47 protein-coding genes, 1 rRNA gene and 1 pseudogene (1 of these 49 only partly in view) are annotated in these 57,671 nt (G+C 37.6%); 34 read left to right on the top strand and 15 right to left on the bottom strand.

The annotated features are described in order from the left end of the window. Nucleotides 1-1,531 carry the 5' portion of a DNA topoisomerase 3 gene (locus tag XYLOR_RS07675; RefSeq protein WP_036878228.1) on the bottom strand. The gene continues 491 nt to the left of window position 1, outside the view, so 1,531 of the gene's 2,022 nt are visible here — the first part of the coding sequence; the start codon lies at nucleotides 1,529-1,531; its stop codon lies off the left edge, out of view. Nucleotides 1,532-1,987: 456 nt separating this feature from the next. On the opposite strand from XYLOR_RS07675, the gene XYLOR_RS07670 reads away from it, so the two are divergent. The 5 genes from XYLOR_RS07670 to XYLOR_RS07650 all read left to right on the top strand — a co-directional run bounded on the left by XYLOR_RS07670 (nucleotide 1,988) and on the right by XYLOR_RS07650 (nucleotide 7,828). After that, on the top strand, nucleotides 1,988-2,860 hold the full coding sequence (locus tag XYLOR_RS07670; RefSeq protein ID WP_036878227.1) for a DUF8429 coiled-coil domain-containing protein: 873 nt from the start codon (nucleotides 1,988-1,990) through the stop codon (nucleotides 2,858-2,860). A 31-nt stretch (nucleotides 2,861-2,891) separates the two neighbouring features. Next, nucleotides 2,892-4,379 (top strand): TolC family protein, encoded by a 1,488-nt coding sequence (locus tag XYLOR_RS07665; protein ID WP_051508932.1) that lies wholly within the window; start codon nucleotides 2,892-2,894, stop codon nucleotides 4,377-4,379. 5 nt (nucleotides 4,380-4,384) lie between these two features. Continuing rightward, nucleotides 4,385-5,374: an HlyD family secretion protein gene (locus XYLOR_RS07660; RefSeq protein WP_036878226.1), complete on the top strand. Its 990-nt coding sequence runs from the start codon at nucleotides 4,385-4,387 to the stop codon at nucleotides 5,372-5,374. A gap of 101 nt (nucleotides 5,375-5,475) precedes the next feature. After that, the gene (locus XYLOR_RS07655) at nucleotides 5,476-6,564 is read left to right on the top strand and encodes an ABC transporter permease (protein WP_084608552.1); all 1,089 of its coding nucleotides are present in this window, start codon (nucleotides 5,476-5,478) and stop codon (nucleotides 6,562-6,564) included. Between the two features lie 4 nt (nucleotides 6,565-6,568). Beyond that, nucleotides 6,569-7,828 (top strand): ABC transporter permease, encoded by a 1,260-nt coding sequence (locus XYLOR_RS07650; protein WP_036878225.1) that lies wholly within the window; start codon nucleotides 6,569-6,571, stop codon nucleotides 7,826-7,828. A 48-nt stretch (nucleotides 7,829-7,876) separates the two neighbouring features. Here the strand turns inward: XYLOR_RS07650 and XYLOR_RS07645 are convergent, their stop codons facing one another. Further along, entirely contained in the window at nucleotides 7,877-8,977 is a 1,101-nt protein-coding gene (locus tag XYLOR_RS07645; RefSeq protein WP_036880907.1) for an Mrp/NBP35 family ATP-binding protein, read from the bottom strand. Between the two features lie 97 nt (nucleotides 8,978-9,074). On the opposite strand from XYLOR_RS07645, the gene XYLOR_RS14020 reads away from it, so the two are divergent. The 5 genes from XYLOR_RS14020 (at nucleotide 9,075) to XYLOR_RS07625 (ending at nucleotide 13,477) form a co-directional block, all read left to right on the top strand. Then, nucleotides 9,075-9,215 carry a phosphatase PAP2 family protein gene (locus tag XYLOR_RS14020; RefSeq protein WP_245601969.1) on the top strand — a complete coding sequence of 47 codons (141 nt, stop codon included), beginning with the start codon at nucleotides 9,075-9,077 and terminating at the stop codon, nucleotides 9,213-9,215. A gap of 43 nt (nucleotides 9,216-9,258) precedes the next feature. Further along, nucleotides 9,259-9,459 carry a hypothetical protein gene (locus XYLOR_RS14015; RefSeq protein ID WP_051508931.1) on the top strand — a complete coding sequence of 67 codons (201 nt, stop codon included), beginning with the start codon at nucleotides 9,259-9,261 and terminating at the stop codon, nucleotides 9,457-9,459. 143 nt (nucleotides 9,460-9,602) lie between these two features. Next, nucleotides 9,603-10,292: a phosphatase PAP2 family protein gene (locus XYLOR_RS07635; protein WP_036878223.1), complete on the top strand. Its 690-nt coding sequence runs from the start codon at nucleotides 9,603-9,605 to the stop codon at nucleotides 10,290-10,292. 161 nt (nucleotides 10,293-10,453) lie between these two features. Further along, on the top strand, nucleotides 10,454-11,266 hold the full coding sequence (locus XYLOR_RS07630) for a winged helix-turn-helix domain-containing protein (protein WP_169730560.1): 813 nt from the start codon (nucleotides 10,454-10,456) through the stop codon (nucleotides 11,264-11,266). Nucleotides 11,267-11,371: 105 nt separating this feature from the next. Continuing rightward, nucleotides 11,372-13,477: a TonB-dependent receptor domain-containing protein gene (locus XYLOR_RS07625; RefSeq protein ID WP_036878219.1), complete on the top strand. Its 2,106-nt coding sequence runs from the start codon at nucleotides 11,372-11,374 to the stop codon at nucleotides 13,475-13,477. A gap of 2 nt (nucleotides 13,478-13,479) precedes the next feature. Here XYLOR_RS07625 and XYLOR_RS07620 read toward each other — a convergent pair whose 3' ends face one another. Continuing rightward, nucleotides 13,480-13,896 (bottom strand): FMN-binding protein, encoded by a 417-nt coding sequence (locus XYLOR_RS07620; protein WP_036878218.1) that lies wholly within the window; start codon nucleotides 13,894-13,896, stop codon nucleotides 13,480-13,482. Between the two features lie 1,110 nt (nucleotides 13,897-15,006). On the opposite strand from XYLOR_RS07620, the gene XYLOR_RS07615 reads away from it, so the two are divergent. Next, nucleotides 15,007-15,363, top strand: coding sequence for a hypothetical protein (locus tag XYLOR_RS07615; RefSeq protein WP_036878216.1), 357 nt, complete (start codon nucleotides 15,007-15,009; stop codon nucleotides 15,361-15,363). A gap of 38 nt (nucleotides 15,364-15,401) precedes the next feature. Then, nucleotides 15,402-17,714 carry a TonB-dependent receptor gene (locus XYLOR_RS07610; protein ID WP_036878214.1) on the top strand — a complete coding sequence of 771 codons (2,313 nt, stop codon included), beginning with the start codon at nucleotides 15,402-15,404 and terminating at the stop codon, nucleotides 17,712-17,714. 75 nt (nucleotides 17,715-17,789) lie between these two features. Here XYLOR_RS07610 and rbp read toward each other — a convergent pair whose 3' ends face one another. The 7 genes from rbp to XYLOR_RS07575 all read right to left on the bottom strand — a co-directional run bounded on the left by rbp (nucleotide 17,790) and on the right by XYLOR_RS07575 (nucleotide 23,923). Next, a complete protein-coding gene (gene rbp / locus XYLOR_RS07605) occupies nucleotides 17,790-18,113 on the bottom strand; it encodes an RNA-binding regulator (RefSeq protein WP_036878213.1) in 324 nt (107 codons plus the stop codon). Between the two features lie 230 nt (nucleotides 18,114-18,343). Beyond that, nucleotides 18,344-19,114, bottom strand: a complete 771-nt coding sequence (gene trmB, locus XYLOR_RS07600; RefSeq protein WP_036878211.1) for a tRNA (guanosine(46)-N7)-methyltransferase TrmB — start codon at nucleotides 19,112-19,114, stop codon at nucleotides 18,344-18,346. A gap of 87 nt (nucleotides 19,115-19,201) precedes the next feature. Next, nucleotides 19,202-19,846: a DUF975 family protein gene (locus XYLOR_RS07595; RefSeq protein ID WP_036878209.1), complete on the bottom strand. Its 645-nt coding sequence runs from the start codon at nucleotides 19,844-19,846 to the stop codon at nucleotides 19,202-19,204. A 22-nt stretch (nucleotides 19,847-19,868) separates the two neighbouring features. Beyond that, a complete protein-coding gene (locus XYLOR_RS07590; protein ID WP_036878208.1) occupies nucleotides 19,869-20,891 on the bottom strand; it encodes a branched-chain amino acid aminotransferase in 1,023 nt (340 codons plus the stop codon). 111 nt (nucleotides 20,892-21,002) lie between these two features. Continuing rightward, complete coding sequence (xseB, locus tag XYLOR_RS07585) at nucleotides 21,003-21,200, bottom strand: exodeoxyribonuclease VII small subunit (protein ID WP_036878207.1); 198 nt, start codon at nucleotides 21,198-21,200, stop codon at nucleotides 21,003-21,005. After that, nucleotides 21,197-22,492: an exodeoxyribonuclease VII large subunit gene (gene xseA / locus XYLOR_RS07580; RefSeq protein ID WP_036878205.1), complete on the bottom strand. Its 1,296-nt coding sequence runs from the start codon at nucleotides 22,490-22,492 to the stop codon at nucleotides 21,197-21,199. Before xseA ends, xseB begins: the two co-directional genes overlap by 4 nt. An 18-nt stretch (nucleotides 22,493-22,510) precedes the next feature. After that, complete coding sequence (locus XYLOR_RS07575) at nucleotides 22,511-23,923, bottom strand: S8 family peptidase (protein WP_036880905.1); 1,413 nt, start codon at nucleotides 23,921-23,923, stop codon at nucleotides 22,511-22,513. Between the two features lie 271 nt (nucleotides 23,924-24,194). Between XYLOR_RS07575 and XYLOR_RS07570 the strand changes: the two genes are divergently transcribed. The 9 genes and pseudogenes from XYLOR_RS07570 (at nucleotide 24,195) to XYLOR_RS07530 (ending at nucleotide 30,801) form a co-directional block, all read left to right on the top strand. Next, nucleotides 24,195-25,583: an MATE family efflux transporter gene (locus tag XYLOR_RS07570; RefSeq protein ID WP_036878204.1), complete on the top strand. Its 1,389-nt coding sequence runs from the start codon at nucleotides 24,195-24,197 to the stop codon at nucleotides 25,581-25,583. Beyond that, nucleotides 25,555-26,184, top strand: coding sequence for a cytidylate kinase-like family protein (locus XYLOR_RS07565; RefSeq protein ID WP_036878203.1), 630 nt, complete (start codon nucleotides 25,555-25,557; stop codon nucleotides 26,182-26,184). The genes XYLOR_RS07570 and XYLOR_RS07565 overlap by 29 nt, the downstream gene beginning before the upstream one ends. After that, nucleotides 26,181-26,687: a metallophosphoesterase family protein gene (locus tag XYLOR_RS07560; RefSeq protein ID WP_036878202.1), complete on the top strand. Its 507-nt coding sequence runs from the start codon at nucleotides 26,181-26,183 to the stop codon at nucleotides 26,685-26,687. The genes XYLOR_RS07565 and XYLOR_RS07560 overlap by 4 nt, the downstream gene beginning before the upstream one ends. 19 nt (nucleotides 26,688-26,706) lie before the next feature. Continuing rightward, nucleotides 26,707-26,856: pseudogene (locus tag XYLOR_RS07555) on the top strand (GDP-mannose 4,6-dehydratase); the annotation flags it as partial. A 38-nt stretch (nucleotides 26,857-26,894) separates the two neighbouring features. Beyond that, entirely contained in the window at nucleotides 26,895-27,197 is a 303-nt protein-coding gene (locus XYLOR_RS07550) for a hypothetical protein (protein WP_036878200.1), read from the top strand. Nucleotide 27,198: 1 nt separating this feature from the next. Then, nucleotides 27,199-28,359: a formate-dependent phosphoribosylglycinamide formyltransferase gene (purT, locus tag XYLOR_RS07545; RefSeq protein WP_036878199.1), complete on the top strand. Its 1,161-nt coding sequence runs from the start codon at nucleotides 27,199-27,201 to the stop codon at nucleotides 28,357-28,359. A 5-nt stretch (nucleotides 28,360-28,364) separates the two neighbouring features. After that, complete coding sequence (locus XYLOR_RS07540; protein ID WP_036878198.1) at nucleotides 28,365-28,775, top strand: sugar 3,4-ketoisomerase; 411 nt, start codon at nucleotides 28,365-28,367, stop codon at nucleotides 28,773-28,775. Further along, nucleotides 28,766-29,704 (top strand): GNAT family N-acetyltransferase, encoded by a 939-nt coding sequence (locus XYLOR_RS07535; protein ID WP_036878197.1) that lies wholly within the window; start codon nucleotides 28,766-28,768, stop codon nucleotides 29,702-29,704. Before XYLOR_RS07540 ends, XYLOR_RS07535 begins: the two co-directional genes overlap by 10 nt. Continuing rightward, nucleotides 29,701-30,801: a DegT/DnrJ/EryC1/StrS family aminotransferase gene (locus XYLOR_RS07530; RefSeq protein ID WP_036880903.1), complete on the top strand. Its 1,101-nt coding sequence runs from the start codon at nucleotides 29,701-29,703 to the stop codon at nucleotides 30,799-30,801. The genes XYLOR_RS07535 and XYLOR_RS07530 overlap by 4 nt, the downstream gene beginning before the upstream one ends. A gap of 21 nt (nucleotides 30,802-30,822) precedes the next feature. On the opposite strand, the gene XYLOR_RS07525 is transcribed toward XYLOR_RS07530, so the two are convergent. The 4 genes from XYLOR_RS07525 to XYLOR_RS07510 form a co-directional block, all read right to left on the bottom strand. After that, complete coding sequence (locus tag XYLOR_RS07525) at nucleotides 30,823-31,404, bottom strand: LutC/YkgG family protein (RefSeq protein ID WP_036878196.1); 582 nt, start codon at nucleotides 31,402-31,404, stop codon at nucleotides 30,823-30,825. Beyond that, entirely contained in the window at nucleotides 31,401-32,765 is a 1,365-nt protein-coding gene (locus XYLOR_RS07520; RefSeq protein WP_036878195.1) for a lactate utilization protein B, read from the bottom strand. The genes XYLOR_RS07525 and XYLOR_RS07520 overlap by 4 nt, the downstream gene beginning before the upstream one ends. Further along, entirely contained in the window at nucleotides 32,762-33,499 is a 738-nt protein-coding gene (locus XYLOR_RS07515; protein WP_036878194.1) for a (Fe-S)-binding protein, read from the bottom strand. Before XYLOR_RS07515 ends, XYLOR_RS07520 begins: the two co-directional genes overlap by 4 nt. A 71-nt stretch (nucleotides 33,500-33,570) precedes the next feature. Further along, complete coding sequence (locus XYLOR_RS07510; RefSeq protein WP_051508930.1) at nucleotides 33,571-34,398, bottom strand: SGNH/GDSL hydrolase family protein; 828 nt, start codon at nucleotides 34,396-34,398, stop codon at nucleotides 33,571-33,573. A 168-nt stretch (nucleotides 34,399-34,566) separates the two neighbouring features. On the opposite strand from XYLOR_RS07510, the gene XYLOR_RS07505 reads away from it, so the two are divergent. The 6 genes from XYLOR_RS07505 to XYLOR_RS07480 all read left to right on the top strand — a co-directional run bounded on the left by XYLOR_RS07505 (nucleotide 34,567) and on the right by XYLOR_RS07480 (nucleotide 48,675). Further along, the gene (locus tag XYLOR_RS07505; RefSeq protein WP_036878192.1) at nucleotides 34,567-38,472 is read left to right on the top strand and encodes a hybrid sensor histidine kinase/response regulator transcription factor; all 3,906 of its coding nucleotides are present in this window, start codon (nucleotides 34,567-34,569) and stop codon (nucleotides 38,470-38,472) included. A 332-nt stretch (nucleotides 38,473-38,804) separates the two neighbouring features. Further along, nucleotides 38,805-41,774, top strand: a complete 2,970-nt coding sequence (locus tag XYLOR_RS07500; protein ID WP_036878191.1) for a SusC/RagA family TonB-linked outer membrane protein — start codon at nucleotides 38,805-38,807, stop codon at nucleotides 41,772-41,774. A gap of 20 nt (nucleotides 41,775-41,794) precedes the next feature. Continuing rightward, the gene (locus XYLOR_RS07495; RefSeq protein WP_036878189.1) at nucleotides 41,795-43,369 is read left to right on the top strand and encodes a RagB/SusD family nutrient uptake outer membrane protein; all 1,575 of its coding nucleotides are present in this window, start codon (nucleotides 41,795-41,797) and stop codon (nucleotides 43,367-43,369) included. A gap of 23 nt (nucleotides 43,370-43,392) precedes the next feature. Beyond that, on the top strand, nucleotides 43,393-45,093 hold the full coding sequence (locus XYLOR_RS07490) for a DUF5114 domain-containing protein (RefSeq protein ID WP_036880897.1): 1,701 nt from the start codon (nucleotides 43,393-43,395) through the stop codon (nucleotides 45,091-45,093). 25 nt (nucleotides 45,094-45,118) lie between these two features. After that, nucleotides 45,119-46,201, top strand: a complete 1,083-nt coding sequence (locus tag XYLOR_RS07485; protein ID WP_036878187.1) for a glycoside hydrolase family 53 protein — start codon at nucleotides 45,119-45,121, stop codon at nucleotides 46,199-46,201. 8 nt (nucleotides 46,202-46,209) lie between these two features. After that, nucleotides 46,210-48,675 carry a glycoside hydrolase family 2 TIM barrel-domain containing protein gene (locus tag XYLOR_RS07480; protein WP_036878185.1) on the top strand — a complete coding sequence of 822 codons (2,466 nt, stop codon included), beginning with the start codon at nucleotides 46,210-46,212 and terminating at the stop codon, nucleotides 48,673-48,675. An 87-nt stretch (nucleotides 48,676-48,762) separates the two neighbouring features. Here XYLOR_RS07480 and XYLOR_RS07475 read toward each other — a convergent pair whose 3' ends face one another. Further along, complete coding sequence (locus XYLOR_RS07475) at nucleotides 48,763-50,076, bottom strand: metallophosphoesterase family protein (RefSeq protein WP_051508928.1); 1,314 nt, start codon at nucleotides 50,074-50,076, stop codon at nucleotides 48,763-48,765. 165 nt (nucleotides 50,077-50,241) lie between these two features. On the opposite strand from XYLOR_RS07475, the gene XYLOR_RS07470 reads away from it, so the two are divergent. The 7 genes from XYLOR_RS07470 (at nucleotide 50,242) to XYLOR_RS07445 (ending at nucleotide 57,613) form a co-directional block, all read left to right on the top strand. Further along, nucleotides 50,242-50,580, top strand: a complete 339-nt coding sequence (locus XYLOR_RS07470; RefSeq protein WP_036878184.1) for a hypothetical protein — start codon at nucleotides 50,242-50,244, stop codon at nucleotides 50,578-50,580. Nucleotides 50,581-51,320: 740 nt separating this feature from the next. Beyond that, a complete protein-coding gene (locus XYLOR_RS07465; RefSeq protein WP_084608551.1) occupies nucleotides 51,321-51,788 on the top strand; it encodes a Lin1244/Lin1753 domain-containing protein in 468 nt (155 codons plus the stop codon). Between the two features lie 236 nt (nucleotides 51,789-52,024). Further along, the gene (locus XYLOR_RS07460) at nucleotides 52,025-52,438 is read left to right on the top strand and encodes a transposase (protein ID WP_036878180.1); all 414 of its coding nucleotides are present in this window, start codon (nucleotides 52,025-52,027) and stop codon (nucleotides 52,436-52,438) included. A 14-nt stretch (nucleotides 52,439-52,452) separates the two neighbouring features. After that, nucleotides 52,453-53,295 (top strand): IS3 family transposase, encoded by an 843-nt coding sequence (locus XYLOR_RS07455; RefSeq protein ID WP_154655700.1) that lies wholly within the window; start codon nucleotides 52,453-52,455, stop codon nucleotides 53,293-53,295. Nucleotides 53,296-54,593: 1,298 nt separating this feature from the next. Continuing rightward, complete coding sequence (locus XYLOR_RS07450; protein WP_036878178.1) at nucleotides 54,594-55,688, top strand: tetratricopeptide repeat protein; 1,095 nt, start codon at nucleotides 54,594-54,596, stop codon at nucleotides 55,686-55,688. A gap of 115 nt (nucleotides 55,689-55,803) precedes the next feature. Continuing rightward, nucleotides 55,804-55,947 carry a hypothetical protein gene (locus tag XYLOR_RS13805; protein WP_154655699.1) on the top strand — a complete coding sequence of 48 codons (144 nt, stop codon included), beginning with the start codon at nucleotides 55,804-55,806 and terminating at the stop codon, nucleotides 55,945-55,947. A 137-nt stretch (nucleotides 55,948-56,084) separates the two neighbouring features. Next, a 16S ribosomal RNA gene (locus tag XYLOR_RS07445) occupies nucleotides 56,085-57,613 on the top strand. The last annotated feature ends 58 nt before the right edge of the window (nucleotides 57,614-57,671 follow it).

The following is a 57,671-nucleotide window of genomic DNA, read 5'->3' as shown; positions in this document are numbered from 1 at the left end:
CTGCTCTTGAAGATGGCCTGCCAATTCCGTTTTCTTTTAATGCGGCACGTAATTCATCATCATCGACAAATTTTCCGGCAGTTTCCATCGCCCTTAACAATGTTGCTTCTGTATAAAACTTAGGAGGTGCCGTCCATTTTTCTGAGAGGGTAGGGATATGATCTCCGCTCTCGCCCTTTACGAATGATGGCAAAGTGCGTTCTTCATCTGTGCCTTTTGCATCATCGTTTTCTGCTATCTGTGTTTCTTTTGCATATACAGTACGCCAACCAGGGTTTAAAATTTCTTTTCCTGAAACCTTAAATTCGATGTTATCAACCTTTCCTAATACTGTAGTAGTGGAAAATTTGCAATCAGGATAGAAAACAGATATGAAACGCTTTGATATAAGGTCATATACATTTTTCTCAAGGTCTGTAAGGTTGTATGCAGGTTGACCTGTTGGTATTATTGCATGGTGGTCTGTTACCTTAGATGTATCGAAAACTTTTTTTGATTTAACTAATTTCTGGTTTGCAAGAGGGCCTGTTAATTGCTCATAGCCTCTTAATCCCTTTAATATTGTAGGACATTTCGGATATATATCATCACTTAAGAACTGTGTGTCTACACGTGGATAAGTGGTTAATTTCTTTTCATACAAAGCCTGAATCATGTTAAGTGTCATCTCTGCACTGTAACTGAATCTTTTGTTGCATTCTACCTGTAAAGATGTCAAATCAAAAAGATGAGGAGGGGCTTCTGTACCTTTCTTCTTACTCACATCAGTAATTACAAACGGTTTACCATTAATCGAATCCAATGCATTTTTACCTTCTTCTTCTGAAAGGATCTTACCCTTTGTAGCTGTAAACAATGTTTCTTTGTAAATGGTAGAGAGTACCCAATACTGTTCAGGTTTAAAATTTTCAATTTCTTTTTGTCTGTTTACAATAAGCGCCAGAGTTGGAGTCTGTACGCGACCAATAGATAGAACTTGCCTGTTTTGCCCGTATTTTAAAGTATAAAGTCTAGTAGCATTCATTCCAAGCACCCAATCGCCTATAGCCCTACTCAATCCTGCAAGATACAAAGACTGATAGTCTGCCTGATCTTTTAATGATTGAAATCCCTCTCGTATAGCTTCATCTGTCATTGAAGAAATCCATAATCTTTTTACAGGACATTTTGCTTTAGCCTTCTGCATTACCCATCTTTGAATGAGCTCACCTTCCTGTCCGGCATCACCACAATTTATAATTGTGTCAGCGGCTTGCATGAGCTTTTCAATAGTTGCAAATTGCTTGCGAATACCTTGATCGTCGATAACTTTTATGCCAAATCGCTGTGGAATCATAGGTAATGCACTTAGACTCCATCTTTTCCAGTTTGGAGTGTAATCATCAGGCTCTTTCAGACAACATAAATGTCCGAAAGTCCATGTAACCTGATAGCCATTACCTTCCATATATCCATCACGGGAACTGCTGGCTCCCAAGATTCTTGCTATATCTTTGGCAACGCTAGGTTTCTCTGCGATACAAACAATCATTTTATTACTTTGTATTTTATTTGAGATGCAAAGATACTCATTTAAATTGAAATTCGCTAATTTATTTTGTTTTTGGTCTTTAAAACTATTGCTCTTTCAATAGTCTGGACATTTAATAGTTAATGGACAAAACTATAGATAATTGTAAAGCTTTTATTAATGGTTAGCTTTCTTTTATTTTTAATAATAAAAACGCTTAATTTATAAAAGTTTTTCATATTTTCAATATAGCTAATTTCTTACTTTGTAATTTTAATTTTTTTGTTACTAAACAGTCAGAAAATATGGCATTGATATTCTATAATGTTGTTCAAAATACATAAAGAACAATAAAAATTGTTCTTTTTTTCGGTAAAACCATAAAATTATAATTAATTAATCTACTAAGGATATGTTTTTTTTGTCAATTCAAACAAAATCACTAAATTTGCAGATATTTTATAATAAATCTATTTTATGAATAAAAAGCTATTAATTGCTATAACAATAATCGTTCTTGTCCTCATTGGCGGAGTTTCTTACCTTGCATTTAACCTTGAAAAGCAGAAAAAGGCTAATAAAGATATGCAGGAGTTGGCAGATTTGGATAAGAAGGAGATGGTAAATGAATATCAGCAATTTGCTGATCAGTATAGCGAAATGAAGACGCAGATAAACAACGATTCTATTGTGGCCCAGTTGACACAGGAACAGTTGAAGACTCAACATCTACTTAAGCAACTTAAAAGTGTAAAAAGTACAGATGCCCGTGAAATCACGAGGCTGAAAAGAGAATTGGCTACAGTGCGTGCCGTTATGCGTGGTTATATAATAGAGATTGATTCTCTTAATCGTCTCAATCATAACCTTACAACAGAGAATACTCGTGTGAAAGGACAATATGCAGATGCTACACGCCAAATAGAAGGCCTTAGTGCTGACAAGGAGTCTTTATCTCATAAGGTCGCTGTAGCTGCTCAACTTGATGCTACAGGTATTAATATGGCATTAAAAAACAAACGTGGAAAGACTATAGACAAAGTTAAAAAATGCACAAGTATTCAGGTTAGTTTTAATATAGCAAAGAATGTTACAGCCTCAAATGGTGTAAGGACATTGTATGTTCGTGTCCAGACGCCTACTGGTGATGTGCTAGGAGGTGGTGGAGCTTTCAATTATGAGAATCGTTCATTGGAAAGTTCTATGAAAAAGTCTATAGAATATACAGGAGAAGAAACATCCGTTACGCTGTATCGTAATATCTCTGAATTTATGAGTGCAGGTACATATACAGTAAGTGTGTTTGCTGATGGCAATGTTATCGGCTCACGTAGTTTTACATTTAAGTAGAAGTCATTTTTAAGGATTTGAAATAAATAAGATGAATAAATTCTTCGGATTGTTAATCCTTGCCGGTGCTGTTTTACCATCTATCGCTCAAGAAAAGTTGAGCCTTGATAGTTGTCGTGCTCTAGCATTGCTTAACAATAAGCAGTTAAGCATTTCAAAACTCAAACAGGATGTAGCTCATAATGCACGTAAGGCTGCGCATACTAAATACCTTCCACATGTAAACGCGTTGGGAAGTTATATGCACATGAATAAAGAAATATCAATACTGGATGATGAGCAGAAAGAATCTCTTTCTAATTTTGGCTCTAATGTCGGTTCCGCTTTTACAAGTGATTTGACCCCTGTTATTACTCAAATGGCCCAGTCTGGCATAATAACTCCTCAACAAGCCCAATCTTTAGGTCAGGGATTGCAAAAGGCAGGCACATCACTTAGTAATGCATTAAATCAGGCAGGACAAAAAATACGTGATGATTTTCGTACAGACACGCGTAATATATATACGGCTTCTGTAATGTTTACGCAACCTATATATATGGGTGGAAAAATAATTGCAGTAAATAGACTGGCTGAATACACAGAGCAGTTTACTTTTAATGATACTGAAGCTAAGCAACAAGCCATAATTTATGATATAGATAATGCATATTGGACAGTAGTGTCTTTAAGTCATAAGCAGAAACTTAGTCAAAGCTACCTGCAACTAGTAAAAAAGTTAGACAGTGATGTTAATAAGATGATTAAGGAAGGTGTGGCTACACGTTCGGATGGGCTTAAAGTTGATGTGAAATTGAATGAGGCAGAAATGATGCAGACACAGGTTGATGATGGCTTGGAATTGTCAAAAATGTACTTATGTCAACTTTGCGGACTGCCTATGGATGAAAAAATAAAATTGGTGGACGAGGAAAAAAATGACCTTAATGTGGTTGAAGCTTCATATGATGCTAACACACAAGTGGCAATGGATGCACGTCCCGAACTAAAAATGCTAAAGAATGCAGTTGATATGAGTAAAGAAGTTACCAAAATTATACGTGCAGATTTCTTACCTCAACTTGCATTGACAGGTGGTTATACGATGACAAACCCAAATCTTTATAATGGTTTTGAAAGAAAATTTTCAGGATTTTGGAGTATTGGAGTTATGCTTACAGTACCAGTTTGGAACTGGGGCGAAGGTGTTTATAAGGTTAGAGCAGCTAGGGGCGCTACAAATATAGCAGATATGGAACTGAGCGATGCAAGAGAGAAGGTAGAACTTCAAGTAAATCAGAATTCATTCAAAGTGAAAGAAGCAAATAAACGGTATACTATGGCTTCAAAAAATACAGAGCGTGCAGATGAAAATCTGCGTTGCGCAACTCTCGGTTTTAAGGAAGGTGTCATACAAAGTTCAACTGTGTTAGAGGCTCAGACAGCATGGTTGCAGGCACAATCCCAAAAGATAGATGCGGGAATTGAAGTTAAACTAACACAGGTTGGTCTTAAGAAGGCACTTGGAATATTACAATAAATATTATGTCAGCAAAATCACAACATAACAACATTCTGCTTGCAATAGTAGGTTTTACGGCGGTAGTCGTAGTTGTAGCGGTAATAGGTTTCCTAACATTGGGACGTACGCCAGAGACGATACAGGGCGAAGTGGAAGTAACAGAGTATCGGGTTTCAAGTAAAGTGCCTGGAAGAATTCTTGAACTTAGGGTTAAGGAAGGAGACTATGTACATGCCGGCGATACATTAGCTATACTTGATGCACCTGATGTAAAGGCAAAAATGACTCAAGCTCAGAGTGTAGAGAGCGCTGCGGCGGCAGTTAATAAGATGGCCGATAACGGTGCAAGGCGTGAACAGATAAAAGGTGCGTTCGAGGTATGGCAACAGGCTAAAGCCGGATTAGATATAGCTCTCAAATCATATACTAGGGTTCAGCATTTGTTTGATGAAGGTGTAATGAGTGCGCAAAAGAGAGATGAAGCTTTTGCAAACTATAAAGCTATGCAGGCCCAGGCACGTGCTGCCAAGAGTCAATATGATATGGCTGTAAACGGAGCCCGCACAGAAGAGAAAGAAGCGACGGCTGCAAAGGTGCGTCAGGCTAAAGGTGCTGTACAGGAAGTCCACTCATATATTAATGAAACTGTACAGATAGCACAGATGGATGGAGAAGTAAGTGATGTTTATCCTAAAGTGGGTGAATTAGTCGGTACAGGTACACCAATTATGAGTATATCAGTAATGAAAGATATGTGGGGAACGTTTAATGTAAGGGAAGACCAACTAAAAGGGATGAAAAATGGTGATACATTCACAGCTTTTTGTCCTGCATTTAGTAAAAGCATTAAGATGAAGGTATACTATATGAAAGATGAAGGCTCATATGCAGTGTGGAAAGCAACAAAAAGTAACGGACAATATGATTTGAAAACATTTGAAGTAAAAGCACGTCCGGTTACTACAATAGACGGTCTTCGTCCAGGAATGTCGCTTATAATAAAAGATAGATAAAGGAAAGCGTAGTGCAAATATCTGGCGTAATAAAGAGAGTACTGAAGATAGCATGGCGGGAATGTGGTATTCTTAAGTCAAACCCCATATACCTGTTCTGTATGGTTATCTTTCCAATTGTTGTGACTTTATTTTTTACGTCACTTATGAACGAAGGACAGCCAGTAAAGATGCCTGTAGGTGTTGTTGATATGGATAATACGACTACAAGCCGCGCTATGATTCGCAAACTGAATTCTTTTCAGACTACTGATGTTGTTGCCAATTATGCCAATATTAATGAAGCCCGTAATGCTATACAGCGTAATAAGATATATGCTTTCTTGTATATTCCGGAAAGTACAACAGATAAATTATTGGCGAGCCGTCAACCCAAGATATCTTTTTATTATTCTTCTACTTCACTTACAGCCGGTGCTTTATTGTTTCGCGACTTAAAAACAATATCAACTCTAGGTTCTGCTAGTGTAGGTTCTGCAACTATGGCTGGAAAAGGATATACATCAGATCAGATTAGAACATTTCTTCAGCCTATTGCTGTAGACTTGCATACTGTAAGTAATCCTTGGATAAGTTATAATATATATCTTAGTACAATGCTTGTTCCAGGATGTCTTATGATATTCATGTTTTTGATAACAGCATATTCTATAGGTACAGAACTTAAATTTGACCGTTCTAAGCAGTGGATGAGATTGGCGGGGAATAACCCTATCATTGCATTAGCTGGTAAAATGCTACCGCAGTTTATAATATTCATTACTATATTCTATGCTTATTTATTTTATATCTTTGGCGTATTAGAATTTCCGCATCCCGGTGGAGTGGGATATATAATGTTATTAGGGCTAATCTCTGTTCTTGCTTCAGAAGGATTTGGCATATTTGCCTTTGGATTAATGCCTTCTTTACGAATGTCTATGAGTATTTGTTCTTTATGGGCTGTGCTTAGTTTCTCTATGGTAGGTTCGGCTTTTCCAGTTGCCAGTATGGATCCAGAACTACAGGCTTTGGCGTATTTGTTTCCATTACGTCATTATTTTATGATATACCAGGTATGTATATTCAATGGATATCCGCTTATTGATGCTTGGATTAATGTAGTCGCTTTATTAGCATTTGCATTACTTCCTATATTGGTATTAGGTAGAATAAAGAAAGCCATGTTGCAATACATATATATACCGTAACGATATGGAAAACGAAGGATTTTTTCATAAAATAAACGAAGGTGTACACGATATGTGTTATATCTGGGCTAAAGAGATGAAAGCTATCGTGAAAGACGAAGGTGTGCTTATATTCTTTATTATAGTTCCTCTATTTTATCCTTTGCTCTATTCGTGGATATATAATAATGAGATAGTTAGAGAAGTCCCGGTTGCCGTAGTTGATTTATCTCATAGTGATATGAGTCGTAAATTCATACGCGAATATGATGCTTCTCCGAATGTTGAGGTTGCTTATCATTGCAATAATATGGAAGACGCAAAAGCACTTGTCGGTAAACAGGTGGTTAGGGGCATCCTTTATTTTCCTGAAGATTTTGCGCTTAACATTAATCGTATGACTCAAGCTCATGTGGGAGTATATTGTGATATGAGTCTTATGTTGTATTATAAGGCGGTGTACCAGACTGCGACCGCTATTTCAAGTGACATTAACAGTAAAATACAGATACAGTTGTCCGGCAATTATTCAGATAGAGAAAATGAAATTTCAACTAAGCCATTGGATTATGAAGAAGTTCCTATTTTCAATAATACTGGTGGCTACGGCAATTTCATTATTCCAGGTGTGTTGATGCTAATTCTGCAACAGACATTATTATTGGGCATAGGCTTATCTGCAGGAACAGCAAGAGAGAATAATCGATATAAAGATCTTGTTCCTGTGAGTCGTCACTATCAAGGTATATTCAGAATAGTGTTAGGTAAATCCATGTGCTACTTTATGATATATTCTGTTATGGCAGCATATATAGTATTAGCAGTTCCGAGATTTTTCCATTTCGTATCTATGGGGCATGGAGCGGACCTGTTGGGTCTGATGGTTCCATATTTACTTTCATGTATATTCTTCGGTATGATGCTTTCATGCTTGGTAAGATATAGGGAAAATGTTATGCTAATGGTGATTTTTACATCTGTGCCATTCCTTTTCATGTCTGGAATATCATGGCCACAAAGTAATATACCTGGAGTATGGCAAGCTATAGCCTGTCTATTCCCGTCAACATTTGGTATAAGAGGTTTTGTGCGTCTTAACTCTATGGGAGCAACTTTGTCTGATATACAGCAAGAATATCAAGCCTTGTGGATACAGGCTACCGTTTATTTCTTTATATCATGTATCGTATACCGATACCAGATTATAAATGCAAGAAGGCATGCTATAGAACGCTTAGACAAAATGAAGAAAAGAGTATTATCCGCAAAATATAAAATCAAATAAAAAAGAAAATGTTCGCTTATGTTATTTAAGCGAACATTTTCTTCTTTATTATTTATTTACCTGAACAATATTTGTTGGTCCTTGTTCCTTGTTTCTGCGGTTAGTTACAGTAACCACAGCCTGTGCAAGATTGATGAATGCCTGACCGGTTATGGTGTCTACGTTTAGTGCAGATGGTTCACCGTTATCACCGTTCTCACATATACTCTGTACGAGAGGTATTTGTGCTAGAAGTGGCATATCCATTTCTTTTGCAAGGTTTTTGCAACCTTCTTTACCAAATATATAATACTTATTTTCCGGCAGTTCTGCAGGTGTAAACCATGCCATATTTTCTACTAAACCAAGAATAGGTACATTAACTTTGTCATTGCGATACATGTCAATGCCTTTGCGTGCGTCAGCCAAAGCAACATTTTGTGGAGTACTTACTATTACAGCGCCTGTAATAGATAATGTTTGCAGTAAAGTGAGATGAATATCACTTGTGCCTGGAGGTGTGTCAAGAATAAAAAAGTCAAGGTCTCCCCAGTTTGCGTCTGCTATAAGTTGTTTTAAAGCATTTGATGCCATTCCACCCCTCCATAGAGTAGCCGTATCAGGATTTACAAAAAAACCTATACTGAGCAATTTTATACCATATTTTTCTATTGGTTCTATAAGATCACGTCCATCCTTATTTATAGCGCATGGTCTGGCATCTTCAACATGAAACATCTTCGGTACCGAGGGACCGAAAATATCAGCATCGAGCAACCCAACTTTATATCCGAGCTTGGCAAGAGATATAGCCAAATTGGCAGCTACCGTACTTTTACCTACTCCACCCTTACCACTGCTTACAGCTATGACATTTTTTACGTTAGGAAGCATTTTCCCAACCTCCGGACGTGGTTTTGACTTTGTCTCTACACTGATGCTAACCTCAACATCTTTGCTGATGTTATAGTGTATTGCCGCTTCAGCAGCTTTTAGTGTAGACTTCATAAAGGGGTCTGTATCTCTGTCGAATATCAGAGAGAATGATACTTTCATTCCGTCTATTCGTAAGTTGTCAGCTACCATTTCACTTTCTACTAAGCTCTTTTTGGTACCAGGATATGTCACAGTTGCCAGTGTATCCAGTATAAGTTTCGGATATAATGTCATAATCATTAGTTTTGTTCAATAATGGTACATCAAATATTGTGCCAACGTGGAATCGTTATTATAAATTAATGTATCAGACAATAATATATCTTATTTTGTGGATGCTTATAAAAGTGTACATGGTGAAGAACGTCCGGATGATAGTTTACATAATTCATTCCCATTCGGTCATACTGCGACAGCATTCATAGGTGCAGAATTTCTTTACCGAAATATAAAGATATATCGCCATGGATAGGAGTTGCAATATATGTTGAGCAGCCGGAATAGGTCTTTTCAGGATGTATAACAATTGTCATTGGCTTAATGATATTATTGCCGGTGCTGGAATTGGTCTGCTAAGTACAAAATTATCTTATTGGATTTATCCCAAATTATTTAAGACAAAAGATAGCGCAAGTTATAAAAATAGAGTAAGCTTTGTTGTCATGTCATATTATGCAAACAATCAATATGGTTGCTCTGCTGCAATATTTTTCTAGGTTAATCATTAATTAATAAATAATATATATAAAAAATGTACGATTTGTTACTAAAAATGTTCTTTTTATATTATTTTTTATTTACTTTGCACAGCATTTAAACTGCATATACGAAAAGAACTCGTATTATTTATTATAAGGAGATGCTAGAAACATTACAAAACATAGATTCATCATTATTATTATGGTTAAATGGTTTCCATAATAGTTTCTTTGATTTACTGATGTACATGATATCAAATAAATTTGTTTGGATACCAATGTATGCTTGTATCGTATTTGTTAGTGCCATGAAGTATGGCCTTAAAATGAAAATTGTTTATTTTATAGCACTTTTTGCTATAGCCTTTGCAATAACAGATTATACTTGTGCCACAATACTACGTCCAATATTCTGTCGCCCACGTCCTTCGCAGCCGGATAGTCCTATATACCAGCTTGTGCATATAGTAAATGGAGATCGTGGAGGACATTACGGTTTTCCTTCTTGTCATTCAGCTAATTCTTTTATGCTGGCTACATTATTAACGTTATTCTTCCGAAAGCGTAATCTTACGATATTCATCTATTTTTGGGCTACTATTCATTCATATAGTCGAATTTATCTGGGAGTACACTATCCGGGTGATATATTGGCCGGGGCAATAATAGGATCCATGATTGCTTTTGGTGTTTATTATGCATTTATGCATATTGCAAAATTTAAGGTCAAAGATTCTTTCCGTTATGTGAATTACATACCATATATAGGTCTCATTACATTTGCATTGCTTATTATGTCAGCAACATTTACATCATTATATGGTCATTCGTTACTGGCAAAGTTGTTATAAGATTATGTATAATGATTAATGTCTAATGATTCTCTTTATTTGATTATCCGTTTATGATAGAATTTGTTATATTTGCATTATAATTAAGAATGATGAATAGTAATAAATCAGCAAATATTTCATTAGCGTTTGTGTGTATATTTATGATACTCTCATTTTGTATGGGAGCTAAACAATATACTAGTACCCGTGACAGCATTATCGCCAATCTTAATAGTGCATTGGGTAAAGCTGTTAAGATGAATGCAAAAAACTGGCTTTGCCGAGATACTATACAGTCATATGTAAAACTGCAGAAGAGTATAGGGAAAGAGGTGACCATTCATACCTCAGATAGAATCTTTGCAGATGCTTTGCCTAAGGAGATTGCTAAACAAAATCCTCAAATACAAATTAATGTATTAAGGATGGATTCCTTTAGGGGAGGAGGGATCTCCGCAGGAAAAATCGATGACGGCTATCTCATGAGTGATACAATAATGCTAGTAAATAATTCTAGAATATATGACACAGCCCTGTCTATGCGTGGCTATATATACTGTCCTTTTACTAAAGTTCTTTATATGTCAGATATGAAAGTTCCTTTGGTATTCCTTTTACTTGCGTTGTGCTTTGGAGTATTAAGTATAGTGATAAAAAGGAATAGTAAAAAGACTAATTTACCATCCTCTCAAAAAGATATTGTTTCGTTTGGTGGTCTTGTGTTTTGTAATGAAGATAATTGTATATATGACATATCTCATAACCGCATCAATTTCACCCCCATGGAATATAGTTTGATGGAGATGTTTTATAAATCATCTTCTCACTTTTTACTAAAAAAAGATATTTGTGATGCCTTGTGGCCTGGCAAGGATAATGCTGACGAGAGTTTATATACACTTGTACGTAGACTGAAACAGACTTTGTCTGAGTGTTGCAATGTTAAAATTATGGCAGTCCGCGGCCGTGCTTATCAATTGGAAATCAAATAGATAGAATATTGTCAGCGAATTGTCAGATAAAAGTCAGACTTATTTTTTTGTTCTCATTTTATTACTTCATACTTTTGCCTTCATATTTTAAAAGTAGTAGAAAATATGAAGAAAATTTTATTATTAGCAGCATTTATCGTTATGGTTGCTAATGTATCTGTTGCTCAACAGAATGTATTAATAGAATCTGCAGATAGCACTAGAAATGTAGCAGACAGCGTAAAACTTAATGAAATTACTATTATATCTAATAATAGGATACTTACTAAAACAGGAGGTACTATTGTAGCCAAAGTTAATAACACTGAATTATCGTCTGCCGGTACCGGACGAGATGTACTGAAGCATATTCCCGGTATAAAGGTTACTGATGATGCTTATGAAGTTACAGGGAAAGGCAATACCGAAATTTATATAGACAGCCATAAAGTAAATAGTGTTTCAGAAATAGATCGGCTCGAATCAAAAAATATAAATAGGGTGGAGGTTATAAGACAACCAGGTTCTGAATATGGTGCTAACGTTATGGGAGTTATAAGAATTATTACCAATAATATGACTACAAAAAAAATGAGTGTAGACGGGATGAGTAGAAATTCTTATGGTCGCAATTTTAGTAATTGTGAGAAATTGAGTATAGACTATAAGCCTGGAAAACTAAGTTTGGGAGGAATGTTATATTACTCACTTGATCATGACAAACGCATAATGGAACCTTTATACGATATAAATACAACTGACATATTGAAAGTAAAAGCGAATACGGATATTATTGATAAAGGAAACACTGCGTATTTTCAGGCAACTGCCGGATATGAATTTGATAAGAACAATTCAATTGGCGTGTTATACGAATATGGCTATAGTCCGGATTTTTCTATGAAAGAAAATTCTTCTTATTGTGCAATTCGTAATGGTATAAGTACAGGTCTTACAGAGGAGAACTACATAACAAAAATCAAGAATGCAGATCATCTTATAAATGTATACTATATAGGACATATTAATAATTGGAAAGTCAATTTTAATTCTGATATAGTAGCAAGTTATGAAAAAACAGATCAAAATGGTCTTGACGGGAAAGACATAATAATAGAAACAAATGCAAAAAACTTCAGCAATCTTTATGCAGAGAAACTCAATTTTAGTCACAATATTTTGGGTGGTGAAATAAAATTTGGTGGCGACGTCTCTTTTATAAGTCGTAGAAGCAGATTTCGTAATCCACAGAACATTTTACCAGAATCTGATAACAAAATACATGAAAGCAGAGAGGGTGCATTCACAGAATATTCTATTACAGCAGGAAGCATAGGCGTAAATGCAGGATTGCGTTATGAACATACGGATAATAAGTATTGGGATTCAGGCATACTTATTCAACAGCAGAGTCGTACGTATAACGATTGGCTGCCAACTCTGTCTGTTGATTTCCCTATTGGCGTTATACATTCGTCAGTGAGTTATACAGTTAAGAAAAACCGACCATCATTCAATAGATTACAAAGTAATTTAAATTATAACAATAGTTACATTTATGAAGGGGGAAATCCTCTGCTTATAGCCGAAACTGATAAAAATGCAGAGTGGGACTTATCATACAAGTGGATAGTTCTTCAACTATCATATAAATACGCTAAGAATTTTATTGACTTTGATGGCAGGTCATATGATAAGAATCCGGATGTTGCTATCTTTTCAATAACGAACTATAATCATGCACAGTTTGCAAATGCGTCTTTGTATTTGTCTCCAGTAATAAAATGCTGGAGCCCCGTATTTGGAATAGATTTCACAAAACCATTCTTTACTGCTATGAATAAAGGTGAAAGTAAGAAAATGGATAATCCTACATTCAACTTTACATTTAATAATTCATTAACAGTATTTAAAAACTGTATTGTAAATCTTGACATGAATTACAATACAGGTGGTGATTACGGTCCATGCCATAGTGATCCTTTCCAGACAATAAGTTTTGGAATAAGGAAAAGTTTCTTAAAAAAATCACTTGATGTTCAGTTACAGATGAATGATATCTTTGTATGCCATAATGATTATAGCCTTTATAGTAATAAGTTGGTATATAGCAAGAGCACAATACCTGATTCTAGGCAGGCATTATTAACTATAAGATATACATTCAACCCGCAAAAATCTGATAGGCATGTAAATCATGTATCGGATGAGGATATAAATAGAATCAAATGATTCTATTTATTCCTATTATAATATTCCAGTCCTGATTTTACATTTTGGATAATTGATTTTGAAGAATAAGTCGCCCCCGAAACAGCATCGACATCGGCATTGATAATCTTATTTACTTTTTTACCAATGTAATAAGATTCTAAGGACTTCGTTGCCCTGTTAAAGAAATTAGGAGTATCCATGTTTTGTAATGGCTGTATCTTGACTACTGTGTTTGATTTTATGTAAATAATAAGCGGTGTAGCCCCTTTAAATCCCTTTATGTTTTTGCATAGTTGGGTCGTGTTTACTACATATGTGCTACCATTTTTAGTCATAATATTGGCATCTGCTTTACTGTTGATTACTGCGAATGACGTTCCGCATACGAATACACTGCTAAGTATAGCTGCCGAAATTATTGTTATTTTTCTTTTCATTTTTAGATAGTTTCAAATCATACTGCAAAAATAGGAATAAAAGTTGAAGCACAAGCGAAATACAATTCCACATTTAATTAAAATCATTATTTTTAGGTATTATCACCATCCATTTCATTAAAAATGGAGTACTGCCAATGCTTTTTATAAATCATGAATAAAATGGTCAAAATCATCTAAAGCAGATTTAGAGTCAAAGCAATTCGTTCATTTGGTATGACAGCACAGTAGTTTATCATTCTGATTGTGTATATAGCAAGATATATAGTGTTTTCGTTTTTTTGCTTTCAGCAGGCTATTAAGATGTTGATTATCAGCACATTCGGCTGAAGGCAACTCTTATGCCTGCAATATTGTCTACAATACTCAGATTATATCCCAATGCAGCTTCATCACTTGAAAAGTATACACCTAATTAGTAATAATTGGGATGTCTTGTATTGTAAATCAGTAGCAATTTAAAAAAAGGTGTAAAGGTTAATTGTTTTTTCTTTAATCTAGCCGAAAGATATACACTAAATTAAAGAAGACCAATATTTCACTCATAATCATTACGTATAAGTAAGTAACACATACGTAATTATTTGTAAAAGCTATACTTTGAGAATTTTCGACGACGTCGAACGATCGTGCGACCTTCGTCAAACGATCGTTTGACCTAGGTCGAACGATCGTAAAGAATTATTTCGGCAATAAAAAAGCATAACTTTTAAGCATAAAAAAGGGGATTAATGCTAAAGATTTATCATTATTTGTAAATAGCAGTTTGGGGCGTTAACTATATAGATTAGAAAATATTAGTCAACCTTTATTAGGCATAAAGAATCCAAAATCAACCAATCTTATGGTTAAGGTTTAAATCAGTCAACCTAAATTCTGGAAACACAAATAGAAAACAAAAATACAAGCATAGAAGTTGCCTTCAGTCGAATGTCCTGATAGTCAACATCTTAATAGCCTGCTGAAAGCAAAACGCAAATAACTTTTTTAAGTTATGCTTTAAATTATAAAGGAAAACATCTTATTTATATTGATAGTTGACTTAATAAAAGTTAAACTCTGACAATTCGTATATCAATCTATAATATTTTCATACTTTTGCAAATTACAATGAGGATAGCAAAGAAAAGACAGATTGCGGCAAAGATACTATTATCGATCTTTATACCGATGATGGTTATAATGTATACGCATGTGCATCAGGAAGAACCTGCTACAGATGGCGTATGCACACTTTGTGTACATCATATACACCATGCAGGTCATCTCTCTTCGCAAGGAACAACGGTTCACGACTGTCTTATATGTCAGTTGCTTAGTATGCCTTTTGTCCTTCCTGCTCTTGCTGTTCTCACATCATATATATTATTAACCGTAAGAATACGCAGACAGACAATCTCGTTTATGCCTGTATTGCGTATCAATAATAAATCCCCAAGAGCCCCTCCCGTATATTTGTATTTTTAGTGATTTTCGATTATTAAAATTATAAATTAAAATACGGAATGAAAAAATTATTCTATATCATTATTTTAATGGTATGCTTTAGCATATCATCGTATGCCGATATGGCAAATAAGAAAGCGATGCTTTCGGGTAAAATTACAGATAAAGTTGGTGGAAGTGCTCTTGTTGGAGTTAGCGTATATTTCCCTGAACTAAAAACAGGTACAGTAACTAATGAGAATGGTGAATACCATATGGATAATCTACCCAATGTAAGTACTACGGTACAGGTTAGTTACGTAGGACATCAGACTATCGTGAAAAGTATTAATCTACAAAACACCAGTAATATGGACTTTGTGATGAAAGAGACTAATGCAATGATAAACGAGGTTGTAGTAACAGGCCTGACAGGCAGTTCGTTAATGGCAAAATCACCATCACCAATAACAATAGTATCACCAAGCGAACTATTGCAGCAGTCTTCTACAAACATAGTAGATGCGATATCCAAACAACCTGGTATTTCTCAGATAACGACAGGTGCCGGTATTTCTAAGCCGGTAATAAGAGGACTTGGATATAACCGAATAGCTGTAGTTAATGATGGCGTACGTCAGGAAGGTCAGCAGTGGGGAGACGAACATGGTATTGAGATTGATCCTCAGACGGTGCATTCGGTTGAGATTTTAAAAGGTCCGGCCAGTCTTATGTACGGTTCTGACGCAATGGCAGGAGTCGTAATCTTCCGTGAAGCTCCAATACTTCCGGTTGGTCAGATTAAGGCCAATGTATCATCTGAATATCAAACAAATAACGGATTGTTTGGCTACTCTCTTAATATGGCCGGTAATAACGGAGGTTTAGTATGGAATTGGCGTTACAGTGATAAGATGGCTCATGACTATAAGAACAAGTATGATGGATATGTATATGATTCTCGTTTTAGAGAACATGCACTTTCCGGATTAATCGGTATAAACAGAAGCTGGGGATATTCTCATCTTACTCTAGATGCATATCATCTTACTCCGGGTATAATAGAAGGAGAAAAAAGTGATGATTCGCCTAAATCATACGGTAAGGGAATTCCGTATCAGCAAGTTTATCACTACAAGGCTGTATGGGATAACTCATTCTTGTTTTCAGCAGGTAGCATAAAAGCAACTTTTGCCTATCAGCAAAACAGACGTAAAGAATTTGAAGACGAGGATAATCCAGACCAGTGTGGACTGAACTTTTTGTTGCATACTGTCAACTATGATGTGCATTATGTAACTCCTGAGAATAAAGATTGGAAAGTTGCAACAGGTGTAAACGGAATGTATCAACGTTCACTTAATGAAGGTACTGAGTTTTTGGTACCGGCATACAATCTTTTTGATTTTGGAATGTTTGCTACCGTAGAGCGTGATTTCGGAAAGTTGAATGTAAGTGGAGGACTTCGTTATGATAAACGTCATATCCATGCTGAACATTTAGATGAAGATGGAGTAGCAAGATTTAACTCATTGTCAAAGAGTTTTGATGGCGTAACAGGAAGTCTTGGGGCTGTTTATAACATATTGGAAAATCTTAATATGAGATTGAATCTATCAAGAGGATTCCGATCTCCAAATATTAGTGAATTAGCATCTAATGGTGTACATGAAGGTACTGTAAGGTATGAAATGGGTAACGAGAACTTAAAACCAGAAAATAGTTGGCAACTTGATTTCGGTGTAGATTACAATACACCTGTAATTTCAACCACATTGTCTCTTTTTGCCAATCGAATAAATAATTATATATTCGCCGAAAAAGAATCAGATGCTAGTGGTAACCCTGTAATAAAAGACGGCGTACCTACATATCAATTTGTTTCAGGTGACGCGAGAATTCTAGGTGGAGAGGCTACCGTAGATATCCATCCAGTTGAGAGATTACATTTTGAGAATTCATTCTCTTATGTCAACTCTGTACAATTGCATCAGCCAGATGATTCAAAATACTTACCTTTCACACCTGCTCCTAGGTGGAATTCTGAATTACGCTACGATTTTATAAGAGATGGTAAGTGTCTTAATAATACTTATGCATCTGTAAGTACAGAATGTGATTTGAGACAGAATCATTTCTATGCAGCTAACAATACAGAGACTGCTACACCATCGTATACATTGCTTAATGCCGCAGTAGGAACTGACATAATGCATTCGGGTCATAAGATATTATCTGTATTCCTTACAGCTAATAATATTACAGACAGAGCGTATCAAAGTCATTTGAGCCGTCTTAAGTATACCGGACTTAATCCTGTAACAGGTAGAGAGGGTGTGTACAATATGGGACGTAACTTTGGTATAAAGATTCTTGTACCAATTGACTTGTAATAAGGACATAAAAAAAACTTCTCCAATTTGCTTTCGCAAAATGGAGAAGTTTTTAATATTTGTGCGATGTGCGGATTAGTATCTTCTGCGATCGTAACCACCACCGTTGTTTCCATAACCACCACCACGGTTACCGTAGTTGTTAGGACGTCTTTCTTCTCTTGGGCGAGCAACGCTAACGTTGATTGTACGTCCTTCGAAATCTGTCTCATTAAGGCTGTCAATAGCTTTCTGACCTTCTTCGTCATTAGTCATATCTACGAAACCGAAACCACGTGAACGACCTGTCTCGCGGTCTGTAACAATTCTGGCTGAAGTAACTTCGCCATACTGTGAAAAAAGATTTTGCAGGCTGTCACCAGTAGTGTCCCAGCTCAAATGTGCAACATAAATGTTCATACTTCTTTGTAAAAAATTAAAAATGTTTATTTGTCTTGTACTAAAACAAAGGAATTGATAATGACATGACCTTAGAAGGAAAATTCAAAAACTAACTCTGATGTTCAGTGGGTTCAAAGGTACACATATTATTCTTATATGCAAATTTTTTTAGAGTTTATTTTGCATTTTATGTGTTTTTATTTTTTATTTCCGACTTAAAGAGCAATTTAACCTCTTTTTTAGACTTTTTATTTGCTTGTTTCAAGTCCGCTACGCTTTGGCCTTTTATAGCTGCGATAGTCATCTAGTGGAATTTCTACATTGGGTTCAACTAATGGCGTACTCTGTATTAGTCTGAATTTCATGTATTTGATATTGAGACCTCTGTCTATCCATTGATTTTCATAATAGGTCTGTATGGTTAATATTTTACGTGTTTCATCATCTATTCCATCTGTATGGTATAAGTCTTCTGTTCTAAATATCATATCCAATTTATTCTTTTCAGCCATATATGTCGTATATGTGAAAAGAAAGTTACTATCAGTCTTAAGATGTATTATACCATTATCAACTAAAAAATTACGGTACCTATCCATAAAGAAGGTACTTGTAAGTCGTTTATGAGCATTTTTCATTTGTGGGTCGCTGAATGTAAGCCATATCTCTTGTACTTCATCTTTACCGAAGAACCGTTCTATAATCTCTATATTTGTGCGTAAGAATGCTACGTTGGTCAAGCCCTCATCTATAGCCTGCGTAGCACCGGTCCACATTCGTGAACCTTTTATATCAACCCCAATGAAATTGGTCTCAGGATAAAGCTTAGCCAGTTCTACTGTATACTCACCTTTACCACATCCAAGTTCCAGTACAATCGGATTACCATTATGGAAATATTGTTCTCTCCAATATCCTTTCATTTCGAATGGAACTTGTTCAATAACCGAAAAAGGGTATTGGAAAACATTTGAATAGTTTTCCATATCGGCGAATTTCTGTAATTTTCCTTTGCTCATAAATGTATATTCATAAAATTAAAAAGGTCGTACCCGTGTAGTTTTGCGTACTTCGGATACGATCTTATTATATAGTTGTTATTTGTTCTATTCAGCAATATTCTGCTGCTCTTCAGCTTTCAGATCTTCGTAGAAGTGCGCATGAGCCGTCATATTGTATGGTGTAAGGAATAAAAATCCTATTCCACATGTTATAACACTGAGGATTGCCCATCCTATCATGCTTAAATCAAGTAAGAATAAATCCATCTTATGGCCTTCCATCATTGCCATACTCTTTTCTATAGCTGAATTGTATTTCAAATCAGGTTCATCCTTTAATATATAATTGGTCATACTGTATGAGTATGCCTTTATGAATCCGGGGATGATTAGTAATAGCATCCAAAGCAGCGTATATACTCCTCTAAGTAAATTGGTCAGCAATATTCTGACATAGTCTTTGAATCCTTCAAACATTTCGCCAAGGTCAAGTTCTTTTTCTTCTTTGCGTATGTTTCTCAGAAACATTATTTCAAATCCCCAAGCGATAGGTAGTAATGCTATCTGTATAATATTGCCGAATTCATTAAATCTCATTTGACATGAGTTTGTTGAATGGAAAATAAAAGAGAATGTTGCCGGTATCCCCCCATATATTAATCCAAATACAAGGGTAGCAATGGCTGCATTGCCCCATTTACCAGTTAGCGATTCTACCGCTCTGTCTTTATAACCTGAAATCTTATCCATGGTATTTCTATTATTATGTTAATTATTCAATTACTATTGATACCCAACCGTGCTTGTCTTTTTCATCACCATATTGTATACCACGTAAGTGATTGTATAGCTTGGTAGATATTGGACCTGGTTTGCCGTCTTTGCTTATGACGTAACTCTTTTTTGTTTCTAAGTCATCAATTTTTGATATCGGACTTATTACAGCCGCTGTTCCGCATGCACCAGCCTCTTCGAATGTACCAAGTTCCTCTTCTGGAATCTGACGGCGTTCTACTTTCATTCCATAGTCTTCTGCCAGCTGCATGAGACTCTTATTAGTGATACTTGGCAGTATGCTGGTAGACTTAGGCGTAACGTAAGTGTTATTTTTTATGCCAAAGAAGTTGGCTGCTCCACATTCGTCCATGTATTTTTTCTCTTTGGCATCAAGGTAGAATTCACATGCATAACCCAAGTCGTGAGCCTTTTTGTTGGCAAGCAGACTAGCTGCATAGTTTCCTCCCACCTTATATATACCTGTTCCAAGAGGAGCAGAGCGATCAAACTCGCGTATAATAACATAAGGGTTTGTGGAGAATCCACCTTTAAAATAAGGACCTACCGGAGTCACAAATATCATGAATAGATACTCTGTTGAAGGATGTACACCAACCTGTGCGCTTGTACCAATAAGAAGTGGACGTATATAAAGTGTAGCACCACTCTCGTAAGTAGGAATGTAGTCTTGATTCAGACGTACCACCTTCTTTACCATTTCCTCGAATAATTCTGTAGGAACTTCTGGCATCAGAATACCACGACAGGTACTTTGTAGACGGGCTGCATTCTCATCCATACGGAACACTCTTACCTTACCGTCTTTTCCACGATAAGCTTTTAGGCCTTCAAAAGCTTCCTGTCCGTAGTGCAGACAAGTTGCAGCCATGTGAATGTTTAGGGTTGTTTCAGAACAAACTTCAACTTCTCCCCATTTACCGTTGCGATAATAGCAGCGAACGTTATAATCTGTCGGCATATAGCCGAAAGATAAATTCGACCAATCTAAATCTTTCATAACTTTAATTTATTAAAAGTAATTTTGTTATAATTGAGCACAAAAGTAAGTATTTTGTTGCTCAATTGCAACTATTCTGTGCAGAAAGTTGTAAGTCCGTTACTTTTTTACCTATTTTTCATCAGATTCAAGTATCTTTTTTATTTCTTCGTCTGTTTTTGTTAACTTGTCTTTACAAAATTTAATGAGTTCTTTGGCCTCTTTTAGTTCATTGACCATCATGTCAATATCCAGTTCATCATTTTCAATTTTGCTTACGATTTCTTCCAGTTTCCGTACAGCTCCTTCGTAGGTTATGTCTTTTTTCATTTTATTGTAGATTTTACAGTTCCATTCTCAAGTTTTGTGGTTATTTCATCACCAGACTTTAGTAGCTTGGCATCACGTACAGCTTTTCCATTATATAATGTAATACTATATCCGCGCTTTAGAAGTTTGTCTGGATCAAGAGTCTCGGTTTTTTGTTCAAGCATTTCTATTTTGTGTCTTTGGTTTGTTGTAATCCTTTCACACAAAGGCTTTATATTATCAGTAAGGATATTTAGATGATGCTTTGCCTCGTTAATATCATGGGTCATTTTGTTATAAATTCTTTGCATGACAATATCCAGATGCGTTTCTTGCCTTATCTTAATAAGCGCGAAAAGAGATGGGATAGTACTTGCTACCTTTTCAAGTCGCATTTTCTCCATTTCCATTTTACGCTCAGCAATATTAGATATATTAAACTTTATATCTTCTATTTTTTGATATACGTATTCAAGTCTGTTTATAAGAAACTCTGCAGCAGCAGTAGGTGTCTTTACCCGTACGTTTGATATAAGGTCTAGGATTGTATCATCTCTTTCATGTCCAATTCCTGTAATTATTGGCAATGGGAATTGAGCCACATTCTCTGCAAGTGTGTATGTGTCAAATCCTGAGAAATCGCTTGTTCCACCACCACCCCTTGTAATTACAACAACGTCAAAGTCATCAATCCTTTCGTATATTTGGTTGAGTGCATTTATTATGCTGCTTTCAACAGATTCCCCCTGCATTGTAGCACTGAATAGTTCTGTCTTGAAATAAAGGTGATGCTCATTTTCGGACAAATGTTTGCAGAAGTCACCATATCCTGCAGCCGTGTTACTAGATATAACAGCAATTCTCTGAGTGAACATAGGAATCTCCAGTTCCTTATTAAGTTCAAAAAGACCGTTCTCTTTGAGCTTTATTATTATTTCCTTCCTTCGCTTCGCCATATCCCCAAGTGTATAAGTCGGGTCGATATCACTCACTGTATATGAGAATCCATATGCAGGATGGAAGGTTGGATATAATTTTAGCATAACCTTCATTCCTGAATGAAGACTCTCACCTGCTACTCTTTCGAAATACGGTTTAATAATATTCCAAGTGTTCCTCCATACCATAGCCCTTGCTTTTGCAATAGGCGTGTTGCCATTCTCATCCTTCTCTATGAGTTCAATATAGCAATGTCCACCATTTTCATGAGCTTCTGATAATTCAGCTTCCACCCAATATTCATCAGACATTGTGGTTTCGATAACTTCTTTGACAAGAGAGTTCAGTTCGTATAGGCTAATAGCATTATGCATTATTTTCAATCTGTTTTTTTAATTGTTCAAATTAATGCCATAATTATAAGCTTTCCAAAAATCTGGAATGCCATAACCGAATATGTTATTGGGGGTTTTGTAATTGTTTCCGCTTTTTCTAACTATATCGATAATCTGCAATGCCGTTTTGTCTCTAAGTGCTTGCCATAGGCAAGCTACAAGTCCTGCTACAATTGGTGCAGAAAAAGAAGTTCCCATATCGCTTATTATTGTGCCTCTTCCTGATATTACTTGTGCAGGACTTCCTAATGCCATTACATCTGGTTTTACTCTTCCGTCTTGAGTTGGTCCGATTGAACTGAATGGAGCATTGATGCCATTCGGACTTACTGCACCAACAGTGATTATATCTTTTGCATCTGCCGGGAAATTTATTTTCTTCCAGGTTCCCATACCATCATTACCCGCACTATTTATTAGAACCATACCTTTTCCAGCAACCATAGATGCTGTACGAGATATAAGTGCCGTTATCCCATTTAACTCCTCATATGTATGGCTGCTGCTTTCATCGTCAAAGTTCTGATATCCTAAAGAACTGTTTATTACGTCTACGCCAACTGAATCGGCAAATTCTACAGCTTCAGCCCAATAGTCTTCTTCTGCAGTACTTTCAGACTGAAAATCTTCACATCTTAGTAGCCAAAATGACGCGGCAGGGGCTGTACCTATATATATATAAGGATGTCTTGCTCCCATTATTGATAAAACAGCAGTTCCGTGTTCCTGTTCTCCGTAGAATTTTTCTGATTTAGGATACACAAAGTCTCTTGTTCCTAGTATATTGATATCTTTAATGCAAGGGATAGTATTTGCATTCATAAATCCGCCATCAAGAACCGCAATGCTCATTCCACGACCTTTATATCCTGCTTCATGAAGTTGTATGCCGTTTAACATTCTAATCTGCTCTTCTGCAGCCCCATATTTATGTCCAGAAATAGAATCCCAAGGATTAAATTCATCACGAACATGGTCTGCCTTATAATTAATCGTAACAGAATCAGGTGAAGTCCATGCTTTTATTATTCTCTTTACAAAAGTTAACTTGGACAGTCCTTCCAATAGGTTCTTGTTCTGTGAGCGAACTAATAATGAATTGTTCCATTTACTGTGGCTTACAATTTTGATTCCTCTGTCTTCTATTTCACTTATATATATAGGAGAAATAGGCAGATCTGTAGAATCTATTGCAATATTTTGTCTTTCGCGTCTCTCTATTGATCTTTCTGATAAATACTTCTGTGGCCTTTCCAGTGAAAATGGCGTGCCGTATTTATCTTTAAGCATAATTCTGTACATGTAGCATTTCCCACCTGGATAAGAAACTGTACGCATTGCTTGCTCGTGAGAGAACGAAGGCAATACGCATAATATCATCATTAATATTATGACAATGTATTTATTCATCAGGTTGAAATTCATTTTGTGGATGCAAACTTACATCTATTTGTGTAAATATCCAAGAAAACATTCGAAAAATGATGTTATACTATCAAAAATCTCATTATCCAAAGGTAATTTTATATTATATAAAAAAGTTACTGGTTAAAGTTGAATATACCTTTAGACTTGTGATACTTTTATGTCTTTGCTGTTTTAGATAACTATAAATAATTACGAAATACGAATTACTATTCGATATTTTTTTGTAATTTTGCACCTTATAAATGAAAGATTAATGGAAAACAAAAAAGCTACTATTGCATTAGGTACTGAACCTGTTGGTAAACTGCTCATGCAATATGCTATTCCTGCTATTATAGCAATGACAGCTTCGTCTTTATATAATATGGTGGATAGCATTTTTATTGGACAGGGCGTTGGCGCTCTTGCAATCTCTGGACTTGCAATTACATTTCCCCTTATGAACCTTTCTGCAGCATTTGGAGCTGCCGTAGGTGTTGGAGCATCGACGTATATTTCTGTAAAATTGGGGCAGAAAGACTATAAGACAGCTGAAATGATTCTTGGCAATACCTTGGTGCTTAATCTTATTATCGGAATTTCGTTCAGTGTAATAGCATTGATGTTTTTGGATCCAATACTTTATTTTTTTGGTGCAAGTGTGAATACAATAAAGTATGCTCGCGATTTCATGGTTGTTATTCTTTGTGGAAACGTTTTCTCGCATATGTATTTCGGATTGAATGCAGTCTTGAGAGCAGCCAGCAAACCGAAGCAGGCGATGTATGCCACGATGTTTACAGTAGCCCTGAATACAATTCTTGACCCAATATTTATTTGGCCTCTTCACTTGGGTATACGAGGTGCGGCATATGCTACAGTCTTATCTCAGATGGTAGCTCTTGCGTGGCAATTGTGGATATTCAGTGACAAACGTGAACTGATGCATTTTCAGAAAGGCATATTCCGTCTTAATAAAGATATAGTAAAAAATATTATAGGTGTTGGAATGTCTCCATTTTCAATGAATGTATGTGCTTGTATCGTGGTTATATTTATAAATACAGGATTGTCGCATTATGGAGGAGATCTTGCTGTTGGCGCTTATGGTATAAGTAATAAGCTTGCATTTATATTTGTGATGATTACAATGGGAGTTAATCAGGGCATGCAACCTATTGCCGGATATAATTATGGTTCACAACAGTTGGACCGTCTTGTAAAAGTTCTAAAATATGCTATGATAACTGGAACTGCAATTACTACTACGGGTTTTATAATTGGCGAATTTTTCCCATATGATTGTGCACGTCTTTTCACAAGTGATAAGACATTAATAGATATGAGTGTAAGGGGCATTAGAATTAATATGATGATGTTCCCTATAATAGGTTTCCAGATGGTTACAACTAATTTTTTTCAGAGTATAGGAAAGGCAAAGATAAGCATGTTCTTATCTCTCTCAAGGCAATTGATATTCCTATTACCATTACTTATAATATTGCCTTCTATATTCGGAGTTGATGGGGTGTGGGCTTCACTTCCTTCTTCTGATGCTTTAGCTTCTATTGTAACTGGAATTATAATGTTTTTGCATATGAGAAAATTTAAGAAACAACATAATGCTAACATAAATGGAGAACGATATGAAAATAATAATTAATGTGGGCCGCCAACTAGGTAGTGGAGGACATATAATAGCCAAGATGCTTGCAAGTGACTTTGGTTGTAAATTATACGATCGTGAGTTATTAAATTTGGCAGCAAAGGAGAGTGGATTTAGCAAAGGCGTATTTGAACAGAATGATGAGCGTAAAGGGTTTTTAAAATCGTTGTTTCATATACATACTCCATATGTAAGCGACAATAGCTTCTATAACAATAATCTTAGTCAGGAAAGTTTATTCCAGTTTCAAAGTGATGCAATACGCAAAGCTGCTGAAAAAGGTTCTTGCGTTTTTGTCGGTAGGTGTGCCGATTATATATTGCGTGACTATGACAATACCGTAAATGTTTTTGTTACTGCTAATATTGAAGATAGAATAAAAAACATATGCAAACGTAGAAATTGTGATGTTGATACTGCGAGTAAGTTTATATGTTCGCATGAAGCAGACAGAGCATCATATTATAATTATTATACAGGGAAGAAATGGGGGCATAGCTCTTCTTATGATATTTGTGTCAATTCAAGTGTTTTAGGACTTGAAGATACCGAAGCTTTTATAAGAGAATTTATAAATAAAAGATTCAATTTAGAATGAAAAGAATCGGAATAATAAGCGATACCCATAGTTATTGGGATGATAAGTATCTGAAATATTTTGAAGAGTGTGACGAAATATGGCATGCCGGAGATATCGGATCTATGGAAGTCGCTGAGAAATTAGCAGCTTTTCGTACATTCAGAGCCGTATGTGGAAATTGTGATGGAGGTGATTTACGCACAATATATAAAGAAATCTTACGTTGGAAGTGTGAGGATGTAGATGTGCTAATGAAACATATAGGTGGCTATCCTGGAAATTATGACCAAAGTGTAAGAGGCATGATATATGCCAGTCCTCCTCAGCTATTCATAAGTGGTCACTCTCATATATTAAAGGTTAAATATGATAAGACACTTAACTTACTGCATATAAACCCGGGAGCTGCCGGATTACAAGGATGGCATAAGGAGAGAACAATAATACGGTTGACTATTGACGGGAAAAATTTTAAGGACATGGAAGTCGTAACTCTTGCTGATCCAAGAAAAGAAATATAATACAAAAATATATTGCAGTATGAAAACCTATTTGGTAACTGGTGCAGCAGGTTTCATCGGTTCAAATTACATAAAATATCTGCTTAAGAAGAAGTACAAAGACGATGGTATAAAAATAATCGTGCTTGATCTGCTTACTTATGCCGGTAACCTTGGTACAATTAAAGATTACCAGAAGTATTACAATCAAATGTACGGAAACAGATAATGGATATAATATCACAAGAATTGCAAGAATTCCTTATACGTTTGGGTAAAGATCCTGAATGTGTGGATGAGAAGACTGTACATTATGTAAAACATATATTGCACCTTCTTTCAACAGACGATGAGTTTGCTATAGAGATGTATTACGGTCTATTCGGAATAGAAACACATCCATTGGATGATATAGCATCGAGACGAAGTTTGTCTACAGCTCAGATGATGTCTGTTATAGAGGCCGCCTTAAGAAAACTAGCCATTACACCAGAGTGGCAGATGGTGAAACAATTGATAAATAAAAAATAATATGAAGAAGATTTTGTTATTAGGTTCTGGAGAACTAGGTAAGGAATTCGTAATTGCGGCAAAACGTGCGGGACAATATGTGATTGCATGTGACCGTTATGCAGACGCACCTGCTATGCAAGTAGCAGATGAGGCTGAAGTTTTCAGTATGTTAGATGGTGATGCTTTGGATGCTGTTGTAAAGAAACACAATCCGGATATCATAGTACCTGAGATAGAGGCTATACGCACAGAACGCCTCTTCGATTTTGAAAAGCAAGGGGTTCAAGTAGTTCCTAGTGCAAGAGCTGTCAATTTCACCATGAACCGTAAGGCAATACGTGATTTGGCATCTAAAGAGTTAGGCTTGAAAACAGCTAAATACTTCTATGCTAAGACTTTTGATGAACTAAAAACAGCTGCTGATACCATTGGTTTCCCTTGTGTGATCAAACCACTGATGTCTTCATCAGGCCACGGACAGAGCATCGTTAAATCTGATGCAGAACTTCACCAGGCTTTTAAGGAGGCTATGGAAGGCAGTAGGGGAGATGTAAAAGAGGTAATAATAGAAGAATTTATACATTTTGAGAGTGAATTTACTCTTCTTACTGTAACACAGAAAAATGGAGAGACACTGTTCTGCAGTCCTATAGGTCATGTTCAGAAGAGTGGCGATTATCGTGAGAGTTGGCAACCTTATGCTATCTCAGATAAAGATCTTAAGGATGCTCAACATATGGCAGCTGCTGTAACAAAAGCATTGACAGGTGCAGGAATATGGGGCGTGGAATTTTTCTTGAGTAAAGATAATGGTGTGGTATTTTCAGAGCTTTCACCACGTCCACATGATACAGGTATGGTAACATTGGGACATACACAAAATCTTAATGAATTTGAACTACATTTCCGTGCGATAATGGGATTGCCTATTCCTGCAATACATCAGGAACATGCAGGAGCTAGTGCCGTAGTTCTGGCTAAAGAAGAAGCAAATCATCAACCTGAATTCAATATGCTGGATGTTTTGAAAGAAGACTATACTCGTTTGCGCTTATTTGGTAAGCCAACACAGAGGGTAAACCGTCGTATGGGTGTCGTTTTATGTTATGGTGATGTAAATTCAGATATAGATGCATTGCGTGACAAGGCCAAACGACTTGCTGCTACTGTAATCAAATAGTATAGATGGATGAATCAAAAGGTAAAATAATTGATTTACATAAAATAATAGATCCGAGGGGCAATCTCACATTTGTTGAAGAATGTAGAGATGTGCCCTTCAATGTATCTCGTGTCTATTGGGTTTATGATGTGCCTGCCGGTGAAAGTAGAGGAGGGCACTCTCATAAACATTGTAAGGAATTGCTTATTGCTATTAGTGGTAGTTTTACTGTTTCGCTTGATGACGGTAAAACACTTGATAAGATACTTTTGAATCATCCTTATCAAGGACTTCTTATTGAAAATGGAGTGTGGAGAACGCTTGATGATTTTTCTTCCGGAGCAGTATGCCTCGTTTTGGCTTCCGACTATTTTGAAGAGGATGATTACATTAGGGAATATGATGAATTCTTAAAAGATCAAGAATGTTTGTAATAAATAGATACACAGAAGAAAAGCAACGAGAGTGGAATGTGTTTGTCGCTAAGTCAAAAAATGGTACTTTCCTTTTTGATCGTAACTATATGGATTATCATAAAGTTAGGTTCTGTGATTATTCCTTAATGATATATATGGATGATAAATTGTACGCTTTGTTTCCTGCTAATGAAGATAATGGTACACTCGTGACACACGGTGGACTTACTTATGGAGGCCTCATTACAAACATTTATTCTAGAGCAGATGACATCTTGATATTGTTTAAAGAACTAAATATTTATCTCAAGCAAAACAATATACATAACGTTATTTATAAGGCAATACCATGGATATACCATCGTATACCTTCAGAAGAAGACTTGTATGCTTTGTTCAAAGAGTGTTCGGCTAATCTCATTAAGCGTGATATATCATCAGTAATTATACCGCGTAGACCTTTAAAATGGAGCCGTGACCGTAAATATGGTGTAAAAAAGGCTAATGCAAATAACATAATTGTAGGTCAAAGTGATGATTTTAAATCATTCTGGAGAGTCTTAACAGATAATCTGCAAGACAAATACGGCGTAGCGCCAGTGCACAGTTTGGAAGAAATCCTTTTACTTAAGTCCCGATTTCCGCATAACATATTATTATATACAGCTACAATAGATGATGAAGTATTAGGAGGAACAGTTCTTTATGTTACTCCTCAGGTTATTCATTCTCAGTATATTTCTGCGAGTAAGATGGGGAAAAAACTGAGAGTTATAGATGCGGTGTATGATAGAATCCTTAATTATGACTTTGTTGATTATCCTTATTTTGATTTCGGAAAGTCTACTGAGTGTGGAGGGCACATATTTAATGAGTCTCTCATCTATCAGAAAGAAGGTTTCGGTGGGCGTGGAGTTTGTTATGATACTTATGAATGGAAATTATGATAAAGTATCTGGAATTACAAAAGATTACAGCGTTGCATAGTGAAGAGATTCATAATGCAGTTGATAATGTTATTAATAGAGGCTGGTATCTTCAAGGATTGGAAAATAATATTTTTGAGTCTGATTATGCCTCTTATATCGGTAGCCAATATTGTGTCGGTTGCGCGAATGGATTAGATGCGCTTACATTAATACTACGTTCGTATATTGAGTTGGGCATTATTAATCTAGGTGATGAGGTCATAGTACCTGCTAACACATATATTGCATCTATATTGGCAATAACAGAAAATGGACTTAAGCCTGTACTAGTTGAACCACGTATTGACACATTTCAAATAGATGATCAATTAATTGAAAAAGCAATAAGCCCTAATACAAAAGCAATAATGCTTGTACATCTGTATGGAAGATGTGCTTATACAGAATACATAGGTTATATCTGCAAAAAGTATCATCTTAAATTGATAGAAGATAATGCCCAAGCGCATGGCTGTCTTTATAATAGCAAGCATACCGGTTCTCTTGGAGATGCTGCCGGACATAGTTTTTATCCAGGTAAGAACTTGGGCGCATTAGGAGATGCGGGTGCTGTTACAACAGATGATAAACAACTTGCAGAAACCGTTCGTGAAATTGCCAATTACGGTTCTTCCGAAAAGTATGTATTCAAATACCGTGGTCGCAACAGTAGATTAGATGAGATTCAGGCTGCAGTACTTGACGTTAAATTGAGATACCTAGAAGAAGAAAATGCAATGCGACGGAAGATTGCTTTAAGGTATATTTCTGAGATAAAGAATCCGTCACTAATATTACCAGATAAGAATTACTACAGCAAAAGTGTATTTCATATTTTCCCGTTGGTATGTGATAAAAGGGATGATTTGCAACAATACCTGTTGGCAAATGGCGTGGAGACTATGATACATTATCCAATACCACCTCATATGCAAAATTGTTATTCAGGTGAATTTGATAATTTACAACTGCCTATAACAGAAAAAATACATCGTCAAGAGTTAAGCATACCCTTGAATCCGGTTCTATCCGAGAAAGAAGTAGATCGTGTTATAACTCTACTCAATAGATTCTAATAATAATGATTGAAGTTGTAATCAATCAGTAATAACAATTGTTACACCCCTTGCAGCCTGTGCACCCATAACAAGAGCTTGCTCAATATCTGCAGTCTTTGATGGTCCACTGATAAAACACCCGTATCCATAATCAGTCATCTTGATTTGAGCATAAGCCTCATGCATATTATTTACTATGTTCTTACGGCTTACTATTATTACTAACTCTTCTGATATGAAACACACTGCTTTCTCTTTCATAGTCTGTGGAATCCATACGCATGCGTTTTCTGCTACACCAAGTTCTCCTTTTAGTATGGCAACATCTGTACCGTTAAGGTCCTGTGCTTCTTCTACAGTATCAGGATTGATGTTTGCTATTGTGATATTTGGAAGATTGCTTGCTATAACTTTTGCTTCAGGATACAAGCCTGCAATCAAATGGTTTAAGTCATCACCATTTTTAAGTTCAACCACTTTGCATCCTGCTATTTTACTTGATTCGATGAAAACTGCTATTTTATCTTTGTATTGTATACCCTTAATATCTATATCAGGCATGTCATAATCCTTTTTTATATTATGACGGATTGTTTTCAGTATATCTTCTTTACTACTCATACCTTACCTTTTTTAAACATTGATTGAAACGATTCTTTGGCGAATGTCGGTAATTCGCGTCCTTTTCCCCAAGCATTTAATCCATTATAGATTAGGAATCTTGGCATGTGGTTTACTATAGGTGCGAACTTCAGACTTGTATTATATAGAGCCGGATGATCATAAACGATGCTCATGCCTATTGACATCAGCTTTTTCATCGGGTCGGCCTTGCCGTCAGCATCCAGTCCCTGTCGCCAAAGATATATCTGTTCAGAGAGATTGATCTTTGCAGGACAAACATTATCGCAAGAGCAACATAGAGAGCATGCACTTACATTATCCGAATATTTCTTCTTGTCGTGTAACATCCCCAGATTGATACCTATCGGACCTGGAATAAAATATGTATATGAATATCCACCAGAACGGCGATATACAGGGCATGTGTTCATACATGCACCGCACCTCATGCATTTTAGTGTTTCCCAATGTTCCTCGTTTGCAATTATGTCACTCCGACCATTGTCAACTAGTATTATATGCATTTCAGCACCCGGACGCGCTTTTCTGAAATGAGAAGTGAAAGCTGTTGTTGGTTGACCTGTAGCAGAACGGCATAGTAGACGCTGGAATACAGCTAAGGACTTATAGTCAGGTATGATCTTTTCCAGTCCCATTGCTACGATATGTAGTTTAGGCATAGACGTACTCATATCAGCATTACCTTCATTGGTGCATACCACAACGTCGCCTGTTGCAGCAACTCCAAAGTTACACCCGGTCATCCCCGCACCTGCCTTCATAAATTCGTCACGAAGACTCATACGTGCACAGTTGGTAAGATAAGTAGGATCATAATTACCCTTTTCACTATGTAACTTTTCCTCAAAGAGTTTTCCAACCTCTTCACGCTTTATGTGAATAGCAGGCACCACTATATGACTTGGTTTCTGATCCAAAAGTTGTAGTATCCTTTCCCCCAGATCGGTTTCGACAACATCTATGCCTTTACTTATAAGATAGCCATTTAGTTCACATTCCTCTGTGAGCATAGATTTACTTTTTACCATTTTCTTTACGTTATGGTCTTTCAGTATAGAGTATGTTATCTCATTAAACTCATCAGCATCTTTAGCCCAGTGCACAATTATACCGTTTTTCTCAGCGTTGTCAGAAAACTGTTCCAGATATTTATCCAGATGAGTAACGGTATGACGTTTAATATCACTCGCCAATTCCCGCAGTTGTTCCCACTCATCAAGTCCTAGAGCCATATTATCACGTTTGCTGCGTAAATTCCAGAACGTGTTGTTATGCCATGTTACCTTATTCACGTCTTTATTGAATACGTGAGCTGCTTTTGTATGTAATGTACTCATAATCCTGCTGCTAAAATTTGTACGACATGAATGAATTTTATTGGTCTGTTCAGTCTGCGCGCTATGCCCTGCATGTGAATAAGACAAGAACTGTCAGGGCCTGTTATATATTCAGCCCCAGTCTCGATATGATTATCAATCTTATCAGTTCCCATACGTACAGATACATCTGGTTCTTCTATTGAAAACATACCACCGAATCCGCAACATTCGTCCACTCGGTCAGGTTCCTTTACGGTTATTCCTTCAACCAAAACCAGCAAATCTTTTATTTTAGAAAACTTCGGAATATTTCTTTCGCTAGGTGAAGACAGTCCAAGTTCGCGAACGCCATGGCAGCTGTTGTGTACACTTACTATATGTGGAAAATTACCTGGCAAAGACGTAACTTTCAGTACATCATGCAGAAATTCACATATATCCATAATTTTGCTTGATGTGATGCATTCGTGTTTACCTTTCAGTATACGCGGGTAGTTTATTTTCACAAAAGCCGCACAACTGGCCGATGGTGCTACGACATAGTCGTATTCTTTGAACATGTCATCAAACTTTTCAGCTATTGGAAGAGCCATCTTTTCAAAACCGGCATTAGCCATAGGCTGTCCGCAACAAGTTTGTTTTAGAGGATAACTCACGTCTACGTTAAGATACCTCAATAGTTTGTATGCAGCTACACCTACTTCAGGAAATAGAGCATCCACATAGCATGGAATAAATAATCCTACTTTCATATTATTGATTGGTAATAATTGTGTGCGAATATACGAATAATATATTTTTCTACAAATAAAAGTATTTATTTTTAATACAGTTTCGCATTCTGGAATGAACACGGTAATGATAGCAGTTGGTAAACCAGCGTTTTTGCTATTCTTATATGTCCTGCATCATTAGGATGCAGTCTGTCTGTCTCTGAGTTATGAAAATATTGAGAGTATTCGTCCATTATTGGGTATAGTCCACATGATGCGTTAAGATCTATAACCGGTACAGCCCAAATGTTTCCTGCTTCTTTTACAGAGTTGATATAGCGGTCTAGATACTCCCCGCATTCGTTTTGATATTCTTCTGTAGGTTGTATGTTCTTGTCGTTGAAATTAGCAATAGCCCTGTGTATAGGCGTAAGTAGCACTATTTGTTTTGTTGGGAACATTTTTTTCAATGTACTTAAAGCTATGTTTATTCTTCCACGGTAAGTCTTTTCCGACATGACCATAGAGCGTTTCATGCGAGTTACCATAGCTTTAGGTTTGTGTATTGCTGCAAGTACCTGTGTGCTATCTTCTGTATACCATTCTCCGATAGGTACTCCGGCATTATAGTCATTAGTACCAATAAAAACTATTATGGCGTCAAAGCCGTCTCCGTGTTCGCTTTTCAGTTTCTCAGCTTGCCTTGGGATATCATTCCATTGGCGGCCGCTTATTGCATATACGTAAGGAGTTATGCCAAGCATTTCCTGCAGGTAAGCCCAATAATGCTTTTTCGCACCATTGTTTTTGGGGTCTGTAATAGAATCACCCAGATAAGCCACTCTTTTACCTTGCCATGGATGTTCAAATTTAGTAGCCGGTATTGCTGGAATAACCATCAATACACAAAGGAAGAAACAAAAAATCTTTTTAGTCATGATTAGTAGAAGTTTATAAATTATTTTGTAATGCAAAGATAATCTATTTACTTGAAACAGCTATATTATGAAATGAAAAATACAATAAAAAAAGCCAAGTTGTAAATACATTGCCTAAGTATTAATTTAAAATTTGTATATTTGCAGCAGTTTATATATTAATATTAGATGAAACAAATCCTTACAATAATACTTTTGATGTTGTGTCTTGTATTGCCTGAACGCATTGAAAGCCAGACATATAAAAGTTTTGTGCAGATACCTACAGATGCAGACGCCTCAATGGTAGCCAGCATTATACAGGATCGTAGTGGAATGATATGGTTGGGTACAAACAAGGGATTATATAGCTATGATGGGTATTCTGTATATGCCCATAATAAAGGACATAAAGATATAAAGACACACATCTATTGTGGATTGGATATTGGTGGTAGTCAATTATATCTAGGTAGTGATAATGGATTGATAATATATAATTATCGAACAGACAGTTACGAGGCATTGCCTGCTAAATTCCCTAAGGATATCAGGGCTATTGTCAAAGATGGCAATGCTATATGGTTGGGCTCTTTGGAAGGACTTTTTAGATATGATTTCGCTACAAAGAAGTTATCTCATTTTGAAACAAGACATTATGCCGGGTTATCTCATAATACGATATATTCAATTATAAAAGGGTCTGATAACAGAATATACATAGGTACATACAATGGATTTTGCTATTATGACAAGCATAAACATGGATTCACTAAAATTCCATTGCCTTCTATTGCTCAGAAAAGCAATGTCTTTGTGAATTCTTTACTTGAAGATAGACCATCAGGATGTATATGGATTGGCACAGAAGGTAATCTTTATAGATATTCACTTAAGTCGGGTAAGGTAGAACGCATATCCGGCTTTAATGACAATTCGGTAAAGGCCTTGGCTCTAGACGGCAATCATAAATTGCTGGTAGGTACCGACAACGGATTGTTTGTATACAATGGAAGCCATATAGAACAACATATCCTTCATGATTCCAGAAATTCTTCATCACTTTCTAATGATGTAGTGTGGAGTCTTTTGCGTGATTCGAACGGAAATGTTTGGTTGGGCACAGATGATGGAATTTCAATGGAGTCTCATATACAGGACATTCCATTTACTCGTATATCACAAATTACAGGAGTTGGTGCCGGTAACCATTTCTATTCTATCTTCAGAGATTTTGGTGGAACATTATGGCTTGGAGGTTCAAATGGCTTGATAAGCACAAATATATCTTTGTCGTCACCGCAAACATCACGTTGGTATAGAGTGGACAACCCTGTTTATCCTATAGCACACAATAGGATAAGACAGATATATGAGGATCGTGAAAAGCATCTGTGGATATGTACAGATGGAGGCTTACATAGATATGAAAATGGTCACTGGCATAGATATAACCTTGAAGATCGTACCCGAACAATGAATGCAAATTGGGCATATAATGTATACGAAGATGAGCGTGGTAGATTATGGGTCGCTACATGTCTAGGCGGAATTCTAGTGGTGGACAAGCATAAGTTGGAGAGAAGTAAGGACTATTGCATAGCAGATTATAGTTTTGGAGCTTCTAATGGTTTGGCTGGTATGTTTGTCAACCAACTTGTTCCAGACAGCAGAGGCAATATATGGGTACTATTATATAATAATGGTTTGCAGTGTATCAATACACATACTATGCGAATACAGCACATAGGGTTAAATGAATACAAAGGTGATAACAATCCAAACTTCTTATTAAGCGATAGTCAGAAACGTCTGTGGGTTGGTCTTCGTGGTGGTGTATTATATATAGGTGACGGATATACGAAACCGCATATGATTGTATTCAAAAATTTTGGTCAGGGTGAGATTACAGCTATGGCCGAAGTTAAAAATGAGATATGGGTATGTTCAACAGATGGTGTATGGATCATTAATAAAAAGACTATGAAAGGTCAACGCATATATAGTGCCAATCAGACATTTTCATGTATTTATTACGACAAACGTTCCAATCTCATATTTCTAGGTAGCGTAGACGGACTAGTTTGCACTTCGCCTGAAAATTTTCGTAGAAAAATACAACGCCACGGTTTACAGTTGGTCGCTGTATATTCAAATAATGAGCAGCATTTTAATCAGAACGGCCGTAGTTTCAGATTCTTTGGCGATATTGAGTTTGCTGCTGATGAGAATCATCTCGTATTCGAATTCTCTGATTTACCCTACGCGCAAGCCGAGAAAGATCACTTCTTCTATAAGTTGGAAGGTGTGGATAATGACTGGAATACTTTACCTCAGAACAGCAACCACATAACATTTAATAATTTGCCGTCAGGCAGTTATAAGTTGCTTATCAGTAGGCTCAATGCTAACGGTGAACCGTCAAGTATTCTTGTCGTACCTTTCAAGATCCTCCCTCATTGGTATTATTCATTGTGGGCTAAAATCTTTTATACCATATTATTAATGGCACTTGTTTGGTGGCTGTTTAAGTTTTATCGTATGCGTAACAGATTAAGGCTGGAACGTATAGAAAAAGAGAGAGTAATGGAACAGAGTCGCCAAAAAATGGATTTCTTTACTAATATATCACACGATTTCAAGACACCGTTGAGTATGATAATCGCCCCATTGAGCAGACTACTTCAAGAGATAAAGGAGAGCAATCTTCGCACACAACTCGAGCTGGCACAGCGCAATGCCATGAAACTTACTGCTATGATACATCAGTTGATAGACTTTGATAGGGTGGAGAATAACGTCAATTCAACCTTGATGTTAGGTCGTGTCGATTTTGTTCAACTGGCATATAAAGTATTTTGCGGATTCGAAGATGGAGTATTTCGTGATAAGAATATCGAGACTAAGTTTGATACAAATATAGAGTCTGTATATATGCAGGTTGACGAATTAAAAATAGAGTCGGCCATAGCCAATCTTCTTAGTAATGCTGCAAAGTACACACCTGATGGAGGCTCTGTGCATATGTCACTATTAATAGATACAAATACAGTAAAAGTAGCTATACAAGATACTGGGATAGGAATTCCGGCGAAGGATTTGCCATATGTCAGTCAGCGGTTCTTTCAGTCATCCAAGACAAAAGGTAAGAAAGAGGGTACCGGTATCGGACTTTATATGGCACGTGCCTACACCGAGCTGCATGGTGGCACGTTCTCTATATCTTCAGAAGAGGGCCATGGCACACTCGTAACATTGACATTCCCTGCAGGCAATTTGTCATCAGATACTCAACTTATTGATACCATTTATTCACCTATGATATCAGGAGACAGTGACACTCTACCTTTGGTAATCATCGTAGATGACAATAAGGATATGATAGAATTTATGACAGTAATACTTAAACCATATTTTAGATGCATGTCTGCATATGATGGTAAAACCGGATTGGACTTATGTATATCGCATACTCCCTCACTTATTATCACAGACGTTATGATGCCTGTTATGGATGGAATGGAGATGTGCCACCATTTGCGCGATAATGTACCTACATCTACTACGCCAATTATTATGCTTACGGCCAAAAACGATAAGAATACAGAGTTGGAGAGTATAAAAATTAATATAGATGCATTCCTTGTAAAACCTTTCGATGCTAATATCTTATTGCTAAGAGCACAGCAGCTCGTAAATAAGTATAATCTTATAGAAAAGAAAAAACGTATAGGAGCTATAAGCGAACCAAAGGCCATAGAGGCTGTGTCTGAAGATGAGAAATTCTTATCTCAGATTACGGCTCTTATCGAAGACCGTGTTGGCGACTTTGAGATGAACGTGAATTCTCTATGCGAAAGGATGGGACTGGGTAACAAACTAGTATACCGTAAACTGAAACAACTTACAGGCCAGACCCCTGTGGAATATATCCGAAGTATCAGAATGAAGAAAGCCGCAATGCTTTTAAGTCAGCAAAAGTTTACTGTAGCCGAAGTTATGTATATGGTAGGTTATAGCAATACTTCATATTTTTCTAAATGTTTTCAGACTGAATTTGGAGTAACCCCACGTCAGTATTCTGAAAAGAAATAACCACAAAACTTCTATAAACACTGCTTTCCGGACATAAAAAGAACTTATGTCCGAAAAGTGTCTTTATTTGTCCAATCTATGCTTTCATGAGAATTGTCAATGTTATACTTTTGCATCACAAACCTAAATGATTATTAACTCTGATGCAATCGAAACTATTATGATGGAAACGAATAATAAGAACTTCATATCTTCAAGTAAGGGGAAGACCTGTCTTGCCGGTAGGACTATATCCTAATCGGTTACGACAGGTTATTCTGTTACAACCATTGAATAATTTGGACTAATATATTAATCCTTTACATAACAAATAACTAATAAATAACATTCTTATGATTTTAAAGACCTTGAATTTAGACAGAGTACATACGTTGTTCCTGTTGTTGTGTCTGATGATGTTCGGCAGTTATATGCCTGCTCATGCACAGACAGGTTCCATTAAAGTTACCGGTAAGGTTATTGATGAACAGAAGGAACCTATGATTGGAGTTACCGTTATGCCGGTATCTTCTAAGAGTGGTGCCATCACAGACCTTGACGGTAATTTTTCGTTATCTGTTCCGAAAGGGACCAAACAACTTCAAATATCATTTGTTGGATATAAGACAACGCTAATATCCATACCCGAATCAAATAATGTAAATGTACAGTTGGTTCCTGATGCTAAAGTTCTTAATGATGTAGTCGTTATCGGTTACGGTACACAGCGTAAGAGTGATCTTACAGGATCAGTAAGCAACGTAAGCAGTAAAGACTTCAATGGAGGAATGATCAATTCTCCCGAACAACTTATTAATGGTAAAGTAAGTGGTGTACAGATCACCAACGGTGGTGGTTCTCCTACAGATGGCAGTACTATACGTATCCGTGGAGGTGCTTCTCTTAACGCATCAAATGACCCATTGGTCGTAATTGATGGGGTTCCATTGGAGGTATCCGGAAGCATAGCAGGAAGTGGCAATTTTCTCAGTCTTATCAACCCTAACGATATAGAGAGCATAACTATTCTCAAAGATGCATCATCAACCGCTATCTATGGTTCTAGAGCATCAAACGGTGTCATTATTCTTACAACGAAGAAAGGCTCATCAGGTAAAGTCAGAATAAGTTTCAGTACCACCAATTCAGTGCAGACACGCACAAAGGTTGCAGATATGCTCAGTTATGATGACTTCAAGAATATCATCACAACGCAGGGCTCTGCCGCTCAACAGGCATTGCTTGGTACATACAATACAGACTGGAACAAACAGATATATAAGACGGCCTTCGGTACAGACAATAACCTTAGCGTATCAGGTAGAACAGGATTCCTTCCATACCGTGTATCACTTGGATATTACAATCAGGACGGAATCTTAAAGACTGACAACGCTACCCGTTATACAGGTAATCTTACATTGTCTCCTTCATTCTTCAATGATTATCTTAAGTTTAATCTAAGTCTGAAGGGTTCTGTCAATAACAACCGTTTTGCTAACCAAAGTGCCATCTGGGGTGCAGCAACATATAATCCTACAATTCCTGTTTATTCAGGTACCACAAATTTTGGCGGATATAATGAGGCCATAGATAATAAAGGCATACCTGTTACCGGAGCTGTACTCAATCCACTTGGAGTATTACAGCAGACAACATCCAAGGGAAACGTCAAGCGCATCATTGGCAACTTTGATGTAGATTATAAATTCCATTTCCTTCCTGATTTGCGTCTGCATGCTACATTGGGATATGATTATGCCGAGGGTAAATCTACCTATTATGTACCTGCTGATGCTGCATCATACTTTAATACAGGGGGTGCTGACTATACTTATGGTAAACAGAGATTGACAAACAAACTTCTAACAACATATTTAACTTATAATAAGTATCTGGAGAATATAAAGAGTAACATAGAGGTTACAGCCGGATACGACTTCCAGAAATGGATGGACAAAAGGGATGCTTACACATTATATAATTGTGCAGGTGTTGCCCAGAGCACGTCAGCAGCAATTGACCAGCGTCATGTGTTGCTCTCGTATTATGGACGTGTCAACTATTCTTATGATTCTCGCTATCTCCTTACAGCTACTATGCGTCGTGATGGCAGTAGTCGCTTTTCTAAGGACAACCGATGGGGTACATTTCCTTCTGTTGCCTTGGGTTGGAGAGTAACTGAAGAGAGCTTCCTAAAGAATAATCCTATATTGAGCAACTTAAAGTTACGTGTAAGCTATGGTGTGACAGGTCAGCAGGACGGAATAGGCAATTACAATTACTTGCCAGTATACACACATAGTCAGGATGGAGCTGAATATCAGTTTGGTGATACATTCTATAATACGTATCGTCCTGAGGCTTATGTTAGTAATCTCAAATGGGAGACCACAACATCATACAACTTAGGTTTTGACTTCGGATTGTTAGACAGTCGTATTTCAGGTAGTTTCGACTATTATACACGCAAAACAAAAGACCTTCTTGCTACAGTACCTTCTGCAGCTGGCTCTAATTTCAACAAGAGCATCACTACCAATGTCGGTAACGTAGATAGTCATGGTTTTGAGGCGACAATCAATGCCATACCATTGCAGACAAAGGACATGGAATGGAATTTAAGTCTTAATGCCACATATCAGAAGATGAAAGTTACTAACCTTTCTCTTGTAGCAGGTTCTACATCAACTAATACACTAGTAGGAAATTCTATCAACAGTTATCAGATGATGGTACTATCTGAAGGTTATGAACCGTATATGTATTATGTTTACCATCAGTTGTATGATGCAAAGGGTAAACCTATCGAAGGTGCATATGCAGACCTGAATGGTGACGGTCAGATCAATTCAAGTGATCTTTACCGCTATCATTCACGTACTCCTAATTGGATCTTCGGATTCAGCACATCTTTCAGGTATAAAAAATGGACAGCAAGTACTAGTCTCCGCGCTAATGTAGGTAATTATCTCTACAATGGAATGGCAATGAATACAGGCGCTTTCGGCACAGTATCATACAATGTTGCCCAACTCAATAATATGTCTTCCAGTTATCTTAAAACTGGTTTCCAGAGTCGTCAGTTCCTTAGTGACTATTATGTAGAGAATGCGTCTTTCATTAAAATGGACAATCTCAGTCTGTCATACGATTTTGGCAATATAACCAAATGGTGCAAACTGCATGCCAGTGCCATGGTGCAGAACGTGTTTACTATAACAAAATATACGGGAGTTGACCCTGAAGTAGCAAGTGGTATCGATATGTCATTCTATCCACGTCCGCGTACTTTCTCTATGAGTTTGGGTCTTGATTTCTAACACCTTAAAAAAATAAGAAAATGAAAAAGATAATATATACAATGATACTAGCAGCAGGAGTTTTTAGTACTACCGCTTGTGTGGACGAATTAGATCAGACTCCTCATACAGAGATTACATCAGGAGATGTATATACATCAGCAGCCAATTACAAGTCCGTCTTGGCCAAGGTATATGCGTCTTATGTCATCGCCGGTCAGGAAAAAGGTGGAGGCAATAAGGATATCGCTACTACCAGTGGTTATGACTATATGCGTTGCTATTTCAATATGCAGGAGTGTGGAACCGATGAGATGGCTTCTACATGGCTCGAGGGAGATAAGGTAAAAGACATCTCATATCTTACATGGGACGCTAGTGACCCTTGGGTGAGTGATACATACTATCTGATATATCAGACGATAGATTATGCCAACGAGTTCCTGCGTAATGCCACAGATGATAATATAAGCAAATTCTCTGATTCAGATCGTGCACTCATCAAGCAGTATCGTGCTGAGGCTCGTTTCCTTCGTGCCTTGTCGTACTATCATGCTATGGACTTGTATCGCAACATACCATTCGTAACAGAGAAAGATGAAGTGGGCAGTTTTACACCTCCACGTTACACCTCTTCTCAGATATTCGACTATATTGAGAGCGAACTTAAAGACATAGATGGTGATCTTCTTGACCGTTCTGAAGCAGAGTATGGCCGTGCCACTAAAGGTGCCGCATGGACATTATTGGCTAAGATGTATCTTAATGCAGAGATATATACAGGCAAAGCTCGTTATTCGGACTGCATAACATATTGCAATAAGGTGATAGGCGATGGATATTCTCTTGAGGGTGACTATTCTAAGCTCTTCAATGCAGACAATCAGAAACGTACTAACGAAATAATATTCCCGCTTAGTGTCGATGCCACACATACTGTTTCGTGGGGAGCAACCACTTATATCGTTTGCGGTGAGGTAGACGGCAACTCTTCTGAAAACCCTCTTACATACGGAGTGAAGAGTGCTTGGAGCATGTTCCGTCTGCGTGGCGAACTCACATCCTTATTTGCGTCAGGGGATAAGCGTGCAATGTTCTATACTAAAGGTCAGAGCCAATACCTTGATACAGGTATAGACACACAGACTAACGGATATCTAATGACTAAATACCGCAATCTACTTGATAACGATTCTGTGGCATCCAATACAGCTTCTTACGGAGCCTCAATAGATTTTCCGATGTTCCGTCTTGCTGATGTTTATCTTATGTATGCCGAATCAGTCGTACGTGGTGGTGATGGTGGCAGCATAGGTACTGCTCTTGGATATATAAACAAACTAAGAGAAAGGGCTTATGGTAGCACTGATGGTGATGTGAAAACAACCGATCTTACAAAGAATTTCATTCTCGATGAGCGTGCCCGTGAATTATATATGGAAGGTACACGTCGCACAGACCTTATCCGTTACGGTAAATTCACTACGTCAGATTACCTGTGGCAGTGGAAAGGTGGAGTAAAGGATGGAAAAGCAGTCAATTCGAAGTATAATTACTATCCAATACCACAGACAGAGTTGACAGCTAACCCTAACCTTCATAACGATAACTATTAATGAAACCTCAAAGACGAAAGAATATGAAAACATTAAAAAGTATATTTGCCATAATCATGTTGCTGCTAACAGTAACAGCTTGCGAGAAAGATGGCACAGACATATACCTGTCATCACCTGAGGGTGGGGCGCTCACAGCCACATCATCAGACGTGGTGCTGACCAAGAGCTTGCGTAACACTATAGTACTGTCATTGGCATGGACTCAATCAGAACTTAAAGTTAGCGATCCAAGTATGTCTGCACCTAATGTATTGCAGATCACACTTCAGGTTTCATCTACCGAAAATTTCTCAGGAAAGATTGCTGAATCTTCTGAGTCAGCTCTGTCTAAGGCTTATACAGGCTCCGAACTTAACACTCTTGTCAAGAATGTTGGACTCACAGCCGGCAGTGCTTCACCTGCTTATTTCAGACTGAGCGTTAAGACAGGTGACAATATGCAACCGGTATACAGCAATGTTGTAAAAGTCAATGTTACACCATATAACATAGATATGAGTCTGGGTTATATCCTCGACAGTAAGAAAGTTGATACAGGTTCTTCTTTGGCTTCGATAACATCCAACGGAATATATTCTGGTTTTCTAGGTGTTGCAGGTTGGTACAACTTCTACATGATAGAGGGTGACGACACTACATGGGGAAATGTGGGACTCGACAATTCAGCCTTCGCGTGTTCTTCTGATGCTGACAAATGGAACTTTTGGTTCCCAGGCCAGACCGGATGCTATTATACCGTAGTAGATACTAAGGCTAAAGAGTGGTCTGCAATGTATATATCTTCATTGAAAGTGAGTGGCGATTTGGCCGGTAATATGACATTTGCCAAAGACAGTGACCGCTGGACTCTTGATTTTACAGCTACAGAGGCTGGAACCAAAACGGTCAAAATAGATGGTACGGGATTACAGTATAATCATGATACTAGTACTGATGATACAAAGGCGATAACCACGATCGTAGGATTTGGAGGAACTTCAGATAATGTTACATTTGGTACAACATCAAGCGAAATACAAGTTAATGTTCCTGCCGCAGGTAAGTACAGTCTAACTCTAAATCTCAAGAACCCTAAGAAATGGACATGTACAGCCGAGAAACCTTCTGATGCAGCGAATGCGGTAAGCAAATATCTGTATGTATCAGGTGCTGATGATAATATTAGCGGGGGGTGGACATTCGACAACTTCCTTACTTTGTACAGTGAGTCGGCTAAGGCTTACGAGGGTGTAGTAAATGTTAACTCTAAATGGGGGTATAAGTTCTTTACCACAGCTAATGATTGGACTTCAAATTATGGAATGGCTGATAGTGGAACAGCTAACGCCGGCTCTATTGTTGCAGGTGGTTCTACCAACATCACAGCTCCTACAGCTGGCTTGTATCTCTTTGATGTATCAATGAGTAATCTTACATACAGCCTAACTCAGATTACTAATGTATATTATGCAGGTTTCAATACATCAGGAGATGAAGGTGGCAACTGGACATTAGCCGAGATGACACCATCAGGAACAACTGGTATATATACGGCCAAAGTAACACTTGCCGGGCCGTGTAAGTGGGGTGCTAAAATATATATCAATGGTTCATGGGATATCTTCTTCGGAGGCAGCAACGGTACCTTATATTATAAGGGTGATGGAATGGAAAAGACACTTGGAGCCGGAACTTATACACTTACAGTAAATCTGAAGACTCTAACATATACAATCCAATAAAACAAACGATATAAATATAATAATTATGAAAATAAAAAGTATATTAGCAACATTGATATTAGTCCTAAGCACGGGACTAATGTCGTGCGCAAGTGATGACAGTACACCTTCATTCCCTGCAGACAAAACATATGATATGACAGGTTTTGCACGTGGAGCCGATGTAAGTTGGCTAACACAGATGGAGAAGAGTGGCAAGAAATTCTACAATGCCAATGGTAAAGAAATGGACTGTATGGAAATTCTCCGTGGTCTTGGCGTAAACGCTATCCGTCTGCGTGTATGGGTCAACCCTGCCGACGGATGGTCAGGCAAACAGGATGTGCTGGCAAAAGCTATACGTGCCAATAATCTAGGTATGCGTATATTGATAGATTTCCATTACAGTGACTCGTGGGCAGATCCAGGACAGCAGATCAAGCCTGCCGCATGGACTGGTATGACCATCGATCAACTCAAGAAGGCGTTAGCCGACCACACGACAGATATACTAAGTGCCCTTAAGGATAAAGGCATAACGCCTGAGTGGATACAGATAGGTAACGAGGTACGCAGTGGTATGCTCTGGGATACAGATGCCTCTATAAGCGGAGCTACATACGATGTCACGAAAGACAATGTAAACTATAAGACGAATATCGATAATTTTGCTGCCTTCATAAGTGCAGGAAGCGCAGCAGCGCGTGCTGTTTTTCCATCATCAAAGATTGTTGTACATATTGATAAAGGAGATGATGCGTCTACAAGCGATTGGATTGCTGGTATACTCAAAGATCACAATGTAGACTATGATGTATTCGCCTTGTCTCTTTATCCTGATGCTGACTGGACAAATGCAGTTACATCATGCGTAGCTAATCTTAAAGCCATCAACACTAAGTACGGCAAGGATGTAATGATTAGCGAGGTAGGTATGAATGTAGACCAACCCGATGTAGCTAAAGCTTGCCTAACTAGTCTGATGACGCAGACCAAAGCTCTCAGCTATTGCCTTGGCGTATTCTATTGGGAACCTGAATGTTATGGCAGTTGGAACGGCTATGGCAAGGGAGCTTTCGATGATACAGGCAAACCTACAGTCGCTATGGATGCCTTTTCTGCTAATTGAATTATTGAATGACTGATAAATTGAAAAATATTCTTATTCTTGCTGCATTCTTCTGTGGCATTACATTTACAGCAAACGCTCAGCGCAATGAGCGTTTGCTAGAAAACAACTGGAAGTTCACAAAGGGCGATGTAGCAAATGCAGAGTTGCCATCGTATAATGACGCTAAATGGCAGACAGTAAGTATTCCGCACGATTGGGCCATAACAGGTCCTTTCAGCCGAGAATACGACCTGCAGAATGTTGCCATCAAGCAGAATAACGAGAAGGTAGCTTCTGTCAAAACAGGACGTACCGGTGGACTGCCATATGTTGGAGTGGGGTGGTATCGAACTCATTTTAATGTTGAGGCCTTCGATGCCGACAACAAGAACGTAACCATCGTCTTTGATGGTGCCATGAGTGAAGCCCAAGTCTACGTCAATGGTCATAAAGCTATCTTCTGGCCTTATGGTTACAACACATTTCATTGCGATATAACGTCATTACTTAATAAGGATGGACGAGGCAATGTACTAGCCGTCAGACTAGAGAACAAGCCTGAATCGTCACGTTGGTATTCCGGTGCCGGTCTGTATCGTAATGTACATATCATCACTACTGACCGTGTTCATATACCTGTATGGGGAACATATATTACAACGCCCCATGTATCGACCGACTATGCCTCTGTGCGTATAAGAACAGAAGTAGCTGGTAATAATGGCAGTAAACTATCTGTCGAGACTCATGTATATGATCCACAGGGCAAAGAAGTGGTTGTTAGGAAAACCACCGAGTGCAATCCCGACGGCCAACCTAACGAACAGAATTTCATTGTTGATGCCCCTCAGTTGTGGAGCCCCGAAACCCCAAACCTTTATAGAGCAGAGACACGTTTATTCTCAGACGGTAAACAAGTAGATACATATACTACAACCTTTGGCATACGCAGTATCGAAATAATAGCAGACAAAGGATTTTTCTTAAACGGCAAACGCCGTCAGATACAAGGTGTATGCAATCATCACGACCTCGGTCCATTGGGAGCTGCAGTTAATGTCTCTGCTTTACGTCATCAGCTCCAGTTACTTAAGGATGTAGGTTGCGATGCTATACGTACAGCACATAATATGCCTGCCCCTGAATTGGTAAAGTTATGTGATGAGATGGGTCTTATGATGGTTATAGAACCGTTTGACGAATGGGACATAGCCAAATGTAAAAACGGCTATCATCGCTACTTCAACGATTGGGCCGAAAAAGATATAGTTAACATGGTTCGTCATTATCGTAACAATCCAAGTGTGATAATGTGGAGCATTGGTAACGAAGTTCCTACACAATGGAGCAAACAAGGATATAAGGTAGCACAGTTCCTACAGAACATATGTCATCGAGAAGATCCTACGCGTCCTGTTACATGTGGAATGGACCAAGTCAGTGCAGTACTAGCCAACGGTTTTGCAGCACAACTCGACGTACCTGGATTCAATTATAGGGTAAACAGATACGAAGAAGCATACAGTAAGTTGCCACAGTCTGTCGTATTAGGTACCGAAACATCTTCTACAGTAAGTTCACGAGGTGTATACAAGTTTCCTGTATCCTTAAAGGCAGATGCTCTATACCCAGATCACCAGTGTAGTTCTTACGATTTAGAGTATTGCAGTTGGAGCAATGTACCTGATCTTGATTTTGCAATGCAGCAAGATCACCAGTGGGCTCTGGGGCAGTTTGTCTGGACTGGTTTCGACTATTTAGGCGAACCGTCACCTTACGATACCGATGCATGGCCCAACCACAGTTCAATGTTCGGTATGATAGACCTCGCCGGTATACCCAAAGACCGCTATTACTTGTATCGCAGTATATGGAACAAACGCGAGCATACATTGCACGTACTGCCACATTGGACATGGCCCGGACGTGAGGGACAAGTTACACCTGTATTCGTATATACCGATTATCCATCAGTAGAACTATTCATCAATGGTAAAAGTCAGGGCCGTCGTGTGAAACGTACAGACGGAACCCCACAAGAACGTTTCCGTATGATGTGGAATGATGCAATATATGAACCCGGTGAACTGAAAGTCATTGCATATGACAAAGATGGCAAACAAGCCGACACTGAAATTATTAAAACAGCAGGAAAGCCTGACCACATAGAGTTGCAGTCAACAACCGGAACCCTAAAAGCAGACAGTAAAGACCTCGCTTATGTTACAGTACGTATGGTAGACAAAGATGGCAATCTGTGTCCTTCAGATAGCAGCCTTGTACACTTCTCTGTAAAAGGAGCAGGACAGTTCAGAGCAACAGCCAACGGTGATGCATGCAGTCTTGAGCCATTCCAGTTGCCTAAGATACACCTGTTTTCAGGTCAGGCAACAGTAATAGTCCAGGCATCAGCCAAACCTGGCTATATCAAATTGAATGTTTCATCAAAAGCAGTTAAAAAAGCAGAATATAAATTTGTAACATACAAATAACCATATTCGGCAATTTTTACTTCTAATAGTAGGTTAATAATAAAGGGGTGGTTAAAGTCGTGAGACTTAATCACCCCATCTCTTTTCCTAGTAATTAAGTTTCAGGTCATTATCTCTATCATTATCAGAAGAGAAACCTTTGCATACATTAGACAAGATGAATGCATCCCTTTTAGAATATTTGGCAAGCTCTCCGCATGTATTTTTCATTTCATTTTTGAATTTCTTTGATGGTCTTTCGTCACCATACAAATTCATTATATAAGCCTCCGTTATCAGTTTGCCCGACTTTTCGCGTATATCACCAGGCACATTATCAGATATGAATCTGTTTACAAATCCCCGCATAGACGAACTGGCGAAACGTATAGACATCTGTTCTAGCGATTCACTGTTTCCTGATAGAGACCCCAGGCAACTTATATGTTCAGTCTTTATATTCATTATTCCCCTCTTTGTATCCAAACCTATCAATCTGTAAGGTATTGGATAACTGACAGTCGATCCTGTTTCCACATCCGTCAGTCCTCCCTTCATGGTTGCGACATCTTGCGAGTGAAAATGCCCTGTAAACACTACCTTTATGCCAATCCCAGACAACGTCTTAGCATCATGCTCCCAGTTGTCTATCAGATAATCCTTCATTATACGCTCCTGTCCATCCCAGTGTTTTACTATTCCGTGATGCATCATCGCTATTACCCTATATCCTTTAGCCTTTGCATCAGCCACCTGTTCGCGTATAAAGTTCATCGTCTCCGGTTTTATCCTTCCACCTGTAACACAGATATCTTTATCATAATTATTCTCTTCATATTTGCAAGCATCAATAGCAATAAGTCTCGTCTTAGAGTCCAACTGTGTCACATAACTCAGAGAATTTCTGTCTCGTGCTATAGCATCTCCATATCCATAATCTTTGTATATATTAGCAAATTCACTAGCACTAACCGTTTCAGTTCTAGGAGTATTCTCCCCGTCAAAGATTCTTGCGTTAGGATTGTTTACATCATGATTACCTGGTATGACGAAAACCCTGATCCCCTTCTCTTTGAGCTTTTTAAGATAATGCTCTACCAGATACTCGTGCGATACCTTCTCTCCATCTTTAGTCAAATCGCCAGTTATCAGCAGTACCTCTGTATGTGCAGCAATTAGTCTGTTACATACTGAGTCAAGTAGTTCCGTACCCTGTTGCAGTAACTTGCGGTCATTAGCCAAATACGTCTGAAAGGCCTTACCGTCTTTTTTTAGCAATTCCGGAGCCATAATGTGTACATCCGATATTACCGCCATTTGTTTTACTTGCTTTACCTCGTTGTTTTCTTTTCCACTCCTGCTTTGCGCCAATAAGGCAAAACAGCAAAGAAGTGATAATGTAATGCTTGTTAATGTTTTCATTTTTTATCCTATTGAATTATTTTCGATACAAAAATACATATACAATAATTCAATATAAAAACAGAACTGTTACGATTCGCTTAAAATTAGGATATCCCGTTAATAAAAATAAAAAAATGCGCGCCATTTAGTGTAATATGCTTATGATATAATATCTTTGCAACCATGATGAGAAGATATGTAAAGATTTTATTAGCGTTCATGCTCTCTCTGATGGTAACATGCCTCGTAGTGGGAACATCTAATGTACCATGTGCCAATCTCAATAAAGTAAAGACTGCACATATGTCAAATACGGTGAAAATGCCTAAAGCAAGTAATGAAAAGTCATTCTGTCTTGCTGATAGTGTCGCAAATTTTTCACCTACAGGCATTCCACATTCATTTGTATTCAATTTCTCCGATTCATTTTCTGTAGTTGCTTTATTCGACCGTGTCATGGTGTATTTTTCGCTGCCACAGAAGGTTGAAACTTTTATCCGATATATTGTAGGCTCGTTTTAATCTTGACATTTGATATTTCTGATTTATGTTGCTTGCAATCTGTTAAATGGTTTTTGTGATTATAATATGCTAAAGATTTAAAAGGTAAATCATCTACATAAGTTTCTTCTGTTTTTATGCATAATATCATTTAACATTGAAATTATTTTAATACAGCATAATATTAGCCCTTATCCCCATACGAAAACTTTTTCAAATAACCAAACAAAAAACGACACAGTTTGTGTAGTCCGATGTCATAAACTGTGTCGTTTTTTATGCTTTTATCTATTTTTGCTTTTGTACCTTTGCAATATAGAAACAATGTCGTTTCTAAGCAAGCTTAAAAGCCAATGAAACATATTTCATCAATGGATAATCGTTCCACTATATATTTGTTACTGCCAATAAAGAGAATGATTGATCCGTCCTTTCCCTATTTGGGCTGGGGAAATTCTAAATACAAGAATTTCTCAGGTGAAAACTTTAAACCACCCCAAATGATAATCAACGTATTTATCAATATCAATAATTAGCCGTGACGCAATAGCGGTAAACGCTTATTGATATAAGTTTCTAATTTTTTAGTTGTCTCTGACAGAGTGCGTGGAAGTGCAGCATTTCTTCGTACAGCCACCGTTCTGTCTTTATTTTAACGCAAATAGTAAATAGATAAATTTGATTTAAAGTTATGGTTACATGTGTATTATAACCAACACGTATCATGCTGAAAAATCAATATAAATAAAACAATAAAGAGTATGAAAAAGAAAAGATCAGGCTACATCCAGATGAGCCGTAAACTGATGGAAAGCAAAGGAGTATACGAGCTGAGACGTGCAGAAAGGGCAGAGGGATTAGGCGTATTTATAATGATAGTCTTCGAACTGGCAAAGAATGAAAATGCTATTGGCAATGAAGAAACGTTGCTGATAATATCAATGCTGGCACATAAGAAGAAAGGGTACGTCTGGCATATTATCAACGACTTCGGACTGTTTAATGTGGATGGTGAAAAATTCCAGTGCATATTGCTGCAAAAGACCTTCAATATAGAAACCATTCTTGGTGACCAACCGTTAAGTGGTGAACCAACAGTGGATGAACAACCACTCAATGGTGAATCAACGTCGCTTTATAAGGTACGCGCAGAGGCGCGCAAATCTCCAATACAAAATACAAGAATACAAAATACAATGAACTATAATAAAGAAAATGAATATGATTAAGGATATTTAGCAACACAGCGAAACAAAAGGAAAAGAACAAAGTCCTGCACTTTACAGAATAAAAAAACAAAAAGGAGTGTCACTATACCACTATGCATGTTAAATAACTGACTATCAATATGATAATAGTTAAATAAACCCTACATAAATGCCACAAAACGTCACTCAAATACCACTTCGGAGCTATCTTTGTGACTTAATACAGAAAAGGTTTACATCGTTTTAACAAAAAATCGATGGAAAAGAAGAAGAAAAAACGTGAATATCGTAGCTATTCGAAAGAATTCAAGCTGCATGTATTAAAAGACAAGTATGAGCATGATTTGTCCTATCAATTTACTGCGCGTAAATATGATATATTATCTCCTCATACATTAACTTTATGGGAAAAAGAGTTTCCTTTAGATGATAAATCATTATCTTTGTCCGAAGAAACAATAAAAAAGGTAATGTCAATGCGTAAAAAGAAGGAAGCAATCAAGTCCTCTTTGGTTATGACCAAAGAAGAGCAACTTCAGGAAGAGATATTGCATTTGCGCAAAGCCCTGCAGTATTCGGAGCTTCGTAATGAAGCCTTGAATGAAGTTCTCAAAATAGGTAAGCAAGAGTATGGCATCGACTTATTAAAAAAAGCTGGCGCCAAGCAGTAAACAGCCTTCGCACCATGCATCCTGATGAATCAATCGGACGCCTGAGCGGACTGTTTGGCAAGACCCGTGTAGGCTATTACTCTGTTAGCAAAGAGAAAATGCAGGAACGAGAGCTAACAGAACATGAAATAATCCATATAGTCTCAGAAATACGTGAACAGGCTCCCGGACTAGGTGCCTATAAGCTATTTCTTATGCTAAGGGAAGTTTATTCAAACAAGATGGTTGGCCGTGACAAGTTCTATAATCTGCTTCATAAGAAGCATCTCATGTTAAAACCTCAACGCAGACGTCATACAACAAATTCAAACCATAACTATCGTAAATATAAGAATCTTATAAAGGGCTTTATACCAAGTACTCCCAATCAGCTCTGGGTAGCAGACATTACATATATAGACACTGATGATGGGGTATGTTATCTACATCTTATTACCGATGCATTTACACACGAGATTATAGGATGGACGGTTTCAGATAATCTTATGGCTGTAAATACCAAAACTGCTTTAGGACAGGCGATAGAACAGGCTGGAAATGCAGATCTAAGTCATCTTATACATCACTCTGATCGTGGTTCTCAATACTGTTGTAATGACTATATTGCATTACTCAAATCTGTTAATACAAATATAAGCATGACTCAGGATTACAAGCCAACAGACAATGCTATTGCAGAACGTGTCAATGGCATCATAAAGCAGGAATGGATTTATCGTATGAAAAGGCCCAAGAACATGGACGGGGCCATGCATATATTAAAAGATATCATATACTTCTATAACAATAAGAGGCCACATATGAGTAACATGATGAAGACACCGGCAGAGAAAAGGAGAAATTATGTTGGATGTTAACGCTCTTTGGAGGCTTCACCCCTCCAAGCCCCTTGGCAAACCACCGTGGTTATTTTCATAGTTCTTATGTTGGATATATGGTATTTTTATTTTAACTTTGTAAGCAACAAAACATACATAGAACAATATGTAAAAACATTTTCTTTGTTGTTAAGCAAATCAGGAAGGCTTTTATATTTCTGTAAAGTGGATCAGTAAAGATTTTAATAATTTGTATAGTAATTCAGTAAGTATAACAACAAAGATGTATACCTAATTCAGGCATAGTCATTTGCATAGCTTTTTCACTACGTGAGCTATTCTTTTACACCTCAAAAACATTGCTCTTGCACTACGGGAACTATCCTTTGACAATGTAAAAGCTATCTTCTTGAAAATATAAACAAAAGTATGGCCTTATAGTGGTAGAACAGTGGTATTTTGTGGTATTTCAAAGTACCTGAAAGCCTGATAAATAAAGGACGAGTGGTAAAGTGACATTTATTTTAAAAAAAATCGTATCTTCCTATTCCTCTTTGAAAGATTTAAAGGGGCGGGGAGTTTGATGAAAACGCTTGAAAAAGGACTCCGGTATAAAAAAGTTATATTTAATGTCCGAAGTAACAGAAAATGCTAATAATAGAAAACAGCGCAATTCCTTTTAAAGAATTGCACTGCTTATATTTAGATATTATCTTTTTAAATTAAAACCATCCGGTTAGTTTTTTCTCTCAATGGTCATTTTTATTAGACCTGATGCTACTAAAAATATTGTAACAATACAGAATACAAATCTTAATCCTTTCATTTATTCCTTCCTAGACTTTAATAATAAACTTTTAGTTCATACCTCACGATATCTCCAAGTTCCTCTTTCTACATTTACCTATTGTTTATCCTTAACAATATTATTTTTACCTTAATAATTCTATATTCTTTTGATTACTTTATTGTAATCCTTTTATCTTTTTTATGATGCTAATATACAAATAATTTATTAATGGCAATGAATTTATGCTGATTTATATTTAAAATGGCTGTTTTCTTGATTTACATCAAGATATTGTATTTGAATACAATGTATATTTGTTAATAGGGTCAAAAAATAAATACCCATCCGTATGTATTGTTAAGTTCCAATAGGCATTATATAAATATAAAAAAGTAGAACTCAATATGGTTTTGTTACTCATTAATTCTATTACTAGTCAAAAATGTCAGTCAAAAATAATGTCAATAGCTTATTTTATATAAATTAACGGGCATAATTAATAACATATTGTATTTCTTGTTACATTTGCAGTATAAAATACAATGTCATGAAAAATATTTTAGTGGTAGTTTTTTTATTTATATGTGCTGTAACTAGCGCGAACAATCATCAGGATAATAGTATAAAACAAATCGTAAATTATCAACATCAAGCTGACAAATTTATGAACGATTTTGATGTTAACAATGCAATCCCTTTATATCAAAAAGCTATGGCTATAAAGGCTTCCCCAACTGTGGTGAGGAATCTGGCAATGTGCTATTTCTATCGTGGATATTATAAGAAAAGTATTGAAACCGAATATATACTTACTACAGATAGCTTTAACCACCAAGATATGAAGTTGATGTACAACTGCTATAATAATTTAATGGCAGACTCCGCTCATTATTGGAATAAGAAAATAGCCGACAAATTTTTGTATGATTGCGATAATATTGTGAAGCTTGCCGAATATTATAATCAAGAAGAGATGTATGATTCTACTTTGGTATATACATCGTTATATAATAGCAAGGTGGATTCTACCAATCTGTCTGTAAATCGTGAGCAGGCTTATGCATATTATAAAAAGAAAGACTATAGCGTCGCTGTAAGGGAATATACAAAACTTGAACAGATGGGAGATAACTCTATGATGACATGTTTCAGGAAAGGACTCTGCTATAATGGATGCGACAGTTTATCACAGGCGTACAAATATTTTAAAAAGGCTGCGGAAATGAGTAAGATGCAGAATCCTAACATTCTAATACAGTTGGGTATGGCTTGTATCAAGGTGGGTGAGATAGACGAGGGTATTGATGACCTGGATCTGTCACTAATAAAAGCCGGATATAATCTTGATATAATGTACACTATTAATAGTAGCATAGCTGATGGATATCTGCAGAAGAAAAATTATAAGAAATGTGCATATCATTTGCAACAGGCTTTGCTATTCAGACCCAATTCTTATATTACGATATTCAAGATCGCACAGACTTACGGACTGATAAAGGATGCAGCCAATGAAAAAAAGTATTATCAGATGTTCTTGGCAAATGTTGCGGACATTGGTAAACCTGATGATGATATATTGGGACTTTGTAAAATTGCTGATAGCAAAATCGTTGGAATCGCGAAAACAAAATTTAAATAATAAATTTGCTATTATATATATAATAATGTGGGATTGTGAATGCTCTGATTTATTTGTAAAGAAACTGGAAAACATTTGAAATTATTTTTATTTTTCCACAAAAAGATTTGGTATTGTGGAAAATAGTTGTACCTTTGCATCCGCTTTCGAGAACGAACGTTCTTGTAAGCAAAAGAAAGAGTTCTTTGAAAAGATTTACATAGACAGAGAAGTAGTACAAGAAGCGAGTGCTGGTATTGATATATTGGTACTCGGGTAACAAAAAGAAACGAACCGTCATTTATAATGAATAGGTGCTTTTAGACTTGAATTACGGAGAAGCGTTCTGAAACAGAGACAACTTTACGTATTGTGGAGGTCAGCAATGTCCGAGACAAGAAGTAGAAACAATATTTTACAATGGAGAGTTTGATCCTGGCTCAGGATGAACGCTAGCTACAGGCTTAACACATGCAAGTCGCGGGGTAACATTGATCTAGCTTGCTAGATCAGATGACGACCGGCGCACGGGTGAGTAACGCGTATCCAACCTGCCTTTTACCACGGGATAGCCCCTCGAAAGAGGGAGTAATACCGTATGAGGTCATGCGACGACATCAGATCATGACGAAAGGCTTAGCGGTAAAAGATGGGGATGCGTCTGATTAGGCAGTTGGCGGGGTAACGGCCCACCAAACCGACGATCAGTAGGGGTTCTGAGAGGAAGGTCCCCCACATTGGAACTGAGACACGGTCCAAACTCCTACGGGAGGCAGCAGTGAGGAATATTGGTCAATGGTCGCAAGACTGAACCAGCCAAGTAGCGTGAGGGAAGACTGCCCTATGGGTTGTAAACCTCTTTTATCTGGGGATAAAGTGAGCCACGTGTGGCTTATTGCAGGTACCAGAAGAATAAGGACCGGCTAATTCCGTGCCAGCAGCCGCGGTAATACGGAAGGTCCAGGCGTTATCCGGATTTATTGGGTTTAAAGGGAGCGTAGGCCGCTTGGTAAGCGGGCAGTGAAATGCAGAGGCTCAACCTCTGACTTGCTGTTCGAACTGCCAGGCTTGAGTACGCACGAGGTAGGCGGAATTTGTGGTGTAGCGGTGAAATGCTTAGATATCACAAAGAACTCCAATTGCGAAGGCAGCTTACCGGAGCGCAACTGACGCTGAAGCTCGAAAGTGCGGGTATCGAACAGGATTAGATACCCTGGTAGTCCGCACGGTAAACGATGGATGCCCGCTGTTGGCCCATGTGGTCAGCGGCCAAGCGAAAGCGTTAAGCATCCCACCTGGGGAGTACGCCGGCAACGGTGAAACTCAAAGGAATTGACGGGGGCCCGCACAAGCGGAGGAACATGTGGTTTAATTCGATGATACGCGAGGAACCTTACCCGGGCTTGAATTGCAGACGAACGCGGCAGAGATGCCAAGGCCCTTCGGGGCGTCTGTGAAGGTGCTGCATGGTTGTCGTCAGCTCGTGCCGTGAGGTGTCGGCTTAAGTGCCATAACGAGCGCAACCCCTTTCCTTAGTTGCCATCAGGTTAAGCTGGGCACTCTGGGGATACTGCCACCGTAAGGTGTGAGGAAGGTGGGGATGACGTCAAATCAGCACGGCCCTTACGTCCGGGGCGACACACGTGTTACAATGGCGCGTACAGAGTGATGGCCGCCGGCAACGTCGGTCGAATCTATAAAACGCGCCTCAGTTCGGACTGGAGTCTGAAACCCGACTCCACGAAGCTGGATTCGCTAGTAATCGCGCATCAGCCATGGCGCGGTGAATACGTTCCCGGGCCTTGTACACACCGCCCGTCAAGCCATGAAAGCCGGGGGCGCCTGAAGTCCGTGACCGCAAGGGTCGGCCTAGGGTGAAACCGGTGATTGGGGCTAAGTCGTAACAAGGTAGCCGTACCGGAAGGTGCGGCTGGAACACCTCCTTTCTGGAGACGTTTCTCATACAACGTTATGCAAGACGAGAGGCACCATAAAAGTAAGAAT

This window comes from Xylanibacter oryzae DSM 17970, assembly GCF_000585355.1.
GTDB classification, from domain to species: domain Bacteria; phylum Bacteroidota; class Bacteroidia; order Bacteroidales; family Bacteroidaceae; genus Prevotella; species Prevotella oryzae.
The sequence above is the reverse complement of the archived record's forward strand: the minus strand, read 5'-3'. Positions and strand labels throughout refer to the sequence as shown.

Bases quoted from the DNA above. Each gene is read 5' to 3' on its own strand.
- XYLOR_RS07550 (WP_036878200.1), top strand. From the start codon at position 26,895: ATGGATATAATATCACAAGAATTGCAAGAATTCCTTATACGTTTGGGT.
- XYLOR_RS07625 (WP_036878219.1), top strand. From the start codon at position 11,372: ATGAAGAAAATTTTATTATTAGCAGCATTTATCGTTATGGTTGCTAAT.
- XYLOR_RS07450 (WP_036878178.1), top strand. From the start codon at position 54,594: ATGAAAAATATTTTAGTGGTAGTTTTTTTATTTATATGTGCTGTAACT.
- XYLOR_RS07525 (WP_036878196.1), bottom strand. From the start codon at position 31,404: ATGAGTAGTAAAGAAGATATACTGAAAACAATCCGTCATAATATAAAA.
- XYLOR_RS07590 (WP_036878208.1), bottom strand. From the start codon at position 20,891: ATGAAAGATTTAGATTGGTCGAATTTATCTTTCGGCTATATGCCGACA.
- XYLOR_RS07465 (WP_084608551.1), top strand. From the start codon at position 51,321: ATGAAAAAGAAAAGATCAGGCTACATCCAGATGAGCCGTAAACTGATG.
- XYLOR_RS07535 (WP_036878197.1), top strand. From the start codon at position 28,766: ATGTTTGTAATAAATAGATACACAGAAGAAAAGCAACGAGAGTGGAAT.
- XYLOR_RS07490 (WP_036880897.1), top strand. From the start codon at position 43,393: ATGAAAACATTAAAAAGTATATTTGCCATAATCATGTTGCTGCTAACA.
- XYLOR_RS07495 (WP_036878189.1), top strand. From the start codon at position 41,795: ATGAAAAAGATAATATATACAATGATACTAGCAGCAGGAGTTTTTAGT.
- XYLOR_RS07655 (WP_084608552.1), top strand. From the start codon at position 5,476: ATGGTTATCTTTCCAATTGTTGTGACTTTATTTTTTACGTCACTTATG.
- XYLOR_RS07505 (WP_036878192.1), top strand. From the start codon at position 34,567: ATGAAACAAATCCTTACAATAATACTTTTGATGTTGTGTCTTGTATTG.
- trmB (WP_036878211.1), bottom strand. From the start codon at position 19,114: ATGAGCAAAGGAAAATTACAGAAATTCGCCGATATGGAAAACTATTCA.
- XYLOR_RS07620 (WP_036878218.1), bottom strand. From the start codon at position 13,896: ATGAAAAGAAAAATAACAATAATTTCGGCAGCTATACTTAGCAGTGTA.
- XYLOR_RS07515 (WP_036878194.1), bottom strand. From the start codon at position 33,499: ATGAAAGTAGGATTATTTATTCCATGCTATGTGGATGCTCTATTTCCT.
- XYLOR_RS07510 (WP_051508930.1), bottom strand. From the start codon at position 34,398: ATGACTAAAAAGATTTTTTGTTTCTTCCTTTGTGTATTGATGGTTATT.
- XYLOR_RS07610 (WP_036878214.1), top strand. From the start codon at position 15,402: ATGAAAAAATTATTCTATATCATTATTTTAATGGTATGCTTTAGCATA.
- XYLOR_RS07660 (WP_036878226.1), top strand. From the start codon at position 4,385: ATGTCAGCAAAATCACAACATAACAACATTCTGCTTGCAATAGTAGGT.
- XYLOR_RS07460 (WP_036878180.1), top strand. From the start codon at position 52,025: ATGGAAAAGAAGAAGAAAAAACGTGAATATCGTAGCTATTCGAAAGAA.
- XYLOR_RS07650 (WP_036878225.1), top strand. From the start codon at position 6,569: ATGGAAAACGAAGGATTTTTTCATAAAATAAACGAAGGTGTACACGAT.
- XYLOR_RS07475 (WP_051508928.1), bottom strand. From the start codon at position 50,076: ATGAAAACATTAACAAGCATTACATTATCACTTCTTTGCTGTTTTGCC.
- XYLOR_RS07665 (WP_051508932.1), top strand. From the start codon at position 2,892: ATGAATAAATTCTTCGGATTGTTAATCCTTGCCGGTGCTGTTTTACCA.
- xseB (WP_036878207.1), bottom strand. From the start codon at position 21,200: ATGAAAAAAGACATAACCTACGAAGGAGCTGTACGGAAACTGGAAGAA.
- XYLOR_RS07630 (WP_169730560.1), top strand. From the start codon at position 10,454: ATGGGAGCTAAACAATATACTAGTACCCGTGACAGCATTATCGCCAAT.
- XYLOR_RS07470 (WP_036878184.1), top strand. From the start codon at position 50,242: ATGATGAGAAGATATGTAAAGATTTTATTAGCGTTCATGCTCTCTCTG.
- XYLOR_RS07575 (WP_036880905.1), bottom strand. From the start codon at position 23,923: ATGAATAAATACATTGTCATAATATTAATGATGATATTATGCGTATTG.
- rbp (WP_036878213.1), bottom strand. From the start codon at position 18,113: ATGAACATTTATGTTGCACATTTGAGCTGGGACACTACTGGTGACAGC.
- XYLOR_RS07480 (WP_036878185.1), top strand. From the start codon at position 46,210: ATGACTGATAAATTGAAAAATATTCTTATTCTTGCTGCATTCTTCTGT.
- XYLOR_RS07500 (WP_036878191.1), top strand. From the start codon at position 38,805: ATGATTTTAAAGACCTTGAATTTAGACAGAGTACATACGTTGTTCCTG.
- XYLOR_RS07565 (WP_036878203.1), top strand. From the start codon at position 25,555: ATGGAGAACGATATGAAAATAATAATTAATGTGGGCCGCCAACTAGGT.
- XYLOR_RS14015 (WP_051508931.1), top strand. From the start codon at position 9,259: ATGTATAACAATTGTCATTGGCTTAATGATATTATTGCCGGTGCTGGA.
- XYLOR_RS07455 (WP_154655700.1), top strand. From the start codon at position 52,453: ATGCATCCTGATGAATCAATCGGACGCCTGAGCGGACTGTTTGGCAAG.
- XYLOR_RS07670 (WP_036878227.1), top strand. From the start codon at position 1,988: ATGAATAAAAAGCTATTAATTGCTATAACAATAATCGTTCTTGTCCTC.
- XYLOR_RS07635 (WP_036878223.1), top strand. From the start codon at position 9,603: ATGCTAGAAACATTACAAAACATAGATTCATCATTATTATTATGGTTA.
- XYLOR_RS07540 (WP_036878198.1), top strand. From the start codon at position 28,365: ATGGATGAATCAAAAGGTAAAATAATTGATTTACATAAAATAATAGAT.
- XYLOR_RS07595 (WP_036878209.1), bottom strand. From the start codon at position 19,846: ATGGATAAGATTTCAGGTTATAAAGACAGAGCGGTAGAATCGCTAACT.
- XYLOR_RS07615 (WP_036878216.1), top strand. From the start codon at position 15,007: ATGAGGATAGCAAAGAAAAGACAGATTGCGGCAAAGATACTATTATCG.
- XYLOR_RS07560 (WP_036878202.1), top strand. From the start codon at position 26,181: ATGAAAAGAATCGGAATAATAAGCGATACCCATAGTTATTGGGATGAT.
- XYLOR_RS07570 (WP_036878204.1), top strand. From the start codon at position 24,195: ATGGAAAACAAAAAAGCTACTATTGCATTAGGTACTGAACCTGTTGGT.
- XYLOR_RS07485 (WP_036878187.1), top strand. From the start codon at position 45,119: ATGAAAATAAAAAGTATATTAGCAACATTGATATTAGTCCTAAGCACG.
- xseA (WP_036878205.1), bottom strand. From the start codon at position 22,492: ATGCATAATGCTATTAGCCTATACGAACTGAACTCTCTTGTCAAAGAA.
- XYLOR_RS07645 (WP_036880907.1), bottom strand. From the start codon at position 8,977: ATGACATTATATCCGAAACTTATACTGGATACACTGGCAACTGTGACA.
- XYLOR_RS07530 (WP_036880903.1), top strand. From the start codon at position 29,701: ATGATAAAGTATCTGGAATTACAAAAGATTACAGCGTTGCATAGTGAA.
- XYLOR_RS07520 (WP_036878195.1), bottom strand. From the start codon at position 32,765: ATGAGTACATTACATACAAAAGCAGCTCACGTATTCAATAAAGACGTG.
- purT (WP_036878199.1), top strand. From the start codon at position 27,199: ATGAAGAAGATTTTGTTATTAGGTTCTGGAGAACTAGGTAAGGAATTC.